Source organism: Serratia sp. LACPHL-BACT-2024-00286 (assembly GCF_043109535.1).
Classification (GTDB): Bacteria; Pseudomonadota; Gammaproteobacteria; order Enterobacterales; family Enterobacteriaceae; genus Serratia; species Serratia sarumanii.
Genome location: NZ_JBICNA010000001.1, coordinates 280,019 through 337,689, shown reverse-complemented (window position 1 = coordinate 337,689; position 57,671 = coordinate 280,019). Strand labels below are relative to the sequence as shown.

49 protein-coding genes (2 of these 49 running past the window's edge) are annotated in these 57,671 nt (G+C 60.9%); 8 read left to right on the top strand and 41 right to left on the bottom strand.

Annotated elements, in window-relative coordinates; genetic code table 11:
* The 3 genes in view from astD to ACF8MC_RS01610 are tightly spaced (at most 52 nt apart) and all read right to left on the bottom strand, a layout consistent with a single transcriptional unit that may run on beyond the window.
* Positions 1–1,214, bottom strand: the 5' portion of a protein-coding gene (astD, locus tag ACF8MC_RS01620; RefSeq protein ID WP_103798923.1) for a succinylglutamate-semialdehyde dehydrogenase. It extends 259 nt beyond the left edge of the window; the window shows 1,214 of its 1,473 coding nt (coding positions 1–1,214); it begins with the start codon at positions 1,212–1,214; the stop codon falls past the left edge of the window.
* A complete protein-coding gene (astA, locus tag ACF8MC_RS01615; protein ID WP_033647701.1) occupies positions 1,214–2,248 on the bottom strand; it encodes an arginine N-succinyltransferase in 1,035 nt (344 codons plus the stop codon). The genes astD and astA overlap by 1 nt, the downstream gene beginning before the upstream one ends.
* 52 nt (positions 2,249–2,300) lie before the next feature.
* Positions 2,301–3,515, bottom strand: a complete 1,215-nt coding sequence (locus ACF8MC_RS01610; protein ID WP_060452580.1) for an aspartate aminotransferase family protein — start codon at positions 3,513–3,515, stop codon at positions 2,301–2,303.
* Positions 3,516–4,170: 655 nt separating this feature from the next.
* On the opposite strand from ACF8MC_RS01610, the gene ACF8MC_RS01605 reads away from it, so the two are divergent.
* Positions 4,171–5,145, top strand: coding sequence for an alpha/beta hydrolase (locus ACF8MC_RS01605; protein ID WP_164104827.1), 975 nt, complete (start codon positions 4,171–4,173; stop codon positions 5,143–5,145).
* A gap of 15 nt (positions 5,146–5,160) precedes the next feature.
* On the opposite strand, the gene ACF8MC_RS01600 is transcribed toward ACF8MC_RS01605, so the two are convergent.
* Entirely contained in the window at positions 5,161–6,579 is a 1,419-nt protein-coding gene (locus ACF8MC_RS01600) for a PLP-dependent aminotransferase family protein (RefSeq protein WP_033647705.1), read from the bottom strand.
* 144 nt (positions 6,580–6,723) lie between these two features.
* Here ACF8MC_RS01600 and ACF8MC_RS01595 point away from each other — a divergent pair, with 144 nt between their 5' ends.
* From ACF8MC_RS01595 to ACF8MC_RS01585, 3 genes are read left to right on the top strand one after another with little or no spacing between them, the layout of a single operon-like run.
* A complete protein-coding gene (locus ACF8MC_RS01595) occupies positions 6,724–8,124 on the top strand; it encodes a cytochrome ubiquinol oxidase subunit I (RefSeq protein WP_033647706.1) in 1,401 nt (466 codons plus the stop codon).
* Between the two features lie 2 nt (positions 8,125–8,126).
* The gene (gene cydB, locus ACF8MC_RS01590) at positions 8,127–9,134 is read left to right on the top strand and encodes a cytochrome d ubiquinol oxidase subunit II (protein ID WP_033653684.1); all 1,008 of its coding nucleotides are present in this window, start codon (positions 8,127–8,129) and stop codon (positions 9,132–9,134) included.
* A gap of 14 nt (positions 9,135–9,148) precedes the next feature.
* On the top strand, positions 9,149–9,301 hold the full coding sequence (locus ACF8MC_RS01585; RefSeq protein WP_071605360.1) for a DUF2474 domain-containing protein: 153 nt from the start codon (positions 9,149–9,151) through the stop codon (positions 9,299–9,301).
* Positions 9,302–9,310: 9 nt separating this feature from the next.
* Here ACF8MC_RS01585 and ACF8MC_RS01580 read toward each other — a convergent pair whose 3' ends face one another.
* From ACF8MC_RS01580 to ACF8MC_RS01450, 27 genes are all read right to left on the bottom strand, one after another.
* Positions 9,311–9,577: a hypothetical protein gene (locus tag ACF8MC_RS01580; protein WP_049212727.1), complete on the bottom strand. Its 267-nt coding sequence runs from the start codon at positions 9,575–9,577 to the stop codon at positions 9,311–9,313.
* Positions 9,574–9,798: a hypothetical protein gene (locus ACF8MC_RS01575; protein WP_025303190.1), complete on the bottom strand. Its 225-nt coding sequence runs from the start codon at positions 9,796–9,798 to the stop codon at positions 9,574–9,576. Before ACF8MC_RS01575 ends, ACF8MC_RS01580 begins: the two co-directional genes overlap by 4 nt.
* Positions 9,799–9,904: 106 nt before the next feature.
* Positions 9,905–10,990 carry an acyl-CoA desaturase gene (locus ACF8MC_RS01570; protein WP_049212725.1) on the bottom strand — a complete coding sequence of 362 codons (1,086 nt, stop codon included), beginning with the start codon at positions 10,988–10,990 and terminating at the stop codon, positions 9,905–9,907.
* Entirely contained in the window at positions 10,987–12,069 is a 1,083-nt protein-coding gene (locus ACF8MC_RS01565; RefSeq protein ID WP_049212724.1) for an acyl-CoA desaturase, read from the bottom strand. The genes ACF8MC_RS01570 and ACF8MC_RS01565 overlap by 4 nt, the downstream gene beginning before the upstream one ends.
* Positions 12,062–13,195, bottom strand: coding sequence for a sterol desaturase family protein (locus ACF8MC_RS01560; RefSeq protein WP_041035547.1), 1,134 nt, complete (start codon positions 13,193–13,195; stop codon positions 12,062–12,064). Before ACF8MC_RS01560 ends, ACF8MC_RS01565 begins: the two co-directional genes overlap by 8 nt.
* Positions 13,192–13,809: a phosphatase PAP2 family protein gene (locus ACF8MC_RS01555; RefSeq protein WP_164104828.1), complete on the bottom strand. Its 618-nt coding sequence runs from the start codon at positions 13,807–13,809 to the stop codon at positions 13,192–13,194. The genes ACF8MC_RS01560 and ACF8MC_RS01555 overlap by 4 nt, the downstream gene beginning before the upstream one ends.
* Entirely contained in the window at positions 13,806–15,092 is a 1,287-nt protein-coding gene (locus ACF8MC_RS01550; RefSeq protein WP_164104829.1) for a F390 synthetase-related protein, read from the bottom strand. Before ACF8MC_RS01550 ends, ACF8MC_RS01555 begins: the two co-directional genes overlap by 4 nt.
* Positions 15,089–15,895, bottom strand: a complete 807-nt coding sequence (locus ACF8MC_RS01545) for an MBL fold metallo-hydrolase (RefSeq protein ID WP_164104830.1) — start codon at positions 15,893–15,895, stop codon at positions 15,089–15,091. The genes ACF8MC_RS01550 and ACF8MC_RS01545 overlap by 4 nt, the downstream gene beginning before the upstream one ends.
* Positions 15,888–16,904 (bottom strand): NAD(P)-dependent oxidoreductase, encoded by a 1,017-nt coding sequence (locus tag ACF8MC_RS01540; protein WP_164104831.1) that lies wholly within the window; start codon positions 16,902–16,904, stop codon positions 15,888–15,890. The genes ACF8MC_RS01545 and ACF8MC_RS01540 overlap by 8 nt, the downstream gene beginning before the upstream one ends.
* On the bottom strand, positions 16,901–17,908 hold the full coding sequence (locus tag ACF8MC_RS01535) for a 3-oxoacyl-[acyl-carrier-protein] synthase III C-terminal domain-containing protein (protein WP_060443114.1): 1,008 nt from the start codon (positions 17,906–17,908) through the stop codon (positions 16,901–16,903). The genes ACF8MC_RS01540 and ACF8MC_RS01535 overlap by 4 nt, the downstream gene beginning before the upstream one ends.
* 276 nt (positions 17,909–18,184) lie before the next feature.
* Positions 18,185–18,862, bottom strand: coding sequence for a respiratory nitrate reductase subunit gamma (gene narI, locus ACF8MC_RS01530; RefSeq protein WP_025303199.1), 678 nt, complete (start codon positions 18,860–18,862; stop codon positions 18,185–18,187).
* Between the two features lie 2 nt (positions 18,863–18,864).
* Positions 18,865–19,587 (bottom strand): nitrate reductase molybdenum cofactor assembly chaperone, encoded by a 723-nt coding sequence (narJ, locus tag ACF8MC_RS01525; RefSeq protein WP_060438561.1) that lies wholly within the window; start codon positions 19,585–19,587, stop codon positions 18,865–18,867.
* Positions 19,584–21,128 carry a nitrate reductase subunit beta gene (narH, locus tag ACF8MC_RS01520; RefSeq protein ID WP_033634924.1) on the bottom strand — a complete coding sequence of 515 codons (1,545 nt, stop codon included), beginning with the start codon at positions 21,126–21,128 and terminating at the stop codon, positions 19,584–19,586. Before narH ends, narJ begins: the two co-directional genes overlap by 4 nt.
* Complete coding sequence (locus ACF8MC_RS01515) at positions 21,125–24,886, bottom strand: nitrate reductase subunit alpha (protein ID WP_164104832.1); 3,762 nt, start codon at positions 24,884–24,886, stop codon at positions 21,125–21,127. The genes narH and ACF8MC_RS01515 overlap by 4 nt, the downstream gene beginning before the upstream one ends.
* Before the next feature lie 292 nt (positions 24,887–25,178).
* On the bottom strand, positions 25,179–27,038 hold the full coding sequence (locus ACF8MC_RS01510; RefSeq protein ID WP_164104912.1) for a carbohydrate-binding protein CenC: 1,860 nt from the start codon (positions 27,036–27,038) through the stop codon (positions 25,179–25,181).
* A gap of 11 nt (positions 27,039–27,049) precedes the next feature.
* Complete coding sequence (locus ACF8MC_RS01505; RefSeq protein WP_033634927.1) at positions 27,050–27,793, bottom strand: glycosyltransferase family 2 protein; 744 nt, start codon at positions 27,791–27,793, stop codon at positions 27,050–27,052.
* A gap of 7 nt (positions 27,794–27,800) precedes the next feature.
* Positions 27,801–28,856: a glycosyltransferase family 4 protein gene (locus ACF8MC_RS01500; RefSeq protein ID WP_049234807.1), complete on the bottom strand. Its 1,056-nt coding sequence runs from the start codon at positions 28,854–28,856 to the stop codon at positions 27,801–27,803.
* Position 28,857: 1 nt separating this feature from the next.
* A complete protein-coding gene (locus ACF8MC_RS01495; RefSeq protein ID WP_033647723.1) occupies positions 28,858–29,763 on the bottom strand; it encodes a glycosyltransferase family A protein in 906 nt (301 codons plus the stop codon).
* Between the two features lie 3 nt (positions 29,764–29,766).
* Complete coding sequence (locus ACF8MC_RS01490; RefSeq protein ID WP_033647724.1) at positions 29,767–30,921, bottom strand: hypothetical protein; 1,155 nt, start codon at positions 30,919–30,921, stop codon at positions 29,767–29,769.
* 6 nt (positions 30,922–30,927) lie between these two features.
* On the bottom strand, positions 30,928–31,776 hold the full coding sequence (locus ACF8MC_RS01485) for an ATP-grasp fold amidoligase family protein (protein WP_048321684.1): 849 nt from the start codon (positions 31,774–31,776) through the stop codon (positions 30,928–30,930).
* A complete protein-coding gene (locus tag ACF8MC_RS01480) occupies positions 31,757–33,055 on the bottom strand; it encodes a flippase (RefSeq protein ID WP_033634932.1) in 1,299 nt (432 codons plus the stop codon). The genes ACF8MC_RS01485 and ACF8MC_RS01480 overlap by 20 nt, the downstream gene beginning before the upstream one ends.
* A 4-nt stretch (positions 33,056–33,059) precedes the next feature.
* Positions 33,060–35,240 (bottom strand): polysaccharide biosynthesis tyrosine autokinase, encoded by a 2,181-nt coding sequence (locus ACF8MC_RS01475; protein ID WP_033647729.1) that lies wholly within the window; start codon positions 35,238–35,240, stop codon positions 33,060–33,062.
* Positions 35,241–35,267: 27 nt separating this feature from the next.
* The gene (locus tag ACF8MC_RS01470; protein WP_033647730.1) at positions 35,268–36,401 is read right to left on the bottom strand and encodes a polysaccharide export protein; all 1,134 of its coding nucleotides are present in this window, start codon (positions 36,399–36,401) and stop codon (positions 35,268–35,270) included.
* A gap of 45 nt (positions 36,402–36,446) precedes the next feature.
* The gene (gene wecA / locus ACF8MC_RS01465) at positions 36,447–37,496 is read right to left on the bottom strand and encodes a UDP-N-acetylglucosamine--undecaprenyl-phosphate N-acetylglucosaminephosphotransferase (RefSeq protein WP_049212714.1); all 1,050 of its coding nucleotides are present in this window, start codon (positions 37,494–37,496) and stop codon (positions 36,447–36,449) included.
* Positions 37,497–37,670: 174 nt separating this feature from the next.
* A complete protein-coding gene (locus tag ACF8MC_RS01460) occupies positions 37,671–38,633 on the bottom strand; it encodes an NAD-dependent epimerase/dehydratase family protein (protein WP_392423137.1) in 963 nt (320 codons plus the stop codon).
* 180 nt (positions 38,634–38,813) lie between these two features.
* Positions 38,814–39,713 (bottom strand): helix-turn-helix domain-containing protein, encoded by a 900-nt coding sequence (locus ACF8MC_RS01455; RefSeq protein WP_033647733.1) that lies wholly within the window; start codon positions 39,711–39,713, stop codon positions 38,814–38,816.
* A gap of 771 nt (positions 39,714–40,484) precedes the next feature.
* A complete protein-coding gene (locus ACF8MC_RS01450) occupies positions 40,485–41,879 on the bottom strand; it encodes a NarK family nitrate/nitrite MFS transporter (RefSeq protein WP_033647734.1) in 1,395 nt (464 codons plus the stop codon).
* A gap of 351 nt (positions 41,880–42,230) precedes the next feature.
* Between ACF8MC_RS01450 and narX the strand changes: the two genes are divergently transcribed.
* A complete protein-coding gene (gene narX, locus ACF8MC_RS01445) occupies positions 42,231–44,015 on the top strand; it encodes a nitrate/nitrite two-component system sensor histidine kinase NarX (protein ID WP_060421467.1) in 1,785 nt (594 codons plus the stop codon).
* Between the two features lie 10 nt (positions 44,016–44,025).
* Positions 44,026–44,676, top strand: coding sequence for a two-component system response regulator NarL (gene narL / locus ACF8MC_RS01440; RefSeq protein ID WP_016927346.1), 651 nt, complete (start codon positions 44,026–44,028; stop codon positions 44,674–44,676).
* Here the strand turns inward: narL and ACF8MC_RS01435 are convergent.
* Entirely contained in the window at positions 44,673–46,184 is a 1,512-nt protein-coding gene (locus ACF8MC_RS01435) for a YchO/YchP family invasin (RefSeq protein ID WP_033653663.1), read from the bottom strand. The two genes, narL and ACF8MC_RS01435, sit on opposite strands and share 4 nt — an antisense overlap.
* Before the next feature lie 429 nt (positions 46,185–46,613).
* Between ACF8MC_RS01435 and ACF8MC_RS01430 the strand changes: the two genes are divergently transcribed.
* Positions 46,614–47,372: an A24 family peptidase gene (locus ACF8MC_RS01430; RefSeq protein ID WP_080434111.1), complete on the top strand. Its 759-nt coding sequence runs from the start codon at positions 46,614–46,616 to the stop codon at positions 47,370–47,372.
* Between the two features lie 312 nt (positions 47,373–47,684).
* Here ACF8MC_RS01430 and ACF8MC_RS01425 read toward each other — a convergent pair whose 3' ends face one another.
* The 9 genes from ACF8MC_RS01425 to chaB all read right to left on the bottom strand — a co-directional run bounded on the left by ACF8MC_RS01425 (position 47,685) and on the right by chaB (position 56,987).
* Complete coding sequence (locus ACF8MC_RS01425) at positions 47,685–49,259, bottom strand: ABC transporter substrate-binding protein (protein WP_060418932.1); 1,575 nt, start codon at positions 49,257–49,259, stop codon at positions 47,685–47,687.
* 132 nt (positions 49,260–49,391) lie between these two features.
* Positions 49,392–50,063: an ABC transporter ATP-binding protein gene (locus ACF8MC_RS01420; protein WP_033634942.1), complete on the bottom strand. Its 672-nt coding sequence runs from the start codon at positions 50,061–50,063 to the stop codon at positions 49,392–49,394.
* Positions 50,060–50,902, bottom strand: a complete 843-nt coding sequence (locus ACF8MC_RS01415; RefSeq protein ID WP_033653661.1) for an ABC transporter ATP-binding protein — start codon at positions 50,900–50,902, stop codon at positions 50,060–50,062. Before ACF8MC_RS01415 ends, ACF8MC_RS01420 begins: the two co-directional genes overlap by 4 nt.
* The gene (locus ACF8MC_RS01410) at positions 50,892–51,761 is read right to left on the bottom strand and encodes an ABC transporter permease (RefSeq protein ID WP_043147604.1); all 870 of its coding nucleotides are present in this window, start codon (positions 51,759–51,761) and stop codon (positions 50,892–50,894) included. Before ACF8MC_RS01410 ends, ACF8MC_RS01415 begins: the two co-directional genes overlap by 11 nt.
* On the bottom strand, positions 51,758–52,813 hold the full coding sequence (locus tag ACF8MC_RS01405; protein ID WP_033647742.1) for an ABC transporter permease: 1,056 nt from the start codon (positions 52,811–52,813) through the stop codon (positions 51,758–51,760). Before ACF8MC_RS01405 ends, ACF8MC_RS01410 begins: the two co-directional genes overlap by 4 nt.
* Positions 52,813–54,381: an ABC transporter substrate-binding protein gene (locus ACF8MC_RS01400; RefSeq protein WP_039565559.1), complete on the bottom strand. Its 1,569-nt coding sequence runs from the start codon at positions 54,379–54,381 to the stop codon at positions 52,813–52,815. The genes ACF8MC_RS01405 and ACF8MC_RS01400 overlap by 1 nt, the downstream gene beginning before the upstream one ends.
* Positions 54,382–54,556: 175 nt before the next feature.
* Positions 54,557–55,510 carry an HTH-type transcriptional regulator Cbl gene (gene cbl, locus ACF8MC_RS01395; RefSeq protein ID WP_033634950.1) on the bottom strand — a complete coding sequence of 318 codons (954 nt, stop codon included), beginning with the start codon at positions 55,508–55,510 and terminating at the stop codon, positions 54,557–54,559.
* Positions 55,511–55,812: 302 nt separating this feature from the next.
* Positions 55,813–56,508: a gamma-glutamylcyclotransferase gene (locus tag ACF8MC_RS01390; protein ID WP_086580014.1), complete on the bottom strand. Its 696-nt coding sequence runs from the start codon at positions 56,506–56,508 to the stop codon at positions 55,813–55,815.
* Between the two features lie 251 nt (positions 56,509–56,759).
* Positions 56,760–56,987 carry a putative cation transport regulator ChaB gene (chaB, locus tag ACF8MC_RS01385; protein WP_049202016.1) on the bottom strand — a complete coding sequence of 76 codons (228 nt, stop codon included), beginning with the start codon at positions 56,985–56,987 and terminating at the stop codon, positions 56,760–56,762.
* Between the two features lie 130 nt (positions 56,988–57,117).
* Here chaB and ACF8MC_RS01380 point away from each other — a divergent pair, with 130 nt between their 5' ends.
* On the top strand, positions 57,118–57,671 hold the 5' portion of the coding sequence (locus tag ACF8MC_RS01380) for a siderophore-interacting protein (protein WP_164104834.1). The gene runs 265 nt beyond the window's last position; only the first 554 of its 819 coding nucleotides appear in the window; the start codon lies at positions 57,118–57,120; its stop codon lies off the right edge, out of view.

The window sequence follows — 57,671 nt, the reverse complement described above, 5'->3', positions numbered from 1 at the left end:
CCGTAGCGCGTCCGGTTGGCCAGCTGTAGCGCTTCGTCGAAATCGCGGTAACGCACGATGGTGGTCAAGGGGCCGAAATACTCTTCGTCCGGTACGCCGGCCACGCCGGTCAGATCGACGATGCCCGGGCTGAGCAGCGAACTGCCCGGTTCCAGCAGGCGCATGCTCAGCAGCGATTTGCCGCCCAGCGCCAGCAAGCGCTGCTGCGCGTTCAGCATGTTTTCCGCCGCGGCTGCCGACACCACCCCGCCCATGAACGGCTGCGGTTCGGCATCCCAGCGGCCGACGCGCAGTTCACCCGCCACCTGGACCAAACGTTCGATAAAGGCGTCGCCTTCCGCCCCCTGCTTCACCAGGATACGGCGTGAACAGGTGCAGCGTTGGCCGGCGGAGATAAACGCCGATTGGATAGCCAGGTTGACCGCCGCATCGCGATCGTCAAAACCGTCGACGATCAGCGCGTTGTTGCCGCCCATCTCCAGCGCCAGGATCTTCTCCGGCTGCCCCGCCAATTGGCGATGCAGGTGATAGCCGGTGCCGGCGCTGCCGGTGAACAGCAGGCCGTCGATATCCGCACTGGACGCCAGCGCTTCGCCGGTCTCGCGGCCGCCTTGCACCAGGTTGATCACCCCGTTCGGCAGGCCGGCCTGCAGCCACAGCTTCAGGGTCTCCTCGGCGGTCAGCGGCGTCAGCTCGCTCGGTTTGAATACCACGCAGTTGCCGGCCAACAGCGCCGGCACGATATGGCCGTTCGGCAGATGGCCGGGGAAGTTGTAAGGCCCGAACACCGCCAGCACGCCGTGCGGACGATGGCGCAGCACCGAAGCGCCGTCGGCCATCGCCGTCTGGCTAAAGCCGGTGCGCGTCTGATAGGCCTGCAGCGAAATGCCCACCTTGCCGATCATCGCCTGAATTTCGGTCAGCGTTTCCCAGCGCGGTTTGCCGGTCTCGCGGCTGATGGTTTCCGCCAGCGACTGCTTGTGTTCTTCCAGCAAGGCGGCGAAGCGTCTTACCAGCTGTTCGCGCTGCTCGAACGGCGTACGCGCCCAGGCCGGGAACGCGGCGCGCGCGGCCTCGCAGGCGGCGGCGACGTCGTCGGTATCGGCGGCGTTGGCGCGCCACAGCGGCTGGTTGCCGACCGGATCGGCCTTGCCGAACTCGGCGCCGCGGCCCTGCCGCCAGACGCCGTTAATCAACAGTGCAGGATGAGACATCATGCTTTCTCCTGTGCAATAAGGGGGAGCACCCGCACCGGGCTGCCCTGTTCGACGCCCAGCGCCGCGGCGGTGGCGGCGTTGATATGCAGGCGGTCGTCATACAGATCGGCATTGACCAACAGTGCGCGGTAGTGCTGATAGTTGTCGTTGGCCACCAGATGCACCGGCGCATCGGCGCGCATCGGCGTGTCATCCAGCACCACTTTCACCAGGCGGCTCTGCTTCACCGCGCGGATGTGGTCGATCTCGGCTTCCAGCGTCGGGCCGCCGTCGAAGATATCGACGTAGCCCTGATAGCTCAGGCCTTCCGCCTCCAGCAACCGGCGCGCCGGCAGGGTTTGCGGATGCACTTCGCCGATCACTTTCTGCGCGTCTTCGGCCAGGAAATCGACATACAACGGGTGTTTCGGCATCAGTTCGGCGATAAACGCCTTTTGCCCGGTGCCGCTCAGGTAGTCCGCCTTGGCGAACTCGATGGAGAAGAAATGGCGCCCGACGCTCTCCCAGAACGGCGATCGGCCGTTTTCATCGGAGAAACCGCGCATCTCGGCGATCAGGCGCCGGGAGAAACGTTCGCGGAACGCGGCAATAAACAGGAAACGCACCTTCGACAGCAGCTTGCCGTTCTCACCGTGACGATAATCCGGATCGAGGAACAGCGTGCACAGCTCCGAATGGCCGGTATGATCGTTGCTGAGGAACAGCGTCGGCACCGATTTATAGACGTTCAGCTGTTTGGAAGCGTGCACCTGCGTGCCTACGCGGAAGCTGTACCAGGGTTCCGCCAGGCCGACGGCCACTTCGATCGCGCAGACCCCGACCACCTGACGGCGCTCGCTGTCTTCCAACACGAACAAATAACACTGGTCACTTTGCGGAAGTTCGCCTTGCCAGGTTTTTAACGCCCGCTCAATGCGTGCCGACAGGGTATCTTCATTTTGCGGCAGTGAAGTGAGACCGATGCCGGATTTACCGGCCAGCGTCAATAAATCCGCCAGATCGCGACGCTCTATAGGGCGAATAATCATCATAATGCGAACCTCTTCTGAATCAGGCTGCGCCGGTGAAGGCGCAGCCCGCTGATTAGCTGCAAATGCGCGCCACGGCGCGCGCGAATCGCGCCAGCCCCTCTTTCACATCCTGCTCAGGGATGATCAGCGACGGCGTGAAACGCACCACGTCCGGGCCGGCGATCAGCGCGATAACGCCTTCTTCGTTGGCCAGTTGGGTGATCTGCTTCGCTTTGCCGGCATAGTCTTTCGTCAATTGGCAGCCGATCAGCAAACCGCCGCCGCGAATGTCGGCGAAGATCGGGTACTGACGGTTGATGTCGTTCAACCCGTCGATAAACCACTGGTGACGCTGTTTGACGCCCTCCAGCACTTCCGAGGTGTTGATGATGGAGAACACCGTCCCCGCCACCGCCGTCGCCAGCGGGTTGCCGCCGTAGGTGGTGCCGTGGGTGCCGACGCCCAGCGTTTTCGCCAGCGCATCGGTGGTCAGCATGGCGCCGATAGGGAAGCCGCCGCCCAGCGCTTTGGCGGTGGTCAGCACGTCCGGCACCACGCCGTACTGCATGTAGGCATACAGGTGGCCGGTGCGGCCGACGCCGGTCTGCACTTCGTCGAAGATCAGCAGCGCATTATGGCGATCGCACAGCTCACGCAGCCCCTGCAGGAAACTGGCTTCCGCCGGCAGCACGCCGCCCTCGCCCTGGATCGGCTCGACGATCACCGCGCAGGTGCGATCGTTGATAAGCTCGGCCGCCGCGGCCAGATCGTTGTACGGCGTATGGGTGATGCCGCCCGGCAGCGGCGCAAAGTCCTGCGAGTATTTTGGCTGGCCGCCGGCGGACACGGTAAACAGCGTGCGGCCGTGGAACGCGTTGTTGAACGCCACAATCTGATCCTTACCGGCGCCGTGCTGGTCGTGCGCATGCTTGCGCGCCAGTTTCAGCGCCGCTTCGTTGGCTTCGGCGCCCGAGTTGCAGAAGAACACCTTGTCGGCGAAGGTGGCGTCGATCAATTTTTTGGCCAGGCGCAGCACCGGTTCGTTGGTATAGCCATTGCCCAGATGCCACAGTTTGCCCGCCTGCTCCACCAGCGCCGCCTTGACCGCCGGGTGCGCATGCCCCAACGCGTTAACCGCGATGCCGCCGGCGAAGTCGATGTAAGACTTACCCTGCTGATCCCACACCTGCGAGCCTTCTCCCCGCACCAGAATAAAATCGGCAGGGGCATAAACCGGGACCATCCAGTCATCGAAAGACTGGCGGGTAACTGCGATTGGCTGTTCCATAGTGACCTCATAATCTCAGCAAAGGCTGAATTTTGACTGTAAGGGCCGCTCAGGCCCGGCTAGGCCGCCACATTGCAAAAAAACCGTTGTTCAAAACCGACTTTCACGGCGGAGAAAATGCTGCCCCTTACCGCTGATTTAGAAACAAATCTGTTACATAAAATCGGTTTTTCACTATTTATGGCGTATATCCGGTCCCTGAGCGGGGAGTAAATGTTAACTAGCAGTTAAAATACATGTCGTTTGATAAAGAGTGTAGAGCAGCTATCGTGCCAAAACGGGATTTTTACCGGATTTTGCTATTTCTGGCGTTAAAACAACGGCTTATATTGCATAGTTATTCATTTTCTATGCATTGGTAATGCATAAATTAAAAAATAAGGCCTAAAATCATCATTGCGCGCGAAATCCTATTCAATTGCGAAAAACTTCAGGATTTCTGATCGGGCTCGCAAAAATAATTTCGCCGGATTTGCTCGCTATCACACTTTTTGCCCCCAGTGGGTGCAGCAGTGCGCCAGAATGGTGCATCGCGGCAGCGACGCGAGACCCCACCGGCCAAAAGGGGCCACGCTGGCCGCGGATCCTGCTTTGTGCGCCAGCGACTACACTGTGATCCTGACCGCCCCTTCTCTTTTGCGCACAAGGAGTCCCCATGCCCAAGAAAACCGTCGATCTCAGCCAGCCGCACGCCCAACACGACATCCGCGCGTTTCTCGACGCGCTGAATGCCGGCGGCGGTAAACCTATGGAACAGATGAAGCCCAAAGAGGCGCGCAGGATGTTGGAGGACGCGCAACGCAGCGTCGAGGTGCCGCTGCGCGAGGTCGATATCAGCGAGAAAACCATTCACGTAGAAGGTCAGGATATTCTGCTGCAGCTGGTGCGGCCGGCCAGGGTCAAAGAGGCGCTGCCGGTATTCATGTTCTTCCACGGCGGTGGCTGGGTGCTGGGCGATTTTCCCACCCATGAACGGCTGGTGCGCGATCTGGTGCACAGCTCAGGTGCGGCGGCGGTGTTCGTCAATTATCCCCGCTCACCGGAGGTGCGCTACCCTGAGGCGATCAACCTGGCTTACGCCGCCACCGAATGGGTGGCCGAGTACGGCGAGAAGATCAACGTCGACGGCTCGCGGCTGGCGGTGGTCGGCAACAGCGCCGGCGGCAATATGGCGGCGGTGGTCAGCCTGATGGCCAAACAGAAAGGCATACCGGCGCTGCGCTGCCAGATCCTGCTGTGGCCCGTCACCCGCGCCCAGTTTGATACCGATTCCTATCATCAGTTTGCCGAAGGCCATTTCCTGACCCGCAACATGATGAAGTGGTTTTGGGACAGCTACGCGCCCGATAAGGCGCAGCGCAAAGACATCTACGCCTCGCCGCTCAACGCCACGCCGGACCAGCTGCGGGGGTTGCCGCCGGCGCTGGTGCAAACCGCCGAGCTGGACGTGCTGCGCGATGAGGGCGAAGCCTACGCGCGTCTGCTCGATGCCGCCGGCGTCGAGGTCACCTCCACCCGCTATAACGGGCTGATCCACGACTACGGCCTGTTGAATCCGCTCGCCCACGTCCCGGCGGTGCATTCGGCGATCCACCAGGCCGGGCGCGCGTTGAAGCACTATCTGTCCTGACGCCAGGTGTGCCGTTCAGCCTGCCGCCGCCAGCCCCCGGATAAGTTTGGCTAAGGTTTTGATCGCCTCTTCAAAGCGGTCGTTCCATTCAAAAGAGGCGTTGAGACGGAAGCAGTGGTTGAAATGGTCGCCGGTGGTAAACATGCGCCCCGGCGCGATGCTAATGCCCCGGGAAAGGGCCCGCCGGTACAGTTCCATCGACGACAGCGCCGGATCCAGCTCCAGCCACAGGAAGTAGCCGCCGTCGGGCTGGCTGACCTTCACCGTCGGCGGGAAATGGTGGGCGATCGCCTGACGCATCGCGCTTTGCCGCTGAGCCAGCAGGCGCCGCAGCCGCCGCAGATGGGTATCGTAGCCGCCGTGCAGCAGATAATCCGCCAGCGCCATCTGGGTCGGCACGCTGGTGGAAACGGTGCTCATCAGCTGCAAACGCTGGATCTGCTGCGCATAACGCCCTGCCGCCACCCAGCCGACGCGAAAGCCCGGCGCCAGGCATTTGGAAAACGACGAGCAGTGCAGGATCTGGCCGCCGCTGTCGAGCGCCTTGGCTGGCAGCGGCCGTTCCGCGCTGAAGTACAGTTCGCCGTAGACGTCGTCTTCAATCAGCGAGATCTGCCGTTCGCGCAGCAGCGTCACCAGCCGTTGCTTGTTGGCCTCCGGCAGGGTGGCGCCCTGCGGGTTCTGGAAATGGGTCATCAACCAGCAGGCTTTGATCGGATACTGGTCCACCGCCTGCTGCAGCGCGTCCAGATCGATGCCGTCCTGCGGATGCGTAGCGATCGCCACCGCCTTTAACCGCAGCCGTTCCAGCGCCTGCAGCGCGCCGTAAAACGCCGGCGATTCGATCGCCACATAGTCGCCCGGCTGGGTCACCGCCTGCAGGCTGAGGCTGAGCGACTCCATCGCCCCGGCGGTGATGACGATTTCGTCCGGCGCGACCTGCATGCCGCTCAGCGCATAGCGTTGGGCGATGTGCCGCCGCAGCGCGTCGTTGCCCGGCGGCAGGTTGGCCAGCGAACTGTGCGGCGTGAACTTGCGCGCCACGCTGCTCAGCGCGCGCGCCAGCTTCGGCTGGGCGAACAGCGTGGCGTCGGGAAAGGCCGAACCGAAAGGCACGATATCCGGATCCTTGCAGGCCTGCAGCACGTCGAAAATAAAGGCGTTGATGTCCACCTGCTCGCTCAGCAACAGCTTCTCGCCGCGCGAAGGCTGGGGCAGCGGCTGCGGGCGCGCCGCCACGTAGTAGCCCGACTGCGGCCGGGCGACGATCCACCCCTGGCTCTCCAGCAGTTGGTAAGACTGCACCACCGTCATCAGGCTCAGTCCGGCGCGTTTGCCGCTCTCGCGCAGCGAAGGCAGCTTGTCGCCCGCCCGCCACACCCGGTTCTGGATCTGTTCTCTAATCTGCTGCGCAAGCTGCTCGTATCGGGTCATAACCATTAACTGTTATATGAAAAAGTAAAATAACTGTCACTATTATAGTCACTGTACTCCGTGCTTAACTTAACGCCAAGTATTTCACATAAAAATGACAGCTATACTCAAGAGGTTAATTTATGTTCAACCCTAGGAGGCGCCATGCTGGGTCTTGATGCACTGGAACTCGCCAGAATACAGTTCGCCTTCACCGTGTCTTTCCATATCATCTTCCCCGCCATCACCATCGGTTTAGCCAGCTATCTGGCGGTGCTGGAAGGATTATGGTTGAAAACGCACAATGAAGCCTACCGTGAGCTTTACCACTTCTGGTCAAAGATTTTCGCCGTCAACTTCGGCATGGGCGTGGTGTCCGGGCTGGTGATGGCCTATCAGTTCGGCACCAACTGGAGCTTCTTCTCCGAGTTCGCCGGCAGCATTACCGGGCCGCTGCTGACCTATGAAGTGCTGACCGCCTTCTTCCTCGAAGCCGGTTTCCTCGGCGTAATGCTGTTCGGCTGGAACCGCGTCGGCCCCGGCCTGCACTTCTTCGCCACCTGCATGGTGGCGCTCGGCACGCTGATCTCCACCTTCTGGATCCTGGCTTCCAACAGCTGGATGCAGACGCCACAGGGGCATGAAATCATCAACGGCCAGGTGGTACCGGTCGACTGGCTGAAGGTGATCTTCAACCCGTCCTTCCCGTACCGCCTGCTGCACATGTCCACCGCCGCCTTCCTCTCCTCGGCGTTCTTCGTCGGCGCCTCCGCCGCCTGGCACCTGCTGCGCGGCCGCGATACCCCGGCGATGCGCAAAATGCTGTCGATGGCGATGTGGATGGCGCTGATCGTCGCGCCGGTGCAGGCGCTGATCGGCGATGCGCATGGCCTGAATACGCTGAAACACCAGCCGGCGAAGATCGCCGCCATCGAAGGCCACTGGGAAAACCCGCCGGGCGAAGCCACGCCGCTTATCCTGGTCGGTTGGCCGGACATGGAGCGCGAAGAGACCCGCTTCAAGCTGGAAGTACCGTACCTCGGCAGCCTGATCCTGACCCACAGCCTGACCGAACAGGTACCGGCGCTCAAATCCTTCCCGCCGGAAGATCGCCCCAACTCCACCGTGGTGTTCTGGTCGTTCCGCATCATGGTCGGGCTGGGCATGCTGATGATCCTGGCCGGGGTGTGGAGCCTGTGGCTGCGCTGGCGCGGCGGGCTGTATCAGTCGCGTCCGTTCCTGTACTTCATCCTGTGGATGGGCCCTTCCGGGCTGCTGGCGCTGCTGGCGGGCTGGTTCACCACCGAGATCGGCCGCCAGCCGTGGGTGGTGTACGGCCTGCTGCGCACCAAGGACGCGGTCTCCGCGCACGGCGATCTGCACATGAGCATCAGCCTGCTGGCGTTCATCATCGTCTACTGCTCGGTGTTCGGCGTGGGCTATTCCTACATGATGCGCCTGATCCGCAAAGGGCCGCAGCCGCATGAACACCAAGAAGACAATACCGAGGGCCGGCCGGCGCGTCCGCTGTCCGCGGTCAACGACACTCTGGACGACAGGAGCTGAACATGGGCATCGATCTTCCGCTGATTTGGTTTGTGATCATCGTGTTCAGCACCATGATGTACGTGGTGATGGACGGTTTCGACCTGGGCATCGGCATCCTGTTTCCGTGGGTGAAAGAGAGCGGCGACCGCGATCTGATGATGAACACCGTCGCCCCAGTGTGGGACGGCAATGAGACCTGGCTGGTGCTGGGCGGCGCCGCGCTGTTCGGCGCCTTCCCGCTGGCCTACTCGGTGATCCTCGACGCGCTGGCGATCCCGCTGACGCTGATGCTGATCGGGCTGATTTTCCGCGGCGTGGCCTTCGAGTTTCGCTTCAAGGCGACGCCGGAGAAACGCCATATCTGGGACAAGGCGTTCATCTGGGGCTCAATCTTCGCCACCTTCAGCCAGGGTGTGGTGGTGGGCGCCGTGATCAACGGCTTCCCGGTCGAAGGCCGCACCTACGCCGGCGGCGCACTGGACTGGCTGACGCCGTTCGCGTTGTTCTGCGGGCTGGGGCTGGTGGTGACCTACGCCCTGCTAGGCTGCACCTGGCTGGTGATGAAAACCGCCGGTGATCTGCAGGCGCGCATGTATCATCTGGCGACGCCGCTGCTGGCGATCCTGTTGCTGGTGCTGGCCGCGGTCAGTATCTGGACGCCGATCGCGCATCCGGAAATCGCCGCCCGCTGGTTTACGCTGCCGAATTTGTTCTGGCTGCTGCCGGTGCCGGTGCTGGTGCTGCTCAGCGCCTGGGGAATTCAGCGCGGGGTGAAACGCGGCGCGCACTACTCGCCGTTCATACTGACGCTGCTGCTGGTGTTCCTCGGCCTGAGCGGGCTTGGCATCAGCATCTGGCCGCACCTGATCCCGCCGGCCATCAGCCTGTGGGACGCCGCCGCCCCGCCGCAGAGCCTCGGCTTTATGCTGGTGGGCGCGCTGTTCATCATCCCGATCATTCTGGTCTACACCTTCTGGAGCTACTACGTGTTCCGCGGCAAGATCAGCCATGAACACGGCTATCACTGAGAAGGGAGGACGCTATGCAAGATAAAACGGCAACCGCCGCGCCGGCGCCCTGGTGGAAACGCATCGGCTGGCTGGTGATCATCTGGAGCGCCAGCGTGCTGGGGCTGTTCGTGGTCGCCTCGCTGTTCCGCCTGCTGATGACCGCGGCGGGCATGAAGTCGCATTGACGCGGCGCCTTATCTGGCCGCGCTGGTGGGAAAGTAGAAGGAAACCACCAGCGTGACCAGCGGCAAGGCGCCGATCTTCACCAGTTCGAACGCTTGCCTCAGCGCTTCATTTTTGTCCCAATACGCGTGGGCGGCGAATACGCCCACGCTGACCGCGAATATCCCGCACAATACCTGGCGCGCCAGGCGCAGACGCTCCATTTCGTCGAAGACCAACACCTGCTCCAGATAAACCTGGCTGGCCTCATCGCGCAGATTACGGCTTTCGATGTTCATGGGAAGATCTCCACGACCCGCCCCACCGCTTCAAGCTGTTCACCCTTCTCCCGTACAATGCCAAGAGAAGTACCATCCTGTTTCATCCAGTACTTATCGGCAAGGGTAATCAGTGCAAACGCCATTTTGATTACCTCGGTTTTTTCCATCCCATGACGCCGGGCAATATCGTTCAGATCATCATCAATTTTATTCGATAACCGAATCGGCAAGCTGCGCATAGTCCACCTCCTGTGGCCGTTGATTCACAGGGGGAAAGTCTACTGGAAGGGCAACTATCGTTCAATTAGTGAACTGCGTAACGCCTCGCACAATCCGCATGCAACGCTAATGTGGTTTGCGCCCCATCGCGCTGAGGAAGCGCTGCTGCAGGCGCAACAGCTCCCCCAGCTCCAGCAGGCGGTAGTCGATGCCGAAACGCGGCGCTACCTCGCCGATGATGCGGCTCAGCGCCGGGTAATGACGGTGGCTCCAGTGCGGGAACAGATGATGCGTCAAATGCAGGTTCGCCCCGCCGAGCCAGTATCCCAGCCAACGCGGCCGGGTCAGCCAGTCGAAGGTGGTGGCGAACACATGGTGATACCAGCCGTGCGGCATCGCGCCCTGCGCTGGCGCCTGGTAAAAATTGGCCTTGGCCCAGTGGGTGCCGATGATCAACATCACGAACAGCAATGAAGAAAGCATCTGGCTCAGCAAATAGACCAGCAGAATTTGCCCGATGCCGATGGCCGGCGGCAGCAGCCAGCACGGGATCGCCAGCGCCAGCAGCAGGTGCGCCGCCTTGCCCGCCAGAAATCCGCACCAGCCGCGCACACCCTGCTGCGCCATGCGTGCCGCCACGCGGGTGCGGCCCGCCCGATCCAGCCAGTCGAACAGCCAGATGTAGTACGGGAACGTCAGCGCCGCCACCAGCGGCCAATAGTAGCGCTGGGCGCGCATAAAGGGCCGCCAGCGCTGGAACGGCGTTTGCCGCAGCACGCCGTTGGCGTCGATGTCGGGGTCGTAATGTTCGATATTGTTATGGGCATGGTGGAACAGCACGTGCCGCACGCGCCAGCAGTCGGGATCCAGCCCCAGCGGCACGCTCACCAGGGCGTTCAGCCAGCGGTTGGCCCAGGGCCGACGGAAAAACGCGTTATGTGAGGCATCGTGCACCACGTTCACCGTCAGGAACATGCCGATAAAGATAAAACCGAAGTAGCAAGCGAAAAACGCCCAGCCGTTTTGCTGCTGCAGGCTCAACCCGTAACACAGGCCGCACAGCGCCAGCAGCAGCGCCACCTTCGCCAGCATGCCGCCGTCGGCGAAGCGGTGATCGCCGTTGGCCGCCAGATAATGCTGGGCGGCCTGCATCAGCGCACGATGTAGCCCACTGTCGTCACGCCGGTAGGCTAACGGACGCAGCGGCTTCATGGCTGCCCCATCCGGCGTAAGAAGCGCTGTTGCTGCGCCAGCAGTTCGCGATAGCCGATGCAGCGGTACGCCATGCCGTGCCGATGCGCCACTTCCGCCACTGCGGCGGCCAGCGCCGGGTAGTGGCGGTGATTCCAGCCGGGAAACAGGTGGTGGGTCAGGTGATAGTTCAGCCCGCCGGTCAGGTGCTCCAGCCAGCGCGGCTCGGGCTGCCAGTCGCAGGCGGTGGCGAAATTGTGCCGGTACCAACCGTGCGGCATGCTGTCACCCGCCGGCGCCGGGTAAAACTCGGCCTGCGCCCAGTGGGTGCCCAGCAGCAGGAACACCACCAGCAGCGAGGCAAACATCTGGCTGAGCACGTAAGCCAACAGCACCCAGCCCCAACCGATGCCGTGCAGGTGGCACAGGATCAGCGGCACCACCAGCACCAGCGCCACATGAAGCAATTTGCACAGCACGAACAGCCTCCAACCGCCGCGCCCCGCCAGCACGCGTTTTTCCCGCAGCGGCGTTTTATCGAGCCGATCGGACCAATCGAAAATCCACGCGATGTAGGGCAGCGAGAGCGCGGCGATCAGCGGCCAGTACAGATGCTGATAGCGCATATGCGGCCGCCAGCGCTGGAACGGCGTCTGGCGGAAAAAGCCGTTCTCTTCGGTGTCCAGATCGTAGTGTTCGACGTTGGCGTAAACGTGGTGGTAATCCACGTGGCGCGTGCGCCAGTAGTCCGGATCGACGCCCAGCGGCAGCGTCACCAGCCGCCCCACCAGGCGATTGGCCCAGGGCGCGCGCAAGAAGGCGTTATGCGAAGCATCGTGGTTGACGTTGACGTTGAGCAGCATGCCCATGGCCACGAACAGGAAATAGCAGAGGAAAAACGCCCAGGGCTGATGCTGCATCAGGCTCAGGGCGTAAAACCCGACGCACAGCGCCAGCAACAGCGCGGCCTTGGCCAATCGCGCGGCATCGGCATAGCGATGATCGCCCGCCAGGCAGGCGTGCGCCGCGCGCTTGAGATCGCGGTGAAACGCCTGCTCGCCATCGGCGGGGAAACGCAGCGGCGGCAATAAGTCAGCCATGCGGTTCCTCCACGGCGGCCGGCGCGGCCACTCGCCCCCAGCCCAGCGCCACGCACAGGGCATGCAGCGCGACGGCGGCCATGGCGATATGCCAATAGCGCTGCGGCCAGCCAAGATAGCCGATAAACAGCAGCGGCATGCCCAGCGCGATCAGCAGCCAGACGGCGCTCGCCCACCGCCGCCCTTCCGTCATGCCACCCAGCGCTACCGAGCCCAACGCCAGCAGCACCAGCAGCGCCATTTGCGGCCAGCTGATGTCGCCGTAGCCGTAACCGTATTGGTAGACGTAACCGACCACCAACGAGAACAGCAGCATAGCGCCGCTGAAGACGCTGAGCGCCGAACGGCGGTCGCGCGGCCGGCCCGGCGCCGGGCGCCATGCCAGACGGAAATAGCGCAGAAACGGCAGATTGCTCGCCCAGAACGGGTTGGCGGACGGCCGATCGCCGCTGACGCCGTAGCTGAACGGCGTGGTCGGCAACGCCGGGCAGAACGTGCCGAACAGCTTGTCCCAGAAGATAAAGCTGCCGCCGAAGTTCTTATTGGAATACGCCATGTCCTTGACGTGGTGCACCCGGTGGTGCGCCGGCGTGACCAGGATTTTTTCCAGCACGCCCAGCTTCGGCGTCAGCGCATTGTGGTTAAACAGCTGAATGCTGTAGTGAAAAATCGACACCGTGACGAACACCGACAGCGGCACGCCCGCCAGCGCCAGCAGCAAAAAGAACGGGATCGACGTCAACGACGAATACCAGGAGTTGCGCACCCCCAGCGACAGGTTGAAGTGCTCCCCCTGGTGGTGCACCACGTGTACCGCCCACAGCACGCGGAAGCGGTGGTGCAGGCGATGCAGCCAGTAGAAACCGAAGTCCCACGCCAGCAGGGCGAACAGCCACATCAGCAGCGGCGGCCAGGCGTCCAGCAGCCCCAGACTGAAATGCGCGGCCACGTAGCCGTAGCAGGTGATCTCCAGCCCGCGGAACAGCCACAGCATGATATGGCCGGAGTTCAGGTTAAACACCAGATCGTGCCAGTTGACCGGCTCACGGCGCCCCCACTGCAGCGCCACCGCCTCGGCCACCACGATGAACAGCATGAACACTATCGGCAACGCCAGATCGCTCATCCCATTTCTCCTTTAACCACCCGCCGGCGCAGGGTCTTGATGCGCAGGGCCAACCACCCGGCGCACAGCGCCAGCAGCGCGCCGGCGGCCAGATCGACAAACAAATGGCGGCGCAGCTGCAGAATGGAGAACGCGATCGCCACACCCCACAGCATCCACAGCGCCGTCCGCATTTTGCGCTCGCCGTCGCTCAGCGCCCACACCGCCAGCACCGTCAGCGCCATATGCAACGAAGGCAGGCAGTTCTGCGGCGAATCCACCTGCGTTAACGCCGCCAGCAGCTGCGCGCTGATCCCAACGCCCTCGTTCTGCGGATAGGCCATGGTGGTCGGCCACAGCAGGTAAACGGCCCCGGCGCCCAGCGCCGTCAGCTGCATCGCCAGCGTCAGCCATTTGATTCGCCGCAGCGGCGCCAGCAAATAGCCCGCCGGGACGATGAGGAAGAACGACAGGTAGAGCCAAATGGCCGCCGGGTTGAACGGGATTGCCCGGTCAAGCGCCGACGGCGGCAACAGGGTTCCCGCCCCCTGCAGGCGATCGGTCAGGCTATACACCACCCCGACCGTCCCCCAGCCGAGCAACATGTGCCCTAGCCTGAACAGCGTATTTTTCATGCTTCCTCCGCCTGGCGCACGATGCGCCGCCGCTTGCGATCGAACTGCGGCAAAACCGCCTGCGCCGTCAACCGCCATTCGAGCCGATCGGTGGCGATGCCCTGGCGAGCGAACAGCGCGATCAGCTGCGCCTGGCAGTGCGCCAACGCCGCCGGGCTGCAATCGGCGATCAGCTCCAGCCGGTGCTCGCCGCGCTGGATCAGGCGGTAATCGCTGGTCAGCGGCAGCGCATTGGCGATCGTCCGGCTGCAGGCATCGGCGAATACCGCCTGCGGCTGCCGCTGCGCATCGGGCAACATCAGCTGATCGTCGCGCCGCCCTTCGATACGCGCAATCGCGCGCGTCGGCTGCCCGCACGGGCAGGGTTCCTTGCACAGCACCAGCACATCGTCCAGCCGATAACGCACGATCGGCTGCGTGCTGCGGGTGAAGTCAGTGATCAACGGCGTGAAACGCTGCTCGTCGATCCACTGCGGTTCGATATGCAAAAACTCTTCGTTCAGATGCAGCGTGCCGTGCGCGCAAGTCGCGGCCAGGAACCCCTCGGTAGCCTGATACACTTCACCAACCGCCGGAAACACCTGCATCAGCAGGCGGCGATCCTGTTCTTCCAACACCTCGGCGACCGAAATCACTTTTTTGACCGGCAGCGTCACCTGCCCGGCCAGCACCGCCAGCGCCAGGGCGCGCAGCACCTGCGCCGGCGCCACGATGATGCTGGGCGCCTGCCGTTCCAGCGCGGGCAGATGCTCGCTGAACGGCGCCAGCAAATCGTAAAACGCCAGGCTCAGCCAACGGTTGTTTACGCTGTGATAGAGATTATTGTCCGCCCGCAGAAACAGCGCGACGCGCTCGCCGGCCAGCAGCCCGTCCGGCAGCATCTTCGCCAGCATGCCGCCGGCCCACACCTGCTGTTCGCGCGGGCTGACGACAAACACGCCGCGCTGCCCAGAGGTGCCGGACGACAACCCGACGCTGTAGCGGCCGATCTTTGGCGTGAAATCGCGATCCGCCTCGCTGCGCTGCGCGCAGGCCAGCACCGCCTCCCGGCTCAGCCCGGCGGTATTCATCCGGTCGAACTGCGCCATCATCAGCGCCTTGTCCATCTGCGGCCATTCGGCGAACGGCCGGCGGCTGAAACACTGAAAATAGGGGCTCTTGCTCAGCACCCGGCGGGCAAAGCCCGCGAGCTGCCGGGCCTGATGCGCCTCCAGCGCCGCACGATCGCCAAAGCGCAGGCGCCGGGCGCGGAAGTAGTGCCAAAGGGTCATGAAGGGGATCACAGGTCCCCCTCGTGGCACAGCAAAATGTTGACCTGGCCGCCCGCCCACAGTTGGTTAAGCCGCTCCAGCGTGCGGGTGTACGCCGCCGCATCGTCCATCACCAGATTGGCCAGGCGCGAAGGCCCGCGCAGCGTCTGGTAACTCTGCGGCGACCAGGCGGCGTCGCTGGCCAACAGCGTCCAGCCGGCGTCGGTGAGGATAAAGGCGCCGATATGGCCGGCCGCATGCCCCGGCAGCGGCACCAGCACGATCTGCCCTTCACTGCCCGGCAGCGCGTAACCGCGATCGAACGGCGCCAGCAGCGCGGGCAACGTCACCGAGGGAAAAGCTTCCATAAACTGCAGGCGGCTCTCGAAATCCGCCGGAATCAGGCCGGGAATAAAGGCGCGCTTGAGCGCCGCGAAACCGCGCAGCCCACGGGTTTGCTGCCAGCCTTCGCCGCAGCAAATAAAATCGAGGCGGCTGAAATCCTGCAGCCCGGCGATGTGATCCGCGTGAAAGTGCGAGACGATCAGCGCCTGGATGTCGCCTTCGGCGTAACCGGCTTCGCGCAGCTGATGCGCCAACGACTCAGCGGGGTCGAAGTAGACCGGCGTCATGCGGCGGTAAAGGCTGAACACCCCCGACTGCGTGTGCTGCTGAAAATAATGCGCGTAGCCGGTATCCCACAGCCAGCGGCGCTCTCCCACCTCCAGCAGATAGGCGCGCGCCGGGAATTTACACACCCGGAACCCGGCGCCGCGCAGCGCCATACAGCCGATATGCGTGCAATAGCCCACTTCAAAAACGGTGACCTTAGCCATGCTGTATGCCTCCTTGCTGCCGCAGCCACTCGCCGGTCAGGCGGATCCCCTCTTCCATCGAGTAACGCGGCCGATAGCCCAGCTCTTCGATCGCGCGCGTCTGGCTCAGGGTCATGTCGAAATGCACCGCCGCCACGCTGTAGCGCGTCAGCGGCGGTTCTTGGCCGCTCAGCGTTGCCCACAGCTCCATGCCGCCGGCCAGCGTATGCAGCAGCGGATAAGGCACGGCCTGCAGCAGGTAACGCAGCCCCAGCTCCTGGCGCAGCAGTGCATCCAGCATCTCCGCCAGCCGCTGTGGTTGATGGTTGGTGATGTTATACACGGCGCCGGACGGCAATCCGCGCTGCCGGCTGGCCAGCTCCATGGCGTGCACCACGTTGGGGGCAAAGGTCAGATCCAGCAGCGCTTGCCCGCCGCCGGGCAGCCGCAGCACGCCGCGATCGCGTTCGAGCTGCTGCAACAGCCGCGGCACGATCACCCGATCGTGCGGGCCAAACAGGCCGCGCGGCCGCAGCATAATATAGGTGGTTTGCGGGTAGATCTTCGCCTGCGCCAACAGCCGCTGCTCGGCGGCGTGCTTGCTGGCGGCATAGTGATTGGCGAAGCGCCGGGCGCGATAACCCTCATCAAGATCGTAATGCGGCTGAAAATCGAAGTAGATTGCCGGCGTGGAGATATGCACGAAGCGCCGCACGCCGCAGCGCCCGGCCGCCTCCGCCAGTTTCTCCGTCGCCGCGGCGTTGATGCGGTGAAATTCCGCTTTGCTGCCCCAGGGCGAAGACTTGGCCGCACAGTGCCACACCCACTCGCAGTCGGTCACCAGCTCCCGGCACTGCTGCGGCGTGGCCTGCGCCAGATCGCGCGAGTAAAATTCAGCGCCCATCTGCCGCAACGCTTCGCCGGCCCGCTCATCGCGGCCGGTGGCGCGCACCTGATGCCCGGCCTCCAGCAACCACTGCGCCGCGTTGCGCCCCAGCCCGCTGGTCGCCCCGGTCACCAGCACCCTCATGGCAGCAACACCATGCCGGCCAGCGCCAGCCCGGCGGCGGTGCCGATCAGCATCACCGGCTGGCCGGGGTTGAAGCGCCCGCTGGTCACGGCGGCATGCAGCGCGGTCGGGATAGAGGCCGCCACCTGGTTGCCGTGATGGCGGTAGATGTCCACCAGCGCCTCGCTGGAGACGTGCAGCCGTTTACGCATATGTTCGAGCGACAAATGGCTGGCCTGGTGCGGCACCACGGTGGCGATCTGCGCCAGGGTCAAGCCGCTGGCGCTCAGCAGCCGGTCGAGGTAGTCCTCAATCAGCGCCGACGCCTGACGGAACAGCGGTTTGCCCTGCATATGAAACAGGAAGTCCTGCTCGCACATCCCGGCACGCGGGTTGCGGCGCGTGCCGCCGGCGCGGATCTCGCACAGTTCGCTGCCGGCGGGATAGGTTTCCACCAGGCTGGCGAGGATGCCGCCGGTGCCGTCACCGCGCTCCACGATGGCGCAGGCGGCGCCGTCGCCGAAGATCAGCGACGACTCTTCGTGCTGCCAGTCGATGCCGCGCGAAGCGAGATCCGCCGAGACGATGGCGATACGCCGATACGTCCCGGCGTTCAACAGCCCCGCCGCCACCTGCAGTGCAGAGATAAAGCTGACGCAGCTGCTGTTGATGTCGAAGCCCGGCGTACCCGGCGCCAATCCGGCGATCTTGAGAATATGCGCGGCAGAGCACGGCAGCGCCTGTACCGCTATCGCCGAGGCGGAGATCAGCAGGTCAATCGAAGCGGCCGGAATAGTGCTGCGGGCCAGCGCGTCTTGCAGTGCGGCGGCGGCGAGCTCGGCCTGGCTGGCGTCGTCGGCGGCGTGATAGCGGTAAACGATGCCCGAGCGCTTTTCAACGTAGCCGGCCGGTTTCCCCAGGCGGGCATCGAGCGTAGAGGAGGCCACGCGGTTGGGCGGCAACGCGGCCCCGGTGGCGATGATTTTCAGAGGCAACAGCTCGGGTGAGCGACATTGTGTGGTCATTATTGTTATTGATTAACCTGACTATCCATAAAGCGATTCTCCCGCGCGGCGCGAAGGCCATGCGGATCATCCCCGGTTTTTATGTCCCAAAAGGCCTTTCATCAAGGCGCTATCTCTTGTTATCGGCTACCACGGGCCGACCTCCGTCGGCGCAAGCATAAGCGTAACATGACTGAGATAGTTAGTTTACGACAAGGCGGCGAGAATGGGCAGACGGCAGGGGAATTATCGGAATAGCGCCGCCGCTGGCGATCGGCGGCGGCGGCGGGGTCAGGCTCAGCGGCGGTTGCGCACCAGCTGGTAACGGCGGGTCAGATACTCTACCGGCGCACTCCAGATATGCACCAGGCGGCAGAACGGGAACAGCACGAACAGCGTCATGCCCAGCACCATGTGCAGCTTGAAGATAATCGCCACCCCTTCCAGGTGCGCGGAGGCACCGGCGTGGAACGTCACCACCGCCTGCGCCCAGGCCACCAGCTTCATCATTTCGCTGCCGTCCATATGCTGGGCGGAGAACGGAATGGTCAGCAGGCCGAGGCACACCTGCACCACCAGCAACGTCAGGATCATGATGTCGGCGAAGCTGCTGGTGGCGCGCACCCGCGGATTGGTCAACCGGCGCTTCAGCAACAGCGCACCGCCGATTAGCGTCATCAGGCCGCAGGCGCCGCCGGCGATCATCGCCAGCTTCTGCTTCACGTCGATCGGCAGGAAGGCCTCATACATCCAGTGCGGCGTCAGCATGCCGAGGAAATGGCCCGCGAAGATGCCGATAATGCCGATGTGAAACAGGTTGGACGCCAGCCGCATGCCCTTTTTATCCAGCATCTGGCTGGAGCCGGCGCGCCAGCTGTACTGCCCGTAGTCGTAACGCAACCAGCTGCCAATCAGGAATACCGCGCCGGCCAGATAAGGGTAAATATCGAAGAAGAACTGATTCAAAAATTGCATGATTAGCGTCCTTTGGTTCCGGTTAACGCATCCGTCAGGTCCAGATACTGTGGCGCCACCGCGCCGGCGAAGCGCCGCTGGTGCGCCGTCTGCTGGGCGGAGGCGCAGCCCTGTTCGCCGAGAAACTTGACCTGCTCCTCTTCCCACACCGCATCCAGCGCCTGCGGCGTATCGTCACGCGCCTCTTGCGCCACCTGGGTTTCCAGCGCCTGAGCCTGCACCTCGCTGCCGGACAGCAATAGCAGCAGATCGAACAGCACCGCATACGGGCTTTCTCGCTGTTGCAGGCGCGCACCCAGCAGCGCCAGGATCGGCGCGATGTCCTGCAGCCCTTCCCGCGCCTGCGCCGCGCTGCGGCTGGCCAGATACTCCAGATACAGCGGCAGGAAATCCGGTAGCTCGCGGCTGTCGATCTCCAGCCCGGCGGCGCGGTACTGCGCCATCAGATCGACCATCGCCTGGCCGCGATCGCGCGACTCACCGTGCACGTGCTCAAACAGCAGCAGCGAGGTGGCGCGGCCGCGATCGAACAGCTCGCAATAGTCGGCCTGCGCGTCCAGCAGCGGGCGGGCGCACAGGCGGCGGATAAACAGAATCAGCTGCGCGCTGTGGTGCAGATCCAGCTCGCTGGCCGGCTCCAGCGCCTCAATCAGCGCCTGCTGATGGTCAAACAGGACCTGTTCCGGGTAATCCAGCAGGCGGGCGATCACTTTCAGGCTGATCATGAGGCGTCCTCCGGCCGCGCGGTTTTCGCGGTCACGTCGATGGCGTCGATGCGGCGGCTGTTGAACAGGTTGAACTTGCCATCGCTGCCGTGGCAGCCGTCGCCGAAGCTGAAACCGCAGCCTTTGCTTTCCGGGAAGGCTTCGCGCGCCAGCTCGCGGTGGCTCGACGGCACCACGAAGCGATCTTCATAGTTGGCGATCGCCAGGTAGCGATACATCTCCTGCGCCTGCGCTTCGCTCAACCCGACCTGCTCCAGCGCGCTGGTGTCCACCACGCCGTCGACGGTTTCCGCCCGCTTGTAGTGGCGCATCGCCAGCATGCGCTTCAGCGCCAGCAGCACCGGTTCGGTATCGCCGGCGGTCAGCAGGTTCGCCAGATACTGCACCGGAATGCGCAGGCTCTCGACGTCCGGCAGCACGCCGCTGTGCGCCAGCTCGCCGGCGTCGGCGGCGGACTGAATCGGCGACAACGGCGGCACGTACCAGACCATCGGCAGCGTGCGGTATTCCGGGTGCAGCGGCAGCGCCAGCTTCCAGTCCATCGCCATTTTGTACACCGGCGACTGCTGGGCAGCTTCAATGACCCCCTGCGGCACGCCGTCCGCCAGCGCCTGAGCAATCACCTTCGGGTCATGCGGATCGAGGAAGATGTCGAGCTGGCTCTGATACAGATCCTTGTCGTTCTCCACCGCCGCCGCCTGCTCGATGCGGTCGGCGTCGTACAGCAGCACGCCGAGGTAGCGAATGCGGCCCACGCAGGTCTCCGAACACACCGTCGGCTGCCCAGCTTCGATGCGCGGGTAGCAGAAGATGCACTTCTCGGACTTGCCGCTCTTCCAGTTGAAGTAGATTTTCTTGTACGGACAGCCGGTCAGGCACATGCGCCAGCCGCGGCACTTGTCCTGGTCGATCAGCACAATACCGTCTTCGCCGCGCTTGTAGATCGCCCCGCTCGGGCAGGTGGCGACGCAGGCCGGGTTGAGGCAGTGCTCGCACAGGCGCGGCAGGTACATCATGAAGGTGTTTTCGAACTGGCCGTACATCGCCTTCTGCAGGTTGTCGAAATTCTTGTCCTGCGAGCGTTTTTCGAATTCCCCGCCGAGGATCTCCTCCCAGTTCGGGCCGCTTTCGATCTTGTTCATGCGCTGGCCGGTGATCAGCGAGCGCGGGCGGGCCACCGGCTGGTGCTTGCCCTGTTTGGCGGTGTGCAGATGCTGGTAGTCGTAATCGAACGGCTCGTAGTAGTCGTCCAGCGCCGGCACGTCCGGGTTGGCGAAGATTTTCGCCAGCACGCCGACGCGGTTGCCCATGCGCGGCTCCAGCTTGCCGTTGATTTTACGGATCCAGCCGCCCTTCCATTTTTCCTGATCTTCCCAGGCGTGCGGATACCCGACGCCGGGCTTGCTTTCCACGTTATTGAACCAGGCGTATTCCATACCTTCACGGCTGGTCCAGACGTTCTTGCAGGTGACCGAACAGGTGTGGCAACCGATGCACTTGTCCAGATTCAGCACCATGCCGACTTGCGAACGAATTTTCATTTGCTGTTCTCCTGCTGACTGCCCTGCGCGTAGTCGTTGCCTTCGTCGTCCAACCAATCAATGCGGTTCATCTTGCGCACCACCACGAACTCGTCGCGGTTGGAGCCGACGGTGCCGTAGTAGTTGAAGCCGTAGGCCAGCTGCGCATAGCCGCCGATCATGTGGGTCGGCTTCGGACAGGCGCGGGTCACCGAGTTGTGGATGCCGCCGCGCTGGCTGGTGATCTCCGAGCCCGGCAGGTTCACGATGCGCTCCTGCGCGTGGTACATCATGGTCATGCCGGCCGGGATACGCTGGCTGACCACCGCGCGCGCCGTCAGCGCGCCGTTGGCGTTGAAGGCCTCGATCCAGTCATTGTCCTCGATGCCCAGATCTTTGGCGTCGTCTTCGCTCAGCCAGACGATCGGGCCGCCGCGCGACAGCGTCAGCATCAACAGGTTGTCGCTGTAGGTGGAGTGAATGCCCCACTTCTGGTGCGGCGTCAGGAAGTTCAGCGCCTTCTCCTTGTTGCCGTTCGGTTTGCTGTTGAGCAACGGCTGCGCGGCGCGGGTGTCGATCGGCGGCCGATATACCAGCAGGCTTTCACCGAAGGCGCGCATCCACTCGTGATCCTGATACAGCTGTTGACGGCCGCTGAGGGTGCGCCACGGGATCAGCTCGTGCACGTTGGTGTAGCAGGCGTTGTAGGATACGTGTTCGTCCTCCAGACCGGACCAGGTCGGGCTGGAGATGATTTTGCGCGGCTGCGCCTGAATGTCGCGGAAGCGAATTTTCTCGTCTTCCTTGTTCAGCGCCAGATGGCGGTGATCGCGGCCGGTGACGTTGCTCAGGGCCTCCCAGGCTTTTACCGCCACCTGGCCGTTGGTTTCCGGCGCCAGCGACAGGATCACTTCCGCCGCGTCTATCGCGCTCTCGATCTTCGGCCGCCCCGCCGCCGGGCCGTCGGCCTTGACGTAGTTAAGCTGCTTGAGGAAGTCGACCTCGGTTTGGGTGTTCCAGCTGATGCCCTTGCCGCCGTTGCCCAATTTGTCCAGCAGCGGCCCCAGCGAGGTGAAGCGCTCGTAGGTGGCCGGGTAATCGCGCTCCACCGCGATGATGTGCGGCGCGGTTTTGCCCGGGATCAGATCGCATTCGCCTTTCTTCCAGTCCTGCACGCCGTAAGGTTGCGCCAGTTCGGCGGCGGAATCGTGCTGGATAGGCAGGGTCACCACGTCGGTTTCCTGGCCCAGATGGCCAACGCACACCTCGGAGAAGGCCTTGGCGATGCCCTTGTAGATCTCCCAGTCGCTCTTCGAATCCCAGGCCGGATCGACCGCCGCCGACAGCGGATGGATGAACGGGTGCATGTCGGAGGTGTTCATGTCGTCTTTTTCATACCAGGTGGCGGTCGGCAGCACCACGTCGGAGTACAGGCAGGTGCTCGACATGCGGAAATCGAGCGTCACCACCAAATCCAGCTTGCCTTCGCCGCCCTGCTCGCGCCATTCCACTTCCTGCGGCTTCACGCCGCCCTGCTGGCCGAGATCTTTCCCCTGAATGCCGTTTTCGGTGCCCAACAGGTATTTGAGCATGTACTCATGGCCCTTGCCGGAGGAGCCCAGCAGGTTGGAGCGCCAGACGAACAGGTTGCGCGGGAAGTTCTGCGGATTGTCCGGCTGCTCGGCGGCGAAGCCCAGCGAGCCATTTTTCAGGCTGTCGACGGTGAACTCGACCGGCGACTGACCGGCCGCGCGGGCCTGCTCCGCCAGGCGCAGCGGGTTGGTGCCCAGCTGCGGCGCCGACGGCAGCCAGCCCATGCGCTCAGCGCGCACGTTGAAGTCGATCAGGCTGCCGCCGAAGCGCGATTTGTCCGCCAGCGGCGACAGCAGCTCGTCGGTGCCAACGGTTTCATAGCGCCATTGGCTGGAATGGTTGTAGAAGAACGAGGTGCTGTTCATGTGGCGCGGCGGGCGCTGCCAGTCGAGGCCGAACGCCAGCGGCAGCCAGCCGGTTTGCGGCCGCAGTTTTTCCTGGCCGACGTAGTGCGCCCAGCCGCCGCCGCTCTGGCCGACGCAACCGCAGAAGATCAGCATATTGATCAGGCCGCGGTAGGTCATGTCCATGTGATACCAGTGGTTGACGCCGGCGCCGACGATGATCATCGAACGGCCGTGGGTCTTTTCGGCGTTTTCCGCGAACTCGCGGGCAATGCGGATGATGTTGTGGCGCGACACGCCGGTGATCTGTTCGGCCCAGGCCGGGCTGTAGGCCTTGACTTCGTCATAGTCGGCGGAGCAGTTGGCGTCGCCCAGCCCGCGCTCGAGGCCGTAGTTGGCAAGCGTCAGGTCGTACACGCTGGTCACCAGCGCTTCGCTGCCGTCCGCCAGCTGCAGGCGTTTCACCGGCAGTTTGTGCAGCAGGATCTCGTCCAGCGCCACGCTGTTGAAATGCTCGCTGTCGGCGCCGCCGAAGTACGGGAAGCCCACCTCGGCAACGTCGTCATGCATGCCCAACAGGCTGAGCTGCAGCTCGACTTCCTGTTGCGACTTGCCCTCGCGCTGTTCCAGGTTCCACTTGCCCTTCTCGCCCCAGCGGAAGCCGATGGAGCCCTGCGGCGCCACCAGATCGCCGCTGCGGCTGTCGATAGCGACGGTTTTCCACTCGGGGTTGTTTTCCTGGCCCAGTCCGTCCACCAAATCGGCGGCGCGCAGCAGGCGGCCGGCGGCGTAATGGCCGCCTTCACGCGCTTCCAGCAGCACCAGCATCGGCATGTCGGTATAGCGGCGCACGTAGTCGCGGAAGTAGCCGACTTCGCGATCGAGATGGAACTCTTTCAGCATTACGTGGCCCATCGCCAGCGCCATCGCGCTGTCGGTGCCCTGCTTCGGATTCAGCCAGTGGTCGCACAGCTTGGCGACTTCGGCATAGTCCGGCGTCACCGCCACGGTTTTGGTGCCCTTGTAACGTACTTCGGTAAAGAAGTGGGCGTCCGGGGTGCGCGTCTGCGGCACGTTGGAGCCCCAGGCGATAATGTAGGAGGAGTTGTACCAGTCGGCGGATTCCGGCACGTCGGTCTGCTCGCCCCAGGTCATCGGCGAGGCCGGCGGCAGATCGCAATACCAGTCGTAGAAGCTCAGGCAGGCGCCGCCGATCAGCGACAGGTAGCGGGCGCCGGCGGCGTAGGACACCATCGACATCGCCGGGATTGGCGAGAAGCCGATGATACGGTCCGGGCCGAAGGTTTTGGCGGTATAGACGTTGGCGGCGGCGATCAGTTCATTGACCTCCTGCCAGCTGGAGCGGACGAAACCGCCGCGGCCGCGCGCCACCTTGTAGCTTTTGGCTTTTTCCGCATCGCCGACGATAGAGCCCCAGGCCGCGACCGGATCGCTGTGCTGCGCTTTCGCCTCGCGCCACAGCTTGAGCAGACGCTTGCGCATCAGCGGGTATTTCAGCCGGTTGGCGCTGTACAGGTACCAGGAGTAGCTGGCGCCGCGCGGGCAGCCGCGCGGTTCATGGTTGGGCAGATCGGGGCGGGTGCGCGGGTAGTCGGTTTGCTGGGTTTCCCAGGTCACCAGGCCATTCTTCACGTAGATCTTCCAACTGCAGGAACCGGTGCAGTTCACGCCGTGGGTGGAACGCACCACTTTGTCGTGCTGCCAACGGCTGCGGTAGCCGTCTTCCCAGTCGCGGTTGGTGTTCAAGGTCTGGCCGTGATCGCCAGAAAAAGGCTCCGCCAACTGCTTGAAATAGCGGAAACGGTCTAAAAATTTGCTCATCCGGAATGCTCCTGAAGGCTCTTGTCGTTATAAGAAGACATGCTCAATCTGCCGCCAGCCTACTGACGGCCAATCGGCGGCAAATTGATTGCGATCAAGAGAAAGCGGGAGGCGATACACGCGCCGGGTGAGAAATACCACCAAAGTATAGGTGCGACAAACGAGATTAATATGTTGAATTTAAATGAATAAATCAGGATTGAAAGACAGAGGCTGACGGGCGAGAGGCAAGATGGGGTATTTGGGGGTAGGACGCGGGAGAAACCTCCCGCGTAACGCTAACTCGACGCTTTCAGCGTTGGAGCCACAGCGTCGCGGTGCCCACGGCGGGCAACGCCAGCTGGATCTCCGCCCCCCCTTCCTGCTGCCGCCAGCCCGCCGGAAGGCGCAATCGGGTGCTTCCCTCTCGATAGTAAGGGTTGGCTACCAGCAGCAAGGCGCGACCGCCCAGAACAAACATCCGCGCCGGCATTTGAGAGTTGCTTCCCGCCAGCGGCGTCGATTTTCCCGTCAGCAGATAAGGGGTGAAGGCGGCGATTTGCTGCGACACGGCGGCCACACCGCGCCAGGTGGCGTCAAACTCCCGTTGGTCGAAGCGGCCGGTTTTACGCTTGTAAAACAGATCGGTATAGGAATAAAACAACAGCCCCTTGGCGCCGCCGATCAGCGCCTGCCAGGCCTGATTGCGGATTTCCGCCTCTGACGGCGGATGTGGCTTGCGGCGGGCGTCATAAGCGGCATGATCCATGATTTGCATCACCACCCAGGCCCCGCGCGATTGGCGGGCGGCCTGCACCGTCAGTTCGGTATAACGCGTGGTGCGCGTCAGATCGCGATCGTTCCCCACCGGGTAAGGGTCGGTCGCCAAAATGTCGCTGCTGTTGAAGTGAGCGTCCAACTCCCCGGTTTTGTTCAACACCTGGAAGGTAGGATGATCGCCGTCAAGTCGCTTTATTTGCAGGTTTTTTTCCTCGATCTTATCGAGATATTCCGGCCCCAGCTCATCGTTGATGTACCAGGCGAGCAGGTTGGGCTGAGAGCGCAAGCGCTGCACGTACCAGGCCGTCATCGCCGCATAATCGCCGCCGCGCACGGCCGGAGCGAAACGGCTGCCGCGGTACTGATCTTTGACGGAGTAAATGACCAGCAGCCCGCGCTGGCGTGCGTTGCGGAAAAAGGCGTAAGGGTCTTTCTTCTCCCCATAATCATAATTCAGCACCGTGTTGAATCCCGCCGATGCGATGCGCGCCAAATGCTCATCGGTCGCCACGTTGGCGTAAATGCCCAACGGGAAAAGCCGTTGACCGTCGCGCAGGGTAAAGCCTTCGCTGTCGATCGCCACTTTGGCCGCAGGCTGCCCGACGCGAAAAGACAGCTCGCTGTCCGGTGCCGGCCGGGATTGCTGCCCGGTGACCTGCTGACGCAGGCGGTATTCGCCCTGGGCCAGGCCGGCCGGCAGTGGGTATTCGATACGGCGCTGCCCTTCAACCTGATAACGGTCGCGGCTACGGTGAACAACCTGCCCCTCGGCATTGAGCAATTCGCTGTCGACTTGCAAACGCTGCGGCTGCGAAGTGACGACCAGCGTGTCGACCTTCCCCTGCGCCGACGCGCCGAGCTGATACAACGCGGGCGTAGGCGCTCGAGCACACGCATAGGCGTCGTCAAACCAGGCGGTACCGGTGCTCCCCTTGCGCAGATAAACGCCAAACGTGATTCGCGCCGCCTGCGGCGGCACGGTATAGCTGGCGTTCACCTGCCGCCAGCCGCTGTCGCCGGTCACCCCAGCCGGATAGCTGCCCTCCAGAAAGCGCCCCTGCGCATCAAAGCTCTGCAGATAAACCCCGGCGCCGCCGTCGCGGCTTTGCCCGCGTACGCCGCGGGTCTTGAGCCAGACGCCAAAATCGATCGTCTGTCCGGGCGCAACCTGCAGCGCCTGGTTGAAGGTGCGGTACTGCGCGGCATCTGCATTGTCATAGCGCAAACTGCCATTGCCGCTGTGCGTATCGCCGTCGGCCTGCGCGCCCTGCGCTCGCCAGCCGCCGAGACCCTGCTCAAAGCCGGGGTTGGCCAACAGATTGGGTTGGCAGCTCTGCGCCAGAGCCGAAGCGCCCCACAAGGCGCAACAGCCCAGAACCACCCTCTGATACATCCCCCTCATGGTCATTTCCTTTTCACCACGGCATTGAACAGATAGGTGGCGAACAGATAACAGGATTTCTGATAAGACAGCCCCAAATGCTGACGGTAAATCCGCCATTGCCAGTCAGCGGCGCGGATTTTGTTGCCCGACAGCGAATGGGTAGACAATCGGTAACAGGCCAGCGGTTCGGGAATGCAGTAGGCCAGGCCGTTACGCGCCTTCTGCAGCACCGCCAGCCACATCAAATAGTCCTCATGACCCACTTTTTGCTGATACACCTTGCCGATGCGCTTTTGGTTGTAGATGCCGGTGAGATTGCCGATCCAGTTGCTTTTCAACATGTCCTGATAGCCGATAAGCTCTTCCGCGCCACGGGTGTTTTTGATCAATTTCAGGTCGTCTTCGAAGGTGTAGTAATGGGAACACACCACGTCGTAGCGGCGGGTTTGCAAAATGCTCGCCTGGCGCGACAGCTTGTTGGGGAGCCATACGTCATCGCTGTCGCAGAAGGCGATATAGTCGCCGTTCGCCGCCTCAATGCCGATGTTGCGCGTTTCCGCCACGCCCTGATTATGCTCATTGCGTATATAGGTGAGGCGATCGTGGATAAACGGCCGCACCACCTCGGCAGTATCGTCGGTGGACGCATCATCGATCACATACAGGTGATAATCGGTAAATCGCTGGTTCAGCACGCCTAGAATCGACTCTTTGATAGAGTTCGCGGCATTGTAGGCCGGCATGATTACGGATATCTTTTCCATTTTGTCCTCACTCGGTGAGCTGTTGCCACTGGGGATAAATACGTTCGGGAGAAAAACGGCGAGACTTCTCTAACGCGGCGACAGAAAAGTGCTCGCGCAAACCCGGATCGAGCATCAGTTTGATCACCCCTTCGCTGAAGGCGGCGGCGTCGTCATCGGGCACCAGATAGCCGTTGACGCCGTCGTCTATCAACTCGGCCGGGCCGGTCTTGCAGTCGTAGGCCACCAGCGGCAGGCCGAAACTCATGGCTTCGATCAGCACCATCGGCAATCCCTCATAGCGAGAGGTCATCAAATACAGGCTGGCCTGGCGATAATAGTCCGCCACGTCGGCGGTGGCCGGCAGCAGACTCACCTGCCGCGCCAGCCCGGCGTCTTCAATCTGCCGCCGCAGCGCATCGCGCTCCGGGCCGTCGCCAATAATCAGCAGCCGCCAATCCGGCACCTGCGCCGCCACCCCTCGCCACAGCGCGATCAGACGATCGAAGCCCTTCTGATTGCTCAAGCGCCCCACCGCCAGCGCCACCTTTTGCTGCAGCGCCGGCGCCGGCGCCTGTGCGCGGAACGGCGAAACGTTCTCGATCACCCGACATTTCCCGGCCCCCACCCAGCGAGCGATAGCGTCGCTATCTTGCCGCGTCAGGAAAATCACGCGATCGCTCAGCCGGTAAACCAGCAACTTCAGCCACTTAAATACGCGCGGATACTGGTGAAAGCTGACGTGCTCACTCAACAGCAGCCGGCTGCGGGCACAGAACAAACGCAGGAAAGGCGTCATCACCACCGACAGTTTCCCCATGGAAACGGTAATGATCACGTCCGCGCGTTCACGCCGCAGCGCGAACGCCAGCCGCCACGGCCAGAACAGTGAATCGCCACCGCCGCAGCGCAACCGGACGTCGCTCGCCAGCGGAAAGAAGCTCCGCTCGCCAAACAGCGAAAACACCGCGACCTCGTAACCCGGCAAACGCGCCAGCGCATTGGCCAAACCGCTGGCGACCCGTTCAGTACCGCCCTTGCCCGCCATATTTTCGATAACGATGATTATCTTGCGTGGTTGCATGTCATCTCCTGAATCCCTGGCGCACGTTGCGCAGCAGCCGGCCGCCAACCGAGAACAACCCCAACCGCGCCAGACAATCGCCATACCATTTGATCATCTTGAACTTGCCGCTCAGGCTGTGCCGCACGATGCGCGACGAGTAATAATTGAACGCCTGGGCGTTTTCCGAATACAGCGAGGCCAGCAGATGCTTACAGGCGAATCCGCTGATATGGCGATCGCTGGGGCTGAGGAAGGTATTGATAAAGCGGTCGCTGGCCTCCAGATTAAGCTTCGCCGTCATGCGCCCGTAGCGCCCCACGTCGAGAAACACCCCGCCGCCGGCGTCATGCGCCACTTGCGCGCCCAAATTGGTGGCGTTGACCAGAAAACCCCAATCCTGATGCTTGTTGAGAAACTCGGGAAATAAAAAGCGGCGATCGCTTTTTTTACGCATGCTGATGGTGGATGACCGAATATCGCCCATTTCCAGAAAAAGAAAATCTTCGCCGGAAGAACCGGATTTGTAGTGGAAGTTGAAGTCGCGTACCGAATCGCCGCTCACCTCCGCATAGTTGCCGAAGATAATATCAATCTGGCGATCTTCATGCTTCTTCATGCGGCGAATAATATAGTTGGTTGTGAAGTAATCATCGGAGTCGAGGAAAAACACGATCTCCGATTGCGCTAACTTGGTGCCTAAGTTGCGCGATACCGCCGCATTGCTCTTCTGTTTTTTCTCATGCAGCATCACATTGCTATTGGTCGCCGCTATCTGGCGGATAGATTTGATGTCATCCTCGTCAGAGCAATCATCAACCAAAATCACCTGATAGTCGAACCCTTGGCAAGCGTTGAAAATTCGCTTCAGCGTTTTAGGCAGGTAGCGCGAACTATTATAAATAGGGATCACGATAGAGAAATCCATTTCTTAACCCTCCAGCTTAGAATTTATTATTTCTTTTCCACGGCACAGCAACAATAACGACACGTTAAATACCGGGACCAAAAAATAGGTTTCCGTCAAGGTTGTTAACAGGAAAACCACCACCACCCAGCGCATGAATCGACTCAGCCTGCGCATATTGCCCAACAAGTGAAAATAACAAAAAAGCATGACGACAGAGGCGATGCCACCGGCCGAATAAAACATGGCGATGAAGAAGAAATCGACTGGCTTATACGGCTCTATATTCATGCCGAACAGCGGATTGGGTAGCCCCACCGCCTGAAACATCTGCCAGGAGAACCAGATCCGGCCGGTCAGCGCCTGGTTCAAGAGCACGTCCAATGCCGGATTGTTCCCCCAGCGTATAACGCTGGCGAATTGAAAGCCGACAATGACCAACGTCAGTGCGATGCAGACTTTTCTGTTGGGGGCGACACGCAGCAGCGGCGCCAGCCAAAACAGCAGCAGCATCAACAACGCCAGCATAAAACAGGTGCGAGAATAGGAATACATCAGCACCGGGAGAATTAACGCCGATACCGCCAACGAAGCGATATTTTTCATTCCACGCGTTAATTTCGCATGGTCGATCAGGCACAGCAGTGTGGCGAACAAGGCAAAAGAATAATACGCCAGGGTATTCGGGTTATCGAACCCCAGCGTTAATCTGTTGCCATAACGTTCATCAAGGTAAACAAACCCATCAGTGTAAAAGGTATAGGGAATAACCACCAGCAACCCTGCCACCACAAAGGTGATGGCAAACATTTCAGCGCCACGCCCCATTTCGATACGACGAAATAAAATTATCACCGCCGTGCTGAATACCGCACCAAACAGATAATCACCATGCCCGGTGGCAATATTCATAAGAAACAGCAGAACCAAAAAACCCGCAACCGCCTTTTCCGCCAGCGTAGCGATAAAAAATGCATAGCCGACATAGAGCAACATCAGGCCATTCAGCCCCAGCACGGCTTTATTAATCAGCTCGCTGTTGAACGATCCCGAGGTCAGGAAGGTTTTCACGAAAAACATCAGCAGGAAGGTCAATACGATGGATTGATTGATCAAATCCCGCGACTGATTATAACCGGCATTGGCATGCATTTGAAAATTGGAGGCGACTCTTTGCATAAGCGTTTACTCAGTAAAATAACTGCCCCATTCCTGCTCAATGTTTTTCGGCATCAGCTTGCTTAGCCCCGCGCCAGGCGTAAACGTCAACTCACCGAAATACACCTTCTCGCCGACCTGGTAGAAATCCACGCGCACATAAGAGAACTGCTGCGCCGTCTGGCGAGCCAAACGTATCATTTCATCCAGCCGCGTAGGGCGCGGCATCGGTTCGTCGGCATTGGGCAAGCTGATGCGGATTTCGGTGCGGTTCCAGTCGACATCAAAAATATCGCGCCGATGGGTGCCGAAGCGCTGATAATCCACCTGGATGAACATGCGAATTTCATGATTGTCGTTGAAACAATGAAACTTGATATCGTTCGGCACCTGTTCGCCATCCAGCAACATGCGCTCCACCATGATGCAGGGTTCGATATCCAGATAATGCTTTTCGCGACTCTGCTCATAAAAGTTGCTGCGCATCCACGCGTTGCTGAGATCGTACAACTCCGCGTAGCTAACCTGCCGCTTGTCGAACACCAACCGGTTATAACCGCTGCCGTGGTTGGCCTTCAGCACAAAGGCGTTGGGCAATTGCCTGAACATCTCGTAGCTGAGTTCAGTGCCATGCGCATACAGCTCCACCAGGTACTCCTCGCCCCACAGACCGGCGATAAATTCACGTACCTTGAACTTGTCCGACAAGGTGGTGTAGATGCTGCGCGGGTAAATTTTGCGGCGCATGATCTTTTCGCTGAAGCCGGTCGGTTTTGACAGGTGCGGCAGCTTCTTGAAATAGAGCGCGTATTTAACCTGATGGTGCCAGGCATCGGGCAGGCGCTTGGAAATGTTTTTAACCAGGATGTTTAACATGCTCTCTCCTTAATTTGCTGACAAGACGCGGCAGGCAGTAAAAACAGGTCAGCTGCAGTCGGGTAATTTTTCCGCCACGGAATAAACTGTTCAGCACAAAGAACGAAATGAATTCCGCCAGCAGCGTAGACACCGCCGCGCCGATCAGGCCATAGCGCGGGATCAGCAGCAGATTCATCACCACGTTCGCCACAGCCACCAACGGCATCTTGATGGCGATAAAGCGATAGCCGGCGAACAGCACGATGCTGCGGTACGAAACCGTCCCCATGACCGAAAACAGCGAGGTCAGCGTACAAATAGCCAGGATGTTGGCGGCCGGTTGGAAAGCGGCGCCGTACAGCAGCGCAATGGCCGGGTGGGCGAACCACCACAGGCCCAGCAACACCGGCAACGACAGGCCCAGGACCACCAGATAAAGCACCCGGATACGGTACTCCTGCTCCAACGGATCGCGGCAGCTGGCAATGCCCGGCATCAACGAGGTGATCAGCGCCATCGGCACGAAAACCCAGCCTTGGCTGAGGGTGGTGGCGGCGCTGAACCAGCCTACCGCCTGTTCGCCGACCAGATTGCCCAGCATGATTTGATCGATGCGGGTATAGATCACTATCGACAGGCTGGAGATGGCCAACGGCAGCCCCACCTTTAGCAAGTAACGGCCGTAGCGCCTGGCCTGGCGCGGCGTAACCCGCGGCGAGGCCGCAGCTTCCCCACGGAATAACCAGAGGCGCACCAGGTAAGGCACGGCGCTGCTGAGGATGTAGGGTACCGCGAACCACACCAGCGGCAGCGCGGCGCTCACCAGCGCCAGCCGCAGCCCGATCGACAGCAGCAGCGCCAGGTTGTTGATCAGCGTATTGCGTTTCGACTGCAGGCGGGCATCGTAATAAATCTTGTACACGTCCTGAATCGAGAAATAGGCGCTGACAAGCAGCAACAGCGTCATCAGTTGGCTGGCGGGCGTTTGGCTGAAATAGCTCCATATCAGTATCGGCAGCGCCACCACCAGGAACAGCCGGCGGCGCAGGCGTATTGACGCCAGCATCAGGCGAATGCCGCTCGGCTGTCGGCGGGCGACGCGGTTGAAAATGATGCTGTCGGCGCCCAACTGCACCAGTGGCACCACGATGGCGATCGTCGCCAACAGATAGTTGAGCGCGCCAAACTGCGCGGGCCCCAGATAGCGCGCAACGTAAATGGAGACGAAGATGCCGGACAGGCTGAGCGAAACGCGTTCGAGCATCAGCCACAGGGCATTGGTGATAATGGCCTTCACCCGCTTACTCCCCTGCCTGCGGGCGTTCTTCCCGATGGCTTGGGTAGGCGAAGTTGTAATAGCTCATGTCGGTTGCCGCCTTCTTCACCATGCCGTTGAGGATCACGCCCTTGATCGTCACCCCATTCTGTTCGAAGCGGCGCATGCTGGTTTCGATCTGCTTGACGGTATTCACCTCAAAGCGCACCACCAGCAGCGAGGTGCCCGCGTGATTGCCGACGATCGCCGCGTCCGTCACCGCCAGAATCGGCGGCGTGTCGATCAGCACCAGATCGTAGTTTTGCCCGGCCCAGCGCAGAAAATCGGCGAAACGGCGGTGCATCAGCAGTTCGGACGGGTTCGGCGGCACCTGGCCGCGCGGCACGAAGTCCAGGTTGGCGATGGCGGTTTTCCGCACCGCCTGTTCCGCCGTCACGTTGCCCACCAGCATGTCGGACAGGCCCTGATGCCCATCATCCGCCAACCAGCGGTGCAGGAAGCCTTTGCGCATATCGGCGTCGATCAACAGCACCCGCTGCCCGGCCTGCGCCACCACCACCGCCAGGTTGGTGCTGGTAAAGCTCTTGCCGCTTTCCGGGCTGGCGCCGGAGACCATCAGAATGTTGTTTTTGGCCTCCATCATGGCGAAATGCAGGCTGGTGCGCAGGCTGCGGATCGCTTCCACCGACAGATCCGTCGGTTCGGCCACCGCCAGGATCGGCAAGCGCCGGCCGCCGGATTTGGGCAGCAAATGGCGCTGCTCGCGGTTGCGCTTGACCTGCCACGGCGACAGCGGCACGGTGGCGTAGACGTTGATGCCCCGCTTCTCCAGGGTATCGATATCATTGATGCCGCGATGGAAAGCCGCGCGCAGCAGCACCACCGAGGCGGCGCCTCCCGCCCCCAGCAGCAGCGCCAACAAGACGATCAGCATCTTTTGCGGCTTAATCGGCCGGATAGCGGTTTCCGCTTCGTCGATGATGCGAACGTTGCCCACCGTGCCGGCCTTGCTGATGCTCAGCTCCTGCTGCTTGTTCATCAGCTGCATGTAAACCTGCTGATCCACCTGCACGTCGCGGGTGAGGCGCAGGATCTCCTGCTGCATTTTCGGCAGCGTCTGCACCTGTTTACCCAGCCGCGCCTTTTCCGCCTCCAGCGTGGCGCGCTTTTCCAGCAGCGCCCGGTAAGCCGGGTGCGCGCGGGTATAGAGCTTGGAGATCTCCGCTTCCTTGAAGGTCAGCTCATTGAGCTGGGCTTCGAGCTGCACCTGAGTATCCAGCACCGATTTGGCTTCCAGCGACAGATCCACCGAGTCGTTTTGCTGGCGGAACTGATTGAGCTGGGTTTCGGCATTGTTCAGCGAGGTTTGCGTTTGCGGCAATTGCTCTTGCAGGAACGCCAGCATGCGCTGCGCCTCTTCCGTTTTGCGGTCCACGTTCTGTTGCAGGTAGTTGTCGGTGATGTTCTTCAGCATCGCCTCGGCGCTCTGCGGATCTTCGCTCGGCAGCGTAAAGGCCATGATGCCGCTGTCCTTGCCGCCCGGTACCACGTCCAGGTATTTGCGCAGATCGTCCACCGCTTCTTGACGCGCGACTTTGACCACGGTAAAGCTGGCGCCCGGCGCCGCGTCCAGCGCCGAGACGGTCATGTTCCAACCGCCCTGCGCCACCGGCTGCCCGACCACGCCGCTGAACAGTTTGTCGCCGTCATGGCTCAATTCGTAATGCTGCCCGTCGCGCACCGTCAGCGTCAGCGCTTCGCCCTGCATGTCCGCCGGCGTCGTCAGCGTGGTGATGTTCAGCACCGGCGGCTTTTCACCGCTCAACCGGGCAAGGCCTTTGCCGAACACCGGGAAATAGTCCGGGCTGACGCGCACCGTCAGGCCGAGGGCGTCCACCGTTTTGCCGAGCACGTAGCGTGACTTGGCCAGCGTCACCTCATCCTGCGTCGCCGAGCTTTGCCCCATCGTGCTGTCCAGCGTTTCACGCAGCAGCGAATCGCCGGACAGCTGCTTCTCCACCTGCACCACCGCCGTGGCCTGATACACCGGGGTGGCCAACAGGGCGTAGGCGACGCCCAGCACGCCGGCCAAACCGGTCACGACGGCGATCCGCCAACGGTTATCCCACAGCGGCCCGATCAGCCGCTCCCACTCCAGCTTTTCATCTTGTTCGGCCACCATCACGGACAGCGCATTGTTTTTCATCTTCTGTTCCTTATTCACCCTGCGGAGTTACCAGTTGCGCACGCGCAAGGTAGCCTCGCTGAGATCGTTAAAGCTGCTGATGGTCGGCACCAGCTGGCTGATCAAACGGTTCCAGCGCGCGATCGGCGCCGCAGTGACGTACACGACGTCGTAAGGTTGCAGCTGAAATTCAGCGCCCATCGCCAGCGCGCTGGCGTCGGAGAGATCGAACTGATACAGCGTCGCCAGCCGCTGCGGCGTTTTACCGCCGCTCGGCCGGATCACGAACACCCCGGTCGCATCCGCCACCGTCTGGCTGATCCCTTCGGAAGATCCGAGGGCTTCGGTCAGGGTCATGCCGCTGCGATCCATCTTCAGCGTCGCTTGCTTGCCCACCTCGCCCATCACGAACACTTTCAATTCGTCATTGCGCGGGATGTAGAGGATGTCGCCCGGCTGCAGCAGCGCGTTCTGGCTGATGTCGCCACGCTGCATCAGCGCCTGCAGCGAAATAGCCCGCTCTTTGCCCTGATGGGTCAGCACCACGTTGCGCCAGTCGGCGTTGTCCGTCAGGCCGCCGGCGGCGTTGATCGCGTCCAGAATGGTCAACGGCACGTTGGTGATCGCCTGTTGGCCGGAGGTTTTCACTTCGCCGGTCACGTAGGCCTTCTGCGAACGAAAAGCGGCGATGCTGACGTCCACCTGCGGGCTTTCCACGTACTGCGCCAGACGGCCGGCGATCAGGCTGCGCACTTCGGTGACGGTCTTGCCCACCACCGCCACTCGCCCGATATAGGGATAAAAGATCGTGCCATCTGCATGCACCCAGTTGCCGGTATCGCTGGCGCTGCGGTACTGCCCGGCCGGCGTGGTCAACTCGGGGTGATCCCAGACGGTGACGTTCAACACGTCGCCGACGCCGATGCGGTATTGATAGTTCTGCAACCGCTGATCCAGCGCCGGATTCGGCCGGGCGACCGGTTCTACGCGCCGCATTTTCTGCAGCAGCATCGGCGACATGCGGTAAACCTGCACCTGGTCATTCAAATCGAAATCGTCATCCTGCTGCACGACGATGGCTTTTCCGCTGGTCGGTAAATGTGAGCCGGGGACCACCGTACACCCGCTCAACAACGCGGAGGTGAAGGCCAACGGCATCAAAAGAGGCAAATGAAAATTCATGGAAGTACCGTGATAAGCGGGCTGCTGCCGCAGCCCGTGAGGGGATTAACGGCCGACGGTCGGATTATCGCTGAACACCGTCGCCTGACGCGGTTCGCGCAACATGGCGAAATAACCGCAGAAACAAAACAGAAACGCCACCAGCATCAGGCTTTCCTGCAGCTGCAGCACTTCGCTGCAAATGCCGACGCAGGCCAGCGTCACCGCCAGCATGGTGCTCATCGCCAGCGCCTGGCGCGCATTGAGCCCGCGACGCATCAGAATGTGGTGCAAATGATCGCGGCCCGCTTTGAAGGGGCTTTGGCGGCGCAACAGGCGGCGCACCATCACGGTCACCATGTCCATCAGCGGAATGGCGATCAGCCACAGCGCGGTGACCGGACGCATTACCGCCTGCGGCCCCTGAGTCGCCAGCAACACCAGCCACAGCACGCTGAAACCGATCACCATGCTGCCGGCGTCCCCCATAAAGATCTTGTTGCGCGCGCCGAACAGGCTCAGGTTGAACAGCAGATAAGCCGCCAGCGCGGCGATCAGGCCCAGGCACCACAGCGCCAGATCTTCCCGGCCGCCCAATCCGAACACAATGGCCAATGCAACGAAGGTAACGCAGGACAAGGCGCCCAGTTGCCCATCGATGCCATCCACCATGTTGTAGGCGTTGATCGCTCCCCATACCGCCAGCGGCGTAAGCAGCAACGCGCCATAGCCGAGCATCACTTCCTGATGGCCCCAGACATAGCCCAGCGAGGAAAGCTGCATCCCTGCCGCCAGCATCATCGCCAGCGCGATCCCTCCCTGCACCATGACGCGCGGCGCCACGGGCAGATCAAAGCGGTCATCCAGCACGCCCAACACCACCAGCGCCGTAATGCACAGCAGATAGACGGTGCTGTCGGGCAGCCAGGCGGGTTGCCACAGCGTCATCAGCATCAGCGTCAGGTATATGGCGATGCCGCCGACCAGCGGAATATGTCCCAGATGTTGCTTGCGCGCATTGGGCTTATCCACCAATCCCACCGTCAAGGCGGCCCGGCGGGCAATAAGCACCCAGGCGACCGCCAGCACAAATATCACGCTCAGTTGATATAACATCGTTCCTCCAGCGAATAAGCACGCTACCGCCCTTGAGTTACAGCTCCCAATGCGCTATTAACAAAAACAAAATTGATCCGGCCAGGATATAAGTCAGCATGAGTTAATCCTGAAAAATACAGATTTATCCGCTTGTCGGCGGAAATAAGTAAATAACGTCAGCGTGCGGTTAAGTTATCTATCAGAAAACTCATGTTTAATGGTTCTTTCGATTGCCGAATCAAGTTCAACCGGCGCCACGAAATTATTTTTCACATTACTTTTAAATTGCGTTCTGGCGCAGAATTTCTGCACTCTGACGCGGCTGATTGGGATTTTTTTACGACTTATTTTACTCACGACATCCAATGCGGTCGCCCCGCATATGCCCACCACATAAGGAATGCGAATCGTCTTATTTTCTCTGCCCAGCGAGGAGGAAATAACGTCGACCAATTGATTCATCGTAAAATCCGGTTTATCGACGTAGTTGCTGACCTGATAACTTGACTGCTGGTCCAACGCATGTTCCAGCCGCGCGGCAATATTTTCAACGTAAGCCATCGACTTCATATTATTGCCGCTGCCAATCATCACGAATCGGCCGCTGGCGATCTGGCGAAACAGGTTATACACATTGCCCCGGTTGCCTTCACCGAATACCACCGTCGGGCGGATGATGGTCAATTTGTTTGCGCTATCCGCCTTGCGCCACGCTTCATAAACGTATTCCGCTTCGAGCTTGGACTTGCCGTAATGGTTGAAGGGATCGAAACGTCCCCCTTCATCGGTTTCCTGCTCGACGAACCCGTAAACGGCCACCGAGGAAGTGAAAATGATTTGGCGGATATTCAAGGCGGAGGCGGTCATGCAGACATGGCGTGCGCCTTCGACATTGACCTGATAATAGAGCGAAATAGGATCGACGTTGTCCTGATGCTCCGCCGCCAGATTAATGATGGCGTCACAGCCCGCCAGCGGTTCTTGCAGGGTCTGGGGCTGTGTCACGTCGCCATACTGATAGAGCGCCGGAAAATGTGCGCTGGGTTGCTTGTCAACGATGACCAACGTCAGATCATCGCGCGCACTGAGACGTTTTGCCAGGCGTGTTCCGATAAAACCGGAACCCCCGATAATAGCTACTTTACGCTTATCCATAATTTGTCACTCAGCAGGTTCTCATTATTCCTGTCACCTCGATGGAAACAGGACGCTAATATGCGTTAGGTAATGAGTTCCAGACTGGACAAATCGAACCTGGCTTTCAAATAACAAATAATGAAATAAAAGATTTCATCAAATGTAAAATTATCGCTAAAGATAAAACCTCATTCAGCGCTAATTTTTAACATCGTAAGCAACTTGATATTGCAAGGTTTTGTTCGGCAATATGAGATTAATCCGACCTTTACCCGGCGTAGAAGAAGTCTCATATTTTACCGGCAACTTAAGCTGCCCTTGCTTGGGGTCGACACATTCGATGGTCGCCTGCTCCATGCTCTCGCCCTGGTACAGGCAGAGCAAGGTTTGCGGGCTGTTGGTATGGGGATTATTCAGCGTCAGCGTCAACACCACGCGCGTGTTGTTCTGAATATCATTGATCACCGGTGGACGAGTTTGGTTGCCGAGCACATATGAAAAATGTGAAATAACCAGCAACGAAGCGAATACCGTCAGGTATTTCACTACGCGGCTGGCGGGCATGCTGAAAAAACGCCGCACCGTCGTCGACTTTTTTTCACGCGTGGGTTCGTGGGCTGACTCTACCGTTGCAACAGGCGCAGCCACCAGCGTCGATTTACGCGGCTTATCTATTTTTTCATCGTTTGTTTCAGACGACTCACTTTCATTTTCAGAAAGTTCCGCTTGAATATCAACGCCAATATTTTCATCGCCATTTAATATATCATCATCAGCGTAGCCCTCATCCTCGGATATAAAGTGAAAAGCCGATTGATTTTCCACCTTGTAACCCAAACGGGGAATGGTTCTGATAAGCGTATGTTCCGTGTCGCTAATTTTTTGGCGAATAGATTTAATTGTTTGATTTATCGTTGAATCTGAGCAGTAAGTTCCTTTCCAGATATTTTCTATAATTTCCGTTCGGGTAACCAGCTCTGGCGATCTGGCGACAAGCAGCGAAAGAATTTGATACTCCTTCCAACGCAGACGAAATTTCTCCCCGGCAGGAGTCAGAACATCGAGATTCCTAATCTTTATTCTTTTATCAAGATTCACTTTTAATTTCCTTAGCGTGCCTGTCCTGCACACTTTGTATAGAAATATCAAAAAATGTTCAAGAAATTAAATGTAAACTCAACAGGTTGCATTCATCGGATATTGGCCTTTATAAAAATTTTCTGATTTCATTTTTTACATTAGGCCTTATTAAGGATGTTCCGTTTACCCAAATGACTCTTTTTCCCTGCTGGCAACATGGATTTCTTTCATGGCTACCGTAAAATTCAAATGGTCACCTCATTGATTTAAAAAGGAAAAACTAGCGGTGTTGTTAGATTGTTAATCGAATAAAATTGTGAAATTTCATTCTTATCCGTGAATTCATTGTGTTTTTCCACCTAATCTGATTGTCAGATAGACTACAAAAAGCCGGAAAAAACAGAATGAGAGTTATCTGATTTAACCCCGTTACACATTCCACTCAGTGCGTGCAGCATCTATGACAAAACCCTATTACTGATTTTATAACAATCGCACTAATTATGCCTTACCCTCCCGGAAATTTCATTTAATCTGCGGAAAGATATTAACGCCTTAATGTAAGAATACTCTCAATAAAACGGAAAAAACGTACAAATAATATAATCCGTTTTGGCGAAAATATTCCCACATTGAGAGATAGTGCTATAAAAAAAGAAAAAAACGGCAAGCGGAGATGAGAATTTTACCTAAAGACAGAAAATTTCACTGAGGAGGCGAGGAGAGATGACTCGGAATGAGCGAAATATCCCTCCCCTGCCGGGAGGGATTGAGAAAGACGTTTGATACTCAGGCTTTTTTCTTGCGGCCATACACCGCCCAGGTGATCACCACGCACAAGATATAGAACACCAGGAATACTTTCATTGCCCCCGCCGGCGAACCGGTCAACGCCAGCGAGGTGCCGAATGCCTGGGGAATGAAGAAGCCGCCGGCGGCGCCGATCGCCGAGATAAAGCCCAATGCGGCGGCGGAGTCCGTCACCGCTTCACGCTGCGCGCTCTCGTCGCTGCCGCCGGCCGCTTTCACGCGATCGACAGTGATTTTACGGAAAATGACGGCGATCATTTGGAAAGTCGACCCGCTGCCCAGCCCCGCAGTGAGGAACAGCACCATAAAGATGCCGTAGAAGGCGATGAACGAACCGCCCTCACCCGCCGTCGGCAAGGTCAGGAACAGCAGCGCGGCGAATACGGCCATCACCACAAAGTTGATCAGCGTCACCCGCACGCCGCCGAAACGGTCAGACAGCGCGCCGCCGACCGGCCGCGCCAGCGCACCGAGGAACGGCCCGAAGAATGCGTAATGCAGGATCACGATGTCCGGGAATTGCGTCTTCGACAGCATCGCGAAACCGGCGGAGAAACCGATGAAAGAACCGAAGGTCGCAAGATACAGCAAACTCAGCATCCACAAATGCCCACGCTTGAGCACCGGCAGTTGCTGGCGCAGCGAGGCCTTGGCCGCCGCCAGATCGTTCATGCCGAACCAAGCCGCCAGGGTGGCAACCAGCAGGAAAGGCACCCAGACCCAGGCGGCGTTTTCCAGCCACAGCTGCCCCCCCTCCGCCTGATTTTGCGCCGTGCCGCCAAACAGGCCGAACAGGCTGAAAGAAATCGCCAGCGGCGCGACCAGCTGCATGACGCTGACGCCCAGATTTCCCAACCCGCCGTTGAGCCCCAACGCGCCGCCCTGGCGCGCTTTCGGGAAGAAGAAGCTGATGTTGGCCATGCTGGAGGCAAAGTTGGCGCCGGCGAAGCCGCACAGCAGGGAAATGATGACGAACACGCTGTACGGCGTGCTGCTGTCTTGCACCGCGAACCCCAGCCACAAGCACGGCACCAGCAGGAAGCAGGTGCTGATGGCGGTCCAGCGACGGCCGCCAAACAGCGGGATCACGAATGAATACGGCACGCGTAAAATAGCGCCCGACACCGACGGCAGCGCCGTCAGGAGGAACAGTTGGTCGGTGGTGAAGTTGAAGCCCACCTTGTTCAGGTTGACCGCGACGGCGCTGAACAGCATCCAGACGCAGAAGGCCAGCAGCAGGCAGGGAATGGAAATCCACAGGTTGCGGGTGGCGATGCGATGGCCACGCTGCTGCCAAAAGGCGCTGTCTTCAGGACGCCAGTCCTGAATCAGCGCACCGGTTTTCTTTGATGAAGGCGTTGCAAGTTGCGACATAAAAACCTCAGACACGGGGGATCATTCTGCACACCCTAGGGGGCGGCCCCGGCGGCAAAGTTGATGTATATCAACCCGAATGCAAGTAGTTGGCGGCATAAATAGCGCCTTCATCCCCTTAGGGGTACGCCCCGAATAAAAATTAAATCAATTTAAATCAACGAATTAGAAAAAATCACGCCGCTACTCTCACCGCTTCACCGTCCCGCCGGAAACTAATGGGTACTTCATTCGAGGTATGGGGTTATGCTCAGGGATAATCAAAAATACGGCTGAATCGTTACTTGTTTACCCCGTCGCCGCCTTCTCCCCCTGAGTTTCAGCGGCGCCAAATGCCAGGAACCCGCGCTTATGAAACGCCTGTTGGCCCCGCTTTCGATCGTGAATCAGGTCGCCCTGCTGATGTTGCTGTCGGGCATTCTGGGCGTGGCCGGCATGGGGATTTCCGCCTGGATGTCGCAAAGCATTCAGGGCAATGCGCACGCCATCAACAAGGCCGGCTCACTGCGTATGCAAAGCTACCGTCTGCTGGCGCAGGTGCCGCTGGATGAACGGCATGAAGCGTTGATTCACGAACTGGAGCGCGACGAAAACAGCCCCGACCTGCAGCGCTCGGTGGAGCAGGAAGGGTTGACGCAACCTTTCGACGCCTTGCGCGACTACTGGCAACAGACCCTGCAACCACGCCTGCGCAGCGCGCAGCGCCCGGCCGACGCCGCGCCGCAGGTGGCGCACTTCGTGCAGCTGCTGGATAAGCTGGTGTCGGATATCGACAGGCAAACCGAGCGCCGCCTGCTGATGGTGACGCTGGTGCAGGCCGGCTTCATCGCGCTGACCCTGCTGCTGCTGATCGGCACCACCTGCTACCTGCGCCGCCGGTTGCTGCATCCGTGGCGACAGCTGGTGGAAATGGCGCTGGCGGTGGGCCGCGGCGATTTTAGCCGCCGCTTCGCGCAGCGCGGGCACCAGGATGAAATGGCGTCGCTCGGCGGCGCGTTGAACACCATGTCTGACGAACTGTCGGCCACCTACAGCGGGCTGGAGCAGCGCGTGGCCGAGAAGACCGCCGACCTGCAGCAAAAGAATCAGGTGCTGAGCTTCCTTTATCGCGCCAGCCGCCTGCTGCACGCCAGCGAGCCGCTGTGCAGCCGCCTGACGCCGCTGCTCAACCAGCTGCAAACCCTGACGCCGCTGCGCGCCATTCAGGTGCGACTGTATGAAAACGACAGCCGGGAACCGCTGCTGCAACTGAGCGGCAACCAGCCGCTGCGGCCGGAGCATTGCCATAACCCTGTGTGCAGCGCCTGCCTGAACGACAGCGACCGCCAGCATCCCGACAATCCGTCGCTGAGCTGGAGCCTGAGCGACAAGCTCGGCGACTACGGCGTGATCGTGGCACAGCATGCGCCGCAACAGCCGCTGAACGATGAGCACCGCCAGCTGATCAACACCCTGGTGGAGCAGCTGACCAGCGTGCTGGCCATCGAGCGTCAGGTCGACCATCAGCAGCAGCTGATGCTGATGGAAGAACGGGCAGCGATCGCCCGCGAGCTGCACGACTCCATCGCCCAATCGCTTTCCTGTCTGAAAATGCAAATCGCCTGCCTGCAGATGCAGGGCGAAACGCTCTCTTCCGCCAGCCAGGCGCTGGTGCAGCAGATGCGCGAAGAGCTGAACGGCGCTTATCGCCAGCTGCGCGAGCTGTTGACCACCTTCCGCCTGCAACTGACCGAACCGGGCCTGCTGGCGGCGCTGCAATCGACGGTGGCGGAGTTCAATCCCAAACTGGGCCTGACCATCAGCCTCGATTACCAACTGGGGCCACGCACGGTGCCGGCTTACCAGGCCATTCACCTGCTGCAGATCGCCCGCGAGGCGCTCAGCAACATCCTTAAGCATGCCGCCGCCAGCGAGGTGAGCATTCAGGTCATCAACAAGCGGGGCGAAGTGACCCTGAGCGTATGCGACAACGGACGCGGCCTGCCGGCCGAGACGTCTCGCCCCGACCATTACGGCTTGATCATCATGCGCGATCGCGCCAAGAGCCTGCATGGCCGCTGCGATATTTTACCGCGCAGCGGCGGCGGCACCGAGGTGCGGGTCAGCTTCACGCCGGATAACCACGCCATCGACTAACGGAGACACCATGACGACAGAAACCGCCGCCACAATCTTACTGATAGACGACCACCCGATGCTGCGCAACGGCGTAAAACAGCTGATTGGCATGGACGCCCGCCTGCAGGTCATCGCCGAAGCCAGCAACGGTGAACAAGGGGTCACGCTGGCGGAGCAGCACGATCCGGATCTGATCCTGCTCGACCTGAACATGCCCGGCATCAACGGGCTGGAAACGCTGGATCGCCTGCGCCAGACCGACCTGTCGGGGCGCGTCGTGGTGTTCAGCGTGTCCAACCATGAAGACGATGTCGTCAGCGCGCTCAAACGCGGCGCCGACGGCTATCTGTTGAAAGACATGGAGCCGGAGGATCTGCTGAAGGCGCTGCATCAGGCGGCGGCCGGGCAGATGGTGCTCAGCGAAACGCTGACGCCGATCCTCGCCGCCAGCCTGCGGGAAAACCGCCCCAGCGCCGATCGCGATATTCAGCAATTGACGCCGCGCGAGCGGGATATCCTGAAGCTGATCGCCCAGGGGCTGCCGAACAAGCTGATCGCCCGCCGCCTGACCATCACCGAGAGCACCGTCAAGGTGCACGTCAAACACCTGCTGAAAAAGATGAAGCTAAAATCCCGCGTCGAGGCCGCGGTGTGGGTGCTGCAGGGTAAAAACGGTTAATCGCCGCCGTACAGCGGCCCGGTTTGCGCCGGGATCGGCGGCGGCGTCAGGGTTTTGATCGGCAGCAGGCTCGCATCATCACCGGCGGTCGCCGTCAGCGGCGGCGCCACTTTCAGCTCTATCCAGTTGGAGGTCACGCGCTGCTGCTTTTCGTCCTCCAGCGTGACCGACAGCCGGTAGCTGTTGGCGGCGCCCGGCGCGTCGTCCCACGGCGGCACGATCGCCGTCCAGCCCTGCGGATCGTTGGCGTTGTGCGGCGGCGTCAGGCTCAGCGCCTGCGTATCCCCCTGCCAACTGACGTGAGCGATGCCGTTCAATGCCTTGATTTCCAGCACCAGCGGCACGGTTTCCCCGGCCTGCAGACTCCACGGCGGCGTGGCCAGGAACACCTGCAGCGTTTTGCGCTGGCGGAACTCCAGCACCGGCACGTTCTTGCGTTCGATGGGATCGTAGCGGCTGCCGCGCAGCGACTTGGCCTGCGCCACATACTCCGGCGAAATCTGCTTCGCCAGCGGCACCCCGAGCCGATAGCTCAGCGCCAGTTCGACCTGATCCTGGCTCTGCCCGCCCGCGCCAATCTTATGCAGCGCCTTCATCGTCACCAGCGGCACCGGCGTGTAATTGAGCCCCAGCTGCATCGCGCGCGGATCGTTTTGTTTTTTGCCGCTGCCAAACAGATCGACATTATCGCCCAGATACTGCTCATAGCTGAGCGAACCGCCGATCTGGCGATAAAACGGCAGATAGCCTTGCGTCGTGATGTCGTAACCGCGCGCCGGACGGCTGAAAAACACGCCATCGCCGGGCTGTTGCGCCAGCGCCGACAGCGGGTAGTAATAGTTGGTGGAGAAACGCAGGTAGTCTCCCCAGGCTTCCGCGCCGACGCTGCCGCGATTGCGCTGCCGGGCGAAATCGCTGTCGAGCGCCGTGTTGTAACCCAGCAGCCAGTCGCCGACGATCCAGCGCTGCCCCAGCGCAAAATTGCCGAGCGCCCCGGCGCTTTGCTGCAGCCAGCCGATCTGGCTGTAGGTCAGCAATCCGTCGACGTCGTACAGCGGGCTGAATAACTGCCCGTTGCTGCCGGTAAAGTCCCCCTCACCGGTCATCTTCAGCGATAGCCGGGCGGTGCCCAGCGGCGACAACAGCTCCTGCGCCTGTTGCTGCAGCGTGTCGGCCGCCTGGCCGAGCAGGTAATCCTCGGCGCGGCTGCGCATCTGCTGACGGGAAACGTTATTCAGATCTTTTTCGCCAAACTGCTTGGCCATCTCGGCCCACTGCTTCTCGCGCGCGGCATCGTCGGGCGCACCGCCCAGCTCCGGCAAACTCTCGGCCGGATCCGCGGCTTGCCGTTCGGAAGAAATAACGGCGTCCGGCGCCGGCGGGGATTCGGCGCACACGGGCGCCGCGCCGGCCAGCCACACCAGCGGCCCGGCCAGCCAGGCCGCCCGGCGGCGGCGCCAGAGTCGTTTTTTGATTTTGATGAGTCCAGCCTGAATTTCGTCTTTCATGACACCGTTGGCCTCCCTCCCTCCTGGAGCATGCCAACCCACTGCTTTGCTGCCGCCTTTCCCGCGGCAGATCTGAAAAACCTTACGTCCCGGCCTGTCGGGGCGCCTCTCCCTTAAAGCCTAACGGCTTGACGAGCAGAAACAATAGGATAAACCCCAATCACCTCTCAGTGACGCCGTCACTTACGCCATTAGCCGCTCCATTCCGGCCGCCAGGTGAATTCACACCCTTTTAGCGCCGATTTTGCCGATAAAAAGCGCAGCAACCCACTGCTGCGCGCCACCGCGCATGGCATTGTATCACTCTGCAATACCTAAAGTGGCAATGCGCACGACTGCGCATTTCTCACAATCCACCGCATTTCACTCCGATGAAATACGCATTTTGCCGTTATTTTAAACATCTGTTTCACGACTGACGGAGCCTTGATGTTTCTTTTCTCACTGTGGCACGCGCTGTTTTTTACCGCGCTGCTGTCGGCAGGAATGGTCGCCTTCGCGCTCATCACCCGGCTGGAGCGAACGGCGGCCGTGCGCGCCAGCCCGCCGAGATTGCGCCGCCGCAGCCTGCTGCTGACGGCCTTGGGTGTGGCGTTGGCGACGCTGCCTTTCGTCCCGCCGGCAGCACACCGGCTGTGGTTACCGCCGGCCGCGGCGCTGCTGATCGCCCTGGCCTGGCTGGACTGGCGCCACCGCTGGCTGCCGGACCGGCTGACCCAGCCGCTGCTGTGGGGCGGGCTGTTGTGCAATCTCGACGCTCGCTGGGCGCCGCTGGACGATGCGGTTATCGGCGCCGCCGCCGGCTACGGGGCGTTGTGGCTGCTCAACGCGCTTTATCGACAGCTGCGGCGGCGTAACGGCATCGGCCAGGGCGACTTCAAACTGCTGGCGGCGCTGGGCGCCTGGCTCGGTTGGACGATGCTGCCGCTGCTGGTCTGCCTGGCGGCAATGTTCGGATTAGGCATGGCATTGGCGCGCGGCCTGCGCAACCGTCGCGCCTGGCGAACGCCGCAACCTTTCGGCATCGCCTTGGCGGCCGCCGGCTGGCTGTTGCTCTTGCTGGACACAGGCCAGAACGCGCCGGCGTTGTTCGGTGAGTTCCTCAGCGTCTCGATCAGCCGATTGAGCAATCCGGCCACTTCTGCCGTGCTGGCCGTTGCCGGATTGGCCAGTGGCTGGAAACCATAAAAACTGTTCCGGCGTCACAACCTCACCGGCGGCGAGCCAGGTTGCCGCGCGCTCCACTGAAGCGTTTCCGTTATTGTCCATAATATCTCCTGAGGTGATGTGTCCGCCTCATTGCGGACAACCGCGCTGAAAGACGTAAACAACACCGCCTTTCAGCGCCAATTTATCAGCGCCATGTGAGCACGTTATGAAATTTCATTTTATTTCATCCTGACAAAACCTCTCACGATTCCAGGTTGCAGCAGCAAGCGATTTCACGCACGGGCGGCCTTTGGCGCGATAGAAAGCTCGGCCAGGCGCGCGGCGTTGGCGCTACTTGCTGACCCGATCCAGATACAGCATGCTGTTGGCGATATCCAACCGGGCACCTTTGACGTTGTCGCGCAATGCCACCAGCGTTTGCCCCTGCAGCGCCACTACATAGGGCGAGCTGGCCTGCAGTTCCCGTTGCAGCGCGGCATAACGTGCGCGGCGCGCGGCGCTGTTGCCCTCTGCGGCCGCGGCACGCGTTTCCGCGCTAATGGCGGGAATGCCCCACTGGGTGCGCCAGGCCAGGGTTTTCGGCCCACCGGGCACGTTGTAGGCAAAGGCGCTGGCGTTGGTGTTCGGATCCAGGTAGTCGGCGCCCCAGTAGGTGAAGATCGCCTGAAAATCGCGGCCGCGCATTTTGCCCCACAGGTCGCTCTCCACCACCGGATGGATATCCAGCCGCAGCCCGGCCTGCGCAAAGCTGGCCTGGAGCGCCTGCGCGATGTCAGTGTACGGCGGCTGATTGATGACGATAAGATCGAGGCGCGTACCTTCGGCAATACCGGCATCACGCAGGATCTGTTTGGCTTTGCCCACGTCGAGCGTAAACGGCCGATCGTCGAGCGCCCCGTCCAATCCCTGCGGCAAGAAGGCCTGATGCACGCGATATTGCCCTTTCAGCAGCTGCTCGGCGATGCTTTGATAATCCACCAGCCAGCGCGCCGCCCGCCACAGCGCCGGATTGCCCAGCGCCGGGTTGTCTTTGCTGCCGGTGTTGAAACCGAGGTAATAGACCCGGGGCGCATCGGCCTGCTCAATGCGCACGCCAGACGCGTTGCGCAGCGAGTCGAACTGGTCAGCGCCCAGATCGTAGGCCACGTCGGCATCCCCTTTCAGCAACAGCAAACGGCGGGTGCCGGCGTCGCTGACGTTCTTGAACAACACCGTTTTCAGCCGGGCCGGCGACGGCGCATAGTCGTTGCGGCCAAACAGCAGCGCTTCGTGCGGCACATAGTTGCTCACCCGATACGGGCCGCCGCCGGCGGAATGGCCGCGCAGCCAGGCATTGCCGTAATCCCCCTGCTGCGCGTGCTCGTTCAGCAGCTTTTCATCCACGATCGAGGCCACATTCGCCGTCAGCAGCCGCAACGCCAACTCGCTGCCGATGTTGGCGGGCCAACTGAGTTGCACCTGGTTATCCCCCACCTTCTTCAGCTGCTGCTCAACGTTATCCGGCGTCCAGCCAAACTCACCGAGAATAAACGACGGCGCCTTGTTCAGCTTCACCGCGCGAACCAGCGAGAAAATCACGTCTTCGGGCCGCAGGGGATTGCCGGAAGCGAAGCGCTGCTGCGGTTTCAGGGTAAAGATCAGGCTGTGGCCATCGGCGCCCGCTTGCCAACTGGCGGCGGCGTCCGGCGCCAGCGTTTGCGGCGCACCGCGATCCGGCGCCACCAGGCGCTGATAGAGGTTGACCAGATTGGCCGAGCTGACGGTTTCAAAACTCTCCGCCGGATCGAGGCTGATAATGCCCTCCAGCGAACTGACCACCACCAAGGTGTCCTGCGGGGTGGCGGCCTGCGCACCGAACGCGGCCACCAGCGCGCCATACAATAAGGTTGGGATTAACCGTTTCATCGATACACTCTCCACTATCACGCGGTTGCGCTGTTTTTCGAGTGTAGGGGGTAAGAATTAACGGAAGAACGACGATAAATTGCTTTATTTATTACCAGGATGGATATGCCCGCCGCGTTGGCGGGCATAGGGTCAAACGATGATGCGGCCGTGCGCCATCGCCACCGAACGATCGCACATGTGGTCAATCACGTCCGCATCGTGGCTGACCAGCACCATCGTCAGATCGCCCGCCTGTTTCAGCTCGTTGAGCAGGTTGAGGATCTCCGCCTGCACCGACATGTCCAACGCCGAGGTCGGTTCATCCAGCAACAGCAGCTTCGGCCGCAGCAACAATGCGCGCACGATCGCCACACGCTGACGCTGGCCGCCCGACAGCTGATGCGGGTAGCGCTCCAGCAGGCGCGGATCCAACCCCACCTGGCGAAAACCCGCGCTGATTTTACGTTCGATGTCGCTTTCCTGCAGCAGTTTGAGCGGCTCCGACAGCGTACGCAAAAGCCGGTGCTTGGGGTGTAGCGAAGCATAGGGATCCTGAAACACCATCTGCACCTCGCGCCGCAGTTCGCCGGTAAACGCCTGGCCCGGCTGCAGGCGCCGCCCCAGCAACTCAAAGCCGCCCTGCCAGCTGCCATTCAGCCCGGCCAGCACCCACAGCAACGAGGACTTGCCGCAGCCGGAAGGCCCCACCAGCCCGAAACACTCGCCCGGTTCGATGCGCAGGTTAACCTCATGCACCACGGTGCGCAGTTCGTAGCCCTGGCGGTGACTGACGCTCAGGTTCTCCAGTGCGATCACGCTCATTTCAACGTCTCCAACAGCGCGCGATCCAGCACCGGCAGCGGTTTGCCGCGCGTCTCGCGGCTCGGCCGGCACGCCCACAGCGTGCGGGTATAAGGATGCGTGGCCTGCGCCAGCTCTGCTGCCGGCAGCTGATCCAACAGCTCGCCTTTGTACATCACCAGCACCCGCTCGCAGTGGTGCGCCACCTGCTGCAAATCGTGGCTGATCAGGATCAGCCCCATATTGCGTTGCGCCACCAGGTTTTCTATCAGCTGCAGCACCTGATCGCGCATCTGGTGATCCAGCGCCGAAGTCGGTTCGTCGGCAATCAACAGCTGCGGATCGTTGATCAACGCAATGGCCAGCATCACCCGCTGCCCCATGCCGCCGGAGAGCTGATGCGGATAGCGGCGGCACAGCGCAGCCGGATCGGGCAAGCCCACCGCCGCCAGCATCTCCAGCACTTTTTCACGCCGCTCGGCGCGGCTCAGCTTCGCATGCAGCACCAGCGGCTCCTCCACCTGACGGCCGATCGGCTGATTGGGATTCAGCGCATGCTTGGGATCTTGCATCACCATCGCCACCCGGTCGCCGCGCAGCCGGCTCCACTGGCGCTCGCTCAGGCGCGTCAAGTCTTCATCGCCCAGCGTCAGGCGCTGCGCCTGCAGCTGCAACGGCGGCGGCAATAGCCCCATCAGCGCACGCGCGGTCAACGATTTGCCGGAGCCGGACTCACCGACCAGCGCCAGCCGCTCCCGCCCCATGCTGAAGGAAATATGCTTCACCAGCGCCACCGGCTGTGGTCCCGGCACGCCGATCGCCAACCGTTCGACGGTCAATAAGGTGTTATCAGTGCCCATGACGAGGATCCATTTTGTCGCGCAGGCCATCGCCCAGCAGGTTAAACGCCAGGCTGGCGAACAGGATCGCCCCGCCCGGCGCGGCGGCGACCCACCATTGGTCGAAAATCACTTTACTGCCTTCGGCCACCATCGAGCCCCATTCGGCGGTCGGCGGCGCGACGCCCATGCCGAGGAACCCCAGACCGGCGGCGGACAGGATGATGCCGCCCAGGCTGAGCGCTGCGCGCACCACCGCGCTCGGCAGGCATAAAGGCAAAATATGGCCGACCATCAGCCGCAGCCCGTTGATGCCCTGCATGCGCGCCGCCGCCAGGTAATCGCTGCGGCGCAGCGCCAGGGTTTCGGCCCGCGCCTGGCGGGCAAAGGCCGGCCAGCTGGTCAATGCCAGCGCCAGCGCGCCGTTCATCAGCCCCGGCCCCATGACCGCCACGAACGCCAGCGCGATCACCAGGCTCGGCAGCGACAGAAAAATGTCGGTCAGGCGCATCAAAATGCGCTCTACCCAGCCGCCGAGGTAACCGGCGCCAATGCCGACCAGCAGGCCGATGGGAATGGTCAACACCAGAATCAGCGACACCAGAATCAGCGTCGGCCGCGCGCCGTAAATCACGCGGGAGAGCAAGTCGCGGCCAAAACCGTCGGTGCCCAGCCAATGTGCGGCGGAAGGCGGCAGTAACCGCAGCTCGATATGCTGCAGATTGGGATCGAAAGGCGCCAGCCACGGGGCCAGCAGCGCGGTGACGATCAGAATCGCCACCAGCGCCGTGCCCAGCGTCAGCGTGGTCAGGCGCCGGCCACGGCGGTAACCGACGGCCGGCTCGCTTTGCGGTTCGTGTTCAGAGAGATATTGGCTCATCGGGTTCGCGGATCCACTAAATAGGTCAAGGCGTCGGCCAGCGCATTCAACAGCACGAAACAGGTGCCGATCAGCAGCGTGGCGCCGAGGATCGCCGGCGTATCGGCGGCAAACAGCGCCGAGGTCAGGTAACGCCCGACGCCGGGCCAGGCGAACACCGTTTCGGTCAATACCGCGCCCTCCAGCAGGCTGGCGTAGGAGAGAGACAGTACGGTGATCAGCGTGCCCAGCACGTTGGGAAACACATGGCGCAGCAGAATGCGCAGGCGCCCGGCCCCCTTGGAACGCGCCAGCGTCACGTATTCCTTGTTGCACTCTTCCAGCATCGCCGCCCGCAGCAACCGAGTAATGCCCGCCATCGACAACAGCGCCAACGCCACTACCGGCAACCACAGGTGGCCGATGGCGTTGTAGAACATGTCGCGATCGCCGGACAGCCAGCTGTCGATCAACACGAAACCGCTGCGCGGCTCCATGCTGTACAGGTAGATGTCGTCCAGCCGCCCCGGCCCCGCCGACCAGTGCAGCGTGGCGTAGAACAGCAGCAGCCCGAGCAGGCTCAGCCAGAAAATCGGCACCGAATAACCGATCAGCGACAGCAGACGCGCCGCGTTATCCAGCCAGCTGCCCGGTTTGAGCACCGCCAGAAACGCCAGCGTAATGCCGCCGAGGGCGCCGAGGATAATGGCGCAGGTGGCCAGCTCCACCGTCGCCGGGAAGGTACGCAACAAATCGCTCAACACCGGCTGGGCGGTGATGCGCGAAATACCCAAATCGCCGTGCGCCAGGTGCACCAGATAACGCCAAAACTGCACCGGCAACGGCTGATCCAACCCCAACTCATGCCGCACCTGTGCGTAGGTGGCTTCGCTGGCATGATCGCCCGCCACCTGCAGCGCCGGATCGATCGGCGCCAGATGCGACAGCATGAAGGTGAACAGCAGCAGGCCAAGCAACGTCAACGCCAGCGACAGCGCGCCGCCGAGCAGCCGCCCGCCCCAGCGCCAATACCGCCGGGCCGCCCCGGCGGAGGCGGACAGTTCAGCGGCCATTACTTGCTGACCTTGCTGTAGAACACCATGTCAGGGTTGATGCCCTGCACATAGCCCTTGAGGTTGTCGCGCACCGCAATCAGGCTGCGCGCCTGCAGGCCGATGACGAACGGCGAGCTTTGCTGCACCTGTTTTTGCAGTTGCTGGTAGTCGGCCACCCGTTTGGCGGTGTCGTTTTCCGCGGTGGCGGCCAGCGTCAGCTTGCTCAGCGCCGGGATCTGCCAGTTGGCGCGCCAGGCCAGCGTCTTGCTGCCGTCTTCCGGGTTGTAGGCGAAGGCTGCGGCGTTGGTGTTAGGGTCGAAATAATCCGGCCCCCAGGAAGTCAGCGTCGCATCGTAGTTAAGCGTTTTCACCTTGGTGGAGACCTGCGAGCTAATGCCCGGCACCAGTTCCACCTTCACGCCGCCCTGGGCAAAACTGGCCTGCAACGCCTGGGCGATATCCAGGTACGGCGGCTGGTTGTTGACGTCCAGACGGAAACTGACGTTGCTGAGCCCCGCTTTGGCCAGTATTTCTTTGGCTTTTTGCGGATTGAAGCTGTACGGCTGATCCTTGAGCGCACCCAGATAACCGTCCGGCAGGAATGCCTGATGGCTCTGGAACTGCCCTTTCAGCAGATCGTCGGCGATGCCTTGGTAATCGAACAGCCAGCGCGCCGCCTCCCAGAACGCCGGATTGCCGAGCGCCGGCGACGCCTTGGCGTTGAACTGCAGGAAATAAAGCGAGGCGTAAGGAATGGCCAACGGTTTGACGCCCGGCTTGCCCTTCAGGGCCGCCATCTGGTCTGCCCCCAGGTTGCGCGCGATATCGGCATCGCCCTGCTCGATCAGCAAACGGCGCGCGGCCGGATCGGGCACGTTTTTGATCAGGATGGTTTTCAGCGTCGGCGCCCCTTCCGGCGAACCGGGGTTGGCGTCCAGCACCACCACCTCGTGCGGCACATAGGTGCGGATTTTGTAAGGGCCGCTGCCGGCGGAGTGGCTGTTCAACCATTGGTGCCCCAGATCGTCGCCCTGCTGGTGCGCCAGCGCCTCTTTGGCGTCGACGATCGACGATACCGGCGCCGACAGCAGGCTGAGCACGAAGGCCGGGCTGACGTTTTCACTCCAGCTGATTTTTACCTGGTGGTCATCCACCTTGCTCAAGTGTTGCTCCACGTTCTTCGCGTTCCAGCCCAGCTGCGTCAGGATAAACGACGGCTCCAGATTCAGTTTTACCACCCGTGAAAGCGAGAAGATCACGTCTTCCGGCCGCAGCGGATTGCCGCTGGCGAACCTGGCGTCCGGGCGCAGGCTGAAAGTCAGGCTGCGATTGTCGGCGCCGACCTGCCAGCTGCTGGCCAGGGTTGGCTTGAGATCGATAGGGTTGTGCGGATCGGACTGGATCAGACGCTGATACAGGCTGTTGAACGACTGCACCGTGGTTAACTCAAATCCCTGGGCCGGGTCAAAGCTGACCACGTCATCGATAGACTGCGCGATCACCAGCGTGTTGGCCGGCGTCGCCGCCTGCGCGTTAACGCTGGCCGCCACGGCTAAAAACAGCAAAGAAGGAACGAGCGCTTTCATCTGAAACTCTCCAAGCGGATGGAATTTATAATAATTTCGCGAGTGTATGCGAGCACGATCGGCAGCTGAAGGTACTTAAATCACTATAGATATTCTTTTTATGTATATAGATGGGATTTTGATTATTAGGGGAGCGATGCGGAATGCGCGGCAGGGGTTGCCTGCCGCTTATCGATTAAATCTGGTAGTCAATCACCGCATCCAGCTGCGACGAGAAAACCTTGTCCTTGATTTCGGTCAGCGACAGCGTCGGGTTGCACAGTTGGATAAAGCGCCAGGCATAGTTGCGCTGCAGCTGGCTGCGCTTGAGGCCCAGCCATACCGTATTGGGTTCAAACAGGTGCTCGGCGTTGAGGCTCACCAACCCGCGATCGCGCTCTTTTTCATACGACATGTCCGCCAGCACGCCCACGCCCAATCCCAATTCGACGTAGGTTTTAATTACGTCGGAATCCTGCGCGCTGAGCGCGATGTCCGGCGTCAGGCCCGCCGCTTTGAACGCCGCATCCAGCTTCGCGCGCCCGGTAATGCCCTGGCGGTAAGTGATCAGCGGCAAGGTGCTGAGCATCTCCAGCGTCACCTGCGGCTGGCGCGTCAACTCGTGCCCTTCCGGCACCAAAATGGTGTGATGCCAGCGGTAGTACGGGAATGCCGCCAGCGACTCGTCGCTCATCAGCCGCTCGCTGGCGATGCCGATATCGGCTTCGCCGGCGGCCAGCATCGAGACGATCTCTTCGGGGCTGCCCTGATTGAGCACCACCCGCACCCGTGGATAAAGCGCGCGAAACTCTTTGATCACCCCCGGCAGGCTGTAGCGCGCCTGGGTGTGCGTCGTCGCGATATGCAGCTGCCCCGAATCGTTGCTGCTGAAGACGTCCGCCAGGCGACGGATGTTGTTGGCGTCGTTGAGAATGCGTTCCGCCACCACCAGCAGCTCTTTGCCGGGCTCGGTCATGCCCAACAGCCGTTTGCCGCGGCGAATGAATATTTCGATGCCCAGCTCTTCTTCCAGCTCGCGAATATGCCGGCTGACGCCGGACTGCGAAGTAAATAAGGTATTGGCGACCTCGGTCAGGTTGTAGTTGCAGCGCGCCGATTCGCGAATAATTTTTAATTGTTGAAAGTTCATCCCCGTCTCCCTGTTTCTTGCGGTAGCGTCTGCCATATTGATACGGAGTCCTGCGGGGCTGAACAAATAAGAAATAGCCTTTAGTTATGCAATTTAATACTAAGTGAATTATTTATCGTGACTCTCGGGGTGTGAAGACGGAGGGAAATGATGAATGGCTTTAAAAATAACGAGATAAATAACCATACAAAGAGACGGGCTTAAATAATCATGCAGAATAAAGTTATTAAATAGAGGTATTAGATATATGAAAAAGGGCTCCGCACGCTGAGCCCTTTACTGTCTGCCGCCCCGCCAACGCCTCAGGCCGTGGCCTCGGCCCCGAAAGTGCCGGGGCGGTTCTGCTGCAACCATTGCTGCACGTAACGCACCAGATCGCCGATGCAATCATCCTGCATGCCGTGGTGCTTCAGCTCGTTATCCAGCGCAAACAGGTATTGCGCGTTGGTGCCCAGCGGGCCGCTGGCGCTGGCGATCAATGGCGCGATCACCTGGTGGCTGGTGTCTGCTTCAAACAGTGGATGCTGCGGGTTCATCACGAACACCAGCGCCGTGACGGCCTCACCGCCCTCCAGCTGCAGCTCACACCAGGTCGGCACGTAGCAATCGGTGATCATCTCGCGCTTCCACAGCAGCTCCAGCTCTTCGCGCAGCTTACTCTCCGGCAGACGAAACGCCAATCCGGTGGTCTGGCCGCCCTCTTTCAGTGCCAGCATGCGCCCCGGCTGATGCAGCGTGCCGCGCCCGGCGGTCAAACGCATGCAGAACGCCCGATGCCAGCCCTGCAGTATGGCTGGCCGCACTTCTTCCGATTCGAAAACCGGATTCCACATCAGCGAACCGTAACCGAATACCCATACCGGGCTGTGATCCGGCCGGCGCGATAATGTGCACGCCAACGAGGCTGCGCGCTGCTCAGGTGTCAGCAACAGCGATTCCTCAATAGCGCCAAAGGCGGTTTTGCAATCCGCTTTTTGCAGAAAATCTCGCGTTAACACTGTTACAACCTCCCGGGAATACGATTTCTCGTCCTCCCTCGCCACTACTGAACCTTTGCAATTTTATTTTTTGGTGCGGAATTTTATTAATTCAATAACCGCGCCGATTAATAATGACCATATTCTTTTCCCACCGCGCAATCAAGTTGCAAAGCGGCGTTAACGTGGAAAAGTATTTGTACTGAGCAGCAATAATATTAATTGCCGAGGTCAGCATAACGTCTGCGCGATTTTAGCAGGCCATAAAGGCGTTACTTTTTGTGCCAACGCTCATCGTCGCCCTTGCGATAGCTTTGCTTGACCGCCGCCCAGGCCACCTTGTGCGCCGTCTCCTCCCGGCTGTCGTCACCGCGTCGGTCTTCAGGATCCCGGTATTGTTGCCAGGCGCTGTTGAACGCTTCTTTATAGATCGCCTGTGCATGGGCCGGCAGCACATGCTTCACATTGTCCGGCAAGTCGTTCGTGTCTTGATAGGGCATCACGTCCTCCCGTGCGTATTCCGTGAACCTTAAGCCTAGCTCACACGCAGTTGCGCCTCAATGAGCAAACAATTCTCATTATCAAACGGCATGGTATACTCACCGCCAAACGAACTATAAGGAGATCCCCGTGACTACCGAAGCCCCTCGCTCACGCGCCCCCTACCTGATCGCCGTCAGCGCCGTACAGGACATTACGCCGCACCTGCGCCGCATCACCTTTACCGCGCCCGATCTGCGCTACTACCCGGCCAACGCCGCCGCTGCGCACATCAAAGTCTTTTTGCCGCTCGCCGACCAAACTCAGCCGGATCTGCCGACGCTGACCGAAAACGGCCCGCGCTGGGCCGCGGACGCCGTGCGCCCGATCGTGCGCACCTATTCTATTCGCGCCGTGCGCCCGGAACAGGCGGAAGTGGACATCGAATTTGCGATTCACGATCACCGAGGCCCAGCGGTCGACTTTGCGCGCCAGGCGAAAGCCGGCGATAAAATCGGCATCAGCAACCCGGGCGGCCCCAAACCGATGCTGCCGGCGGCCGATTTCTACTGCCTGGCGGGCGATCCTTCCTCGCTGCCTGCGCTGGCCGCGCTGCTGGAAAACCTGCCGCCGCACAGCGCCGGGCGCGCTTTCGTCCGCGTCGACAGCACCGCTGACATGATTGACCTGAAAAAACCCGCTGA

What these genes read in the sequence shown, in the direction of transcription:
- astA (WP_033647701.1), bottom strand. Translation starts at nt 2,248, where the DNA reads ATGATGATTATTCGCCCTATAGAGCGTCGCGATCTGGCGGATTTATTG.
- ACF8MC_RS01610 (WP_060452580.1), bottom strand. Translation starts at nt 3,515, where the DNA reads ATGGAACAGCCAATCGCAGTTACCCGCCAGTCTTTCGATGACTGGATG.
- ACF8MC_RS01605 (WP_164104827.1), top strand. Translation starts at nt 4,171, where the DNA reads ATGCCCAAGAAAACCGTCGATCTCAGCCAGCCGCACGCCCAACACGAC.
- ACF8MC_RS01600 (WP_033647705.1), bottom strand. Translation starts at nt 6,579, where the DNA reads ATGACCCGATACGAGCAGCTTGCGCAGCAGATTAGAGAACAGATCCAG.
- ACF8MC_RS01595 (WP_033647706.1), top strand. Translation starts at nt 6,724, where the DNA reads ATGCTGGGTCTTGATGCACTGGAACTCGCCAGAATACAGTTCGCCTTC.
- cydB (WP_033653684.1), top strand. Translation starts at nt 8,127, where the DNA reads ATGGGCATCGATCTTCCGCTGATTTGGTTTGTGATCATCGTGTTCAGC.
- ACF8MC_RS01585 (WP_071605360.1), top strand. Translation starts at nt 9,149, where the DNA reads ATGCAAGATAAAACGGCAACCGCCGCGCCGGCGCCCTGGTGGAAACGC.
- ACF8MC_RS01580 (WP_049212727.1), bottom strand. Translation starts at nt 9,577, where the DNA reads ATGAACATCGAAAGCCGTAATCTGCGCGATGAGGCCAGCCAGGTTTAT.
- ACF8MC_RS01575 (WP_025303190.1), bottom strand. Translation starts at nt 9,798, where the DNA reads ATGCGCAGCTTGCCGATTCGGTTATCGAATAAAATTGATGATGATCTG.
- ACF8MC_RS01570 (WP_049212725.1), bottom strand. Translation starts at nt 10,990, where the DNA reads ATGAAGCCGCTGCGTCCGTTAGCCTACCGGCGTGACGACAGTGGGCTA.
- ACF8MC_RS01565 (WP_049212724.1), bottom strand. Translation starts at nt 12,069, where the DNA reads ATGGCTGACTTATTGCCGCCGCTGCGTTTCCCCGCCGATGGCGAGCAG.
- ACF8MC_RS01560 (WP_041035547.1), bottom strand. Translation starts at nt 13,195, where the DNA reads ATGAGCGATCTGGCGTTGCCGATAGTGTTCATGCTGTTCATCGTGGTG.
- ACF8MC_RS01555 (WP_164104828.1), bottom strand. Translation starts at nt 13,809, where the DNA reads ATGAAAAATACGCTGTTCAGGCTAGGGCACATGTTGCTCGGCTGGGGG.
- ACF8MC_RS01545 (WP_164104830.1), bottom strand. Translation starts at nt 15,895, where the DNA reads ATGGCTAAGGTCACCGTTTTTGAAGTGGGCTATTGCACGCATATCGGC.
- ACF8MC_RS01540 (WP_164104831.1), bottom strand. Translation starts at nt 16,904, where the DNA reads ATGAGGGTGCTGGTGACCGGGGCGACCAGCGGGCTGGGGCGCAACGCG.
- ACF8MC_RS01535 (WP_060443114.1), bottom strand. Translation starts at nt 17,908, where the DNA reads ATGACCACACAATGTCGCTCACCCGAGCTGTTGCCTCTGAAAATCATC.
- narI (WP_025303199.1), bottom strand. Translation starts at nt 18,862, where the DNA reads ATGCAATTTTTGAATCAGTTCTTCTTCGATATTTACCCTTATCTGGCC.
- narJ (WP_060438561.1), bottom strand. Translation starts at nt 19,587, where the DNA reads ATGATCAGCCTGAAAGTGATCGCCCGCCTGCTGGATTACCCGGAACAG.
- narH (WP_033634924.1), bottom strand. Translation starts at nt 21,128, where the DNA reads ATGAAAATTCGTTCGCAAGTCGGCATGGTGCTGAATCTGGACAAGTGC.
- ACF8MC_RS01515 (WP_164104832.1), bottom strand. Translation starts at nt 24,886, where the DNA reads ATGAGCAAATTTTTAGACCGTTTCCGCTATTTCAAGCAGTTGGCGGAG.
- ACF8MC_RS01510 (WP_164104912.1), bottom strand. Translation starts at nt 27,038, where the DNA reads ATGTATCAGAGGGTGGTTCTGGGCTGTTGCGCCTTGTGGGGCGCTTCG.
- ACF8MC_RS01505 (WP_033634927.1), bottom strand. Translation starts at nt 27,793, where the DNA reads ATGGAAAAGATATCCGTAATCATGCCGGCCTACAATGCCGCGAACTCT.
- ACF8MC_RS01500 (WP_049234807.1), bottom strand. Translation starts at nt 28,856, where the DNA reads ATGCAACCACGCAAGATAATCATCGTTATCGAAAATATGGCGGGCAAG.
- ACF8MC_RS01495 (WP_033647723.1), bottom strand. Translation starts at nt 29,763, where the DNA reads ATGGATTTCTCTATCGTGATCCCTATTTATAATAGTTCGCGCTACCTG.
- ACF8MC_RS01490 (WP_033647724.1), bottom strand. Translation starts at nt 30,921, where the DNA reads ATGCAAAGAGTCGCCTCCAATTTTCAAATGCATGCCAATGCCGGTTAT.
- ACF8MC_RS01485 (WP_048321684.1), bottom strand. Translation starts at nt 31,776, where the DNA reads ATGTTAAACATCCTGGTTAAAAACATTTCCAAGCGCCTGCCCGATGCC.
- ACF8MC_RS01475 (WP_033647729.1), bottom strand. Translation starts at nt 35,240, where the DNA reads ATGAAAAACAATGCGCTGTCCGTGATGGTGGCCGAACAAGATGAAAAG.
- ACF8MC_RS01470 (WP_033647730.1), bottom strand. Translation starts at nt 36,401, where the DNA reads ATGAATTTTCATTTGCCTCTTTTGATGCCGTTGGCCTTCACCTCCGCG.
- wecA (WP_049212714.1), bottom strand. Translation starts at nt 37,496, where the DNA reads ATGTTATATCAACTGAGCGTGATATTTGTGCTGGCGGTCGCCTGGGTG.
- ACF8MC_RS01460 (WP_392423137.1), bottom strand. Translation starts at nt 38,633, where the DNA reads ATGGATAAGCGTAAAGTAGCTATTATCGGGGGTTCCGGTTTTATCGGA.
- ACF8MC_RS01450 (WP_033647734.1), bottom strand. Translation starts at nt 41,879, where the DNA reads ATGTCGCAACTTGCAACGCCTTCATCAAAGAAAACCGGTGCGCTGATT.
- narX (WP_060421467.1), top strand. Translation starts at nt 42,231, where the DNA reads ATGAAACGCCTGTTGGCCCCGCTTTCGATCGTGAATCAGGTCGCCCTG.
- narL (WP_016927346.1), top strand. Translation starts at nt 44,026, where the DNA reads ATGACGACAGAAACCGCCGCCACAATCTTACTGATAGACGACCACCCG.
- ACF8MC_RS01435 (WP_033653663.1), bottom strand. Translation starts at nt 46,184, where the DNA reads ATGAAAGACGAAATTCAGGCTGGACTCATCAAAATCAAAAAACGACTC.
- ACF8MC_RS01430 (WP_080434111.1), top strand. Translation starts at nt 46,614, where the DNA reads ATGTTTCTTTTCTCACTGTGGCACGCGCTGTTTTTTACCGCGCTGCTG.
- ACF8MC_RS01425 (WP_060418932.1), bottom strand. Translation starts at nt 49,259, where the DNA reads ATGAAACGGTTAATCCCAACCTTATTGTATGGCGCGCTGGTGGCCGCG.
- ACF8MC_RS01420 (WP_033634942.1), bottom strand. Translation starts at nt 50,063, where the DNA reads ATGAGCGTGATCGCACTGGAGAACCTGAGCGTCAGTCACCGCCAGGGC.
- ACF8MC_RS01415 (WP_033653661.1), bottom strand. Translation starts at nt 50,902, where the DNA reads ATGGGCACTGATAACACCTTATTGACCGTCGAACGGTTGGCGATCGGC.
- ACF8MC_RS01410 (WP_043147604.1), bottom strand. Translation starts at nt 51,761, where the DNA reads ATGAGCCAATATCTCTCTGAACACGAACCGCAAAGCGAGCCGGCCGTC.
- ACF8MC_RS01405 (WP_033647742.1), bottom strand. Translation starts at nt 52,813, where the DNA reads ATGGCCGCTGAACTGTCCGCCTCCGCCGGGGCGGCCCGGCGGTATTGG.
- ACF8MC_RS01400 (WP_039565559.1), bottom strand. Translation starts at nt 54,381, where the DNA reads ATGAAAGCGCTCGTTCCTTCTTTGCTGTTTTTAGCCGTGGCGGCCAGC.
- cbl (WP_033634950.1), bottom strand. Translation starts at nt 55,510, where the DNA reads ATGAACTTTCAACAATTAAAAATTATTCGCGAATCGGCGCGCTGCAAC.
- chaB (WP_049202016.1), bottom strand. Translation starts at nt 56,987, where the DNA reads ATGCCCTATCAAGACACGAACGACTTGCCGGACAATGTGAAGCATGTG.